General features: G+C 44.9%; 65 protein-coding genes and 2 riboswitches (2 of these 67 running past the window's edge). Of the genes, 17 read left to right on the plus strand and 48 right to left on the minus strand.

Annotated features, from left to right (window positions below; all coding sequences use genetic code 11):
* The 6 genes from NYE53_RS16345 to NYE53_RS16370 all read right to left on the minus strand — a co-directional run.
* Positions 1-27 carry the 5' end (the start) of a carbohydrate ABC transporter permease gene (locus NYE53_RS16345; RefSeq protein ID WP_003228625.1) on the minus strand. It extends 876 nt beyond the left edge of the window, so only the first 27 of its 903 coding nucleotides appear in the window; its start codon is at positions 25-27; the stop codon falls past the left edge of the window.
* Positions 28-30: 3 nt separating this feature from the next.
* A complete protein-coding gene (locus NYE53_RS16350; RefSeq protein ID WP_339245667.1) occupies positions 31-909 on the minus strand; it encodes a sugar ABC transporter permease in 879 nt (292 codons plus the stop codon).
* A 57-nt stretch (positions 910-966) separates the two neighbouring features.
* Positions 967-2,235 (minus strand): ABC transporter substrate-binding protein, encoded by a 1,269-nt coding sequence (locus NYE53_RS16355; protein WP_339245669.1) that lies wholly within the window; start codon positions 2,233-2,235, stop codon positions 967-969.
* A gap of 80 nt (positions 2,236-2,315) precedes the next feature.
* Positions 2,316-3,302 (minus strand): fructosamine deglycase FrlB, encoded by a 987-nt coding sequence (frlB, locus tag NYE53_RS16360; protein ID WP_015251278.1) that lies wholly within the window; start codon positions 3,300-3,302, stop codon positions 2,316-2,318.
* A 215-nt stretch (positions 3,303-3,517) separates the two neighbouring features.
* Complete coding sequence (locus tag NYE53_RS16365) at positions 3,518-3,892, minus strand: nucleotide excision repair endonuclease (protein ID WP_003228617.1); 375 nt, start codon at positions 3,890-3,892, stop codon at positions 3,518-3,520.
* A 102-nt stretch (positions 3,893-3,994) separates the two neighbouring features.
* Entirely contained in the window at positions 3,995-5,113 is a 1,119-nt protein-coding gene (locus tag NYE53_RS16370; RefSeq protein WP_339245672.1) for an FAD-binding oxidoreductase, read from the minus strand.
* A 158-nt stretch (positions 5,114-5,271) separates the two neighbouring features.
* On the opposite strand from NYE53_RS16370, the gene sspG reads away from it, so the two are divergent.
* Positions 5,272-5,418: an acid-soluble spore protein SspG gene (gene sspG / locus NYE53_RS16375; RefSeq protein ID WP_015384584.1), complete on the plus strand. Its 147-nt coding sequence runs from the start codon at positions 5,272-5,274 to the stop codon at positions 5,416-5,418.
* Positions 5,418-5,693, plus strand: coding sequence for a hypothetical protein (locus NYE53_RS16380; protein WP_339245675.1), 276 nt, complete (start codon positions 5,418-5,420; stop codon positions 5,691-5,693). The genes sspG and NYE53_RS16380 overlap by 1 nt, the downstream gene beginning before the upstream one ends.
* A gap of 87 nt (positions 5,694-5,780) precedes the next feature.
* On the opposite strand, the gene sufB is transcribed toward NYE53_RS16380, so the two are convergent.
* The 19 genes from sufB to NYE53_RS16475 form a co-directional block, all read right to left on the minus strand.
* On the minus strand, positions 5,781-7,178 hold the full coding sequence (gene sufB, locus NYE53_RS16385) for a Fe-S cluster assembly protein SufB (protein ID WP_003228608.1): 1,398 nt from the start codon (positions 7,176-7,178) through the stop codon (positions 5,781-5,783).
* 20 nt (positions 7,179-7,198) lie between these two features.
* On the minus strand, positions 7,199-7,642 hold the full coding sequence (gene sufU, locus NYE53_RS16390; RefSeq protein WP_003222809.1) for a Fe-S cluster assembly sulfur transfer protein SufU: 444 nt from the start codon (positions 7,640-7,642) through the stop codon (positions 7,199-7,201).
* Positions 7,632-8,852 carry a cysteine desulfurase SufS gene (gene sufS / locus NYE53_RS16395; protein ID WP_015714668.1) on the minus strand — a complete coding sequence of 407 codons (1,221 nt, stop codon included), beginning with the start codon at positions 8,850-8,852 and terminating at the stop codon, positions 7,632-7,634. Before sufS ends, sufU begins: the two co-directional genes overlap by 11 nt.
* The gene (sufD, locus tag NYE53_RS16400) at positions 8,852-10,165 is read right to left on the minus strand and encodes a Fe-S cluster assembly protein SufD (RefSeq protein ID WP_015714669.1); all 1,314 of its coding nucleotides are present in this window, start codon (positions 10,163-10,165) and stop codon (positions 8,852-8,854) included. The genes sufS and sufD overlap by 1 nt, the downstream gene beginning before the upstream one ends.
* Positions 10,166-10,182: 17 nt before the next feature.
* Positions 10,183-10,968 (minus strand): Fe-S cluster assembly ATPase SufC, encoded by a 786-nt coding sequence (gene sufC / locus NYE53_RS16405; RefSeq protein WP_014477918.1) that lies wholly within the window; start codon positions 10,966-10,968, stop codon positions 10,183-10,185.
* Between the two features lie 193 nt (positions 10,969-11,161).
* Positions 11,162-11,299, minus strand: coding sequence for a hypothetical protein (locus NYE53_RS16410; RefSeq protein ID WP_003228600.1), 138 nt, complete (start codon positions 11,297-11,299; stop codon positions 11,162-11,164).
* A 193-nt stretch (positions 11,300-11,492) separates the two neighbouring features.
* The gene (locus NYE53_RS16415; protein ID WP_014477920.1) at positions 11,493-11,870 is read right to left on the minus strand and encodes a carboxymuconolactone decarboxylase family protein; all 378 of its coding nucleotides are present in this window, start codon (positions 11,868-11,870) and stop codon (positions 11,493-11,495) included.
* Positions 11,871-11,954: 84 nt separating this feature from the next.
* Positions 11,955-12,779 (minus strand): methionine ABC transporter substrate-binding lipoprotein MetQ, encoded by an 825-nt coding sequence (gene metQ, locus NYE53_RS16420; RefSeq protein ID WP_003228595.1) that lies wholly within the window; start codon positions 12,777-12,779, stop codon positions 11,955-11,957.
* A gap of 13 nt (positions 12,780-12,792) precedes the next feature.
* Positions 12,793-13,461 carry a methionine ABC transporter permease MetP gene (gene metP / locus NYE53_RS16425; protein WP_003228593.1) on the minus strand — a complete coding sequence of 223 codons (669 nt, stop codon included), beginning with the start codon at positions 13,459-13,461 and terminating at the stop codon, positions 12,793-12,795.
* Positions 13,454-14,479, minus strand: coding sequence for a methionine ABC transporter ATP-binding protein MetN (gene metN / locus NYE53_RS16430; RefSeq protein ID WP_003242531.1), 1,026 nt, complete (start codon positions 14,477-14,479; stop codon positions 13,454-13,456). Before metN ends, metP begins: the two co-directional genes overlap by 8 nt.
* Positions 14,480-14,584: 105 nt before the next feature.
* A riboswitch (SAM riboswitch) is annotated at positions 14,585-14,691 on the minus strand.
* Between the two features lie 114 nt (positions 14,692-14,805).
* A complete protein-coding gene (locus NYE53_RS16435) occupies positions 14,806-15,150 on the minus strand; it encodes an SCP2 sterol-binding domain-containing protein (RefSeq protein WP_003228587.1) in 345 nt (114 codons plus the stop codon).
* Positions 15,151-15,256: 106 nt separating this feature from the next.
* Positions 15,257-15,577: a thioredoxin family protein gene (locus NYE53_RS16440; RefSeq protein WP_339245678.1), complete on the minus strand. Its 321-nt coding sequence runs from the start codon at positions 15,575-15,577 to the stop codon at positions 15,257-15,259.
* Position 15,578: 1 nt separating this feature from the next.
* Entirely contained in the window at positions 15,579-15,941 is a 363-nt protein-coding gene (locus tag NYE53_RS16445) for a toprim domain-containing protein (RefSeq protein WP_015483668.1), read from the minus strand.
* Between the two features lie 77 nt (positions 15,942-16,018).
* Positions 16,019-16,255: a YusG family protein gene (locus NYE53_RS16450; RefSeq protein WP_003228581.1), complete on the minus strand. Its 237-nt coding sequence runs from the start codon at positions 16,253-16,255 to the stop codon at positions 16,019-16,021.
* Positions 16,256-16,310: 55 nt separating this feature from the next.
* A complete protein-coding gene (gcvH, locus tag NYE53_RS16455) occupies positions 16,311-16,694 on the minus strand; it encodes a glycine cleavage system protein GcvH (protein ID WP_003222781.1) in 384 nt (127 codons plus the stop codon).
* Between the two features lie 66 nt (positions 16,695-16,760).
* Positions 16,761-17,117, minus strand: a complete 357-nt coding sequence (locus NYE53_RS16460) for an arsenate reductase family protein (RefSeq protein WP_003222779.1) — start codon at positions 17,115-17,117, stop codon at positions 16,761-16,763.
* Between the two features lie 110 nt (positions 17,118-17,227).
* The gene (gene fadE, locus NYE53_RS16465; RefSeq protein WP_017697188.1) at positions 17,228-19,012 is read right to left on the minus strand and encodes an acyl-CoA dehydrogenase FadE; all 1,785 of its coding nucleotides are present in this window, start codon (positions 19,010-19,012) and stop codon (positions 17,228-17,230) included.
* A gap of 14 nt (positions 19,013-19,026) precedes the next feature.
* The gene (locus tag NYE53_RS16470) at positions 19,027-20,202 is read right to left on the minus strand and encodes an acetyl-CoA C-acetyltransferase (RefSeq protein ID WP_327828646.1); all 1,176 of its coding nucleotides are present in this window, start codon (positions 20,200-20,202) and stop codon (positions 19,027-19,029) included.
* Positions 20,203-20,212: 10 nt separating this feature from the next.
* Positions 20,213-22,582 carry a 3-hydroxyacyl-CoA dehydrogenase NAD-binding domain-containing protein gene (locus NYE53_RS16475; RefSeq protein ID WP_339245685.1) on the minus strand — a complete coding sequence of 790 codons (2,370 nt, stop codon included), beginning with the start codon at positions 22,580-22,582 and terminating at the stop codon, positions 20,213-20,215.
* A gap of 174 nt (positions 22,583-22,756) precedes the next feature.
* Between NYE53_RS16475 and NYE53_RS16480 the strand changes: the two genes are divergently transcribed.
* Positions 22,757-22,903, plus strand: coding sequence for a YuzL family protein (locus NYE53_RS16480; protein WP_003240817.1), 147 nt, complete (start codon positions 22,757-22,759; stop codon positions 22,901-22,903).
* Between the two features lie 24 nt (positions 22,904-22,927).
* Here the strand turns inward: NYE53_RS16480 and NYE53_RS16485 are convergent, their stop codons facing one another.
* Positions 22,928-23,836 (minus strand): proline dehydrogenase, encoded by a 909-nt coding sequence (locus NYE53_RS16485; protein WP_339245688.1) that lies wholly within the window; start codon positions 23,834-23,836, stop codon positions 22,928-22,930.
* Between the two features lie 93 nt (positions 23,837-23,929).
* Between NYE53_RS16485 and NYE53_RS16490 the strand changes: the two genes are divergently transcribed.
* From NYE53_RS16490 to mdtP, 4 genes are all read left to right on the plus strand, one after another.
* On the plus strand, positions 23,930-24,175 hold the full coding sequence (locus NYE53_RS16490; protein WP_003228567.1) for a hypothetical protein: 246 nt from the start codon (positions 23,930-23,932) through the stop codon (positions 24,173-24,175).
* Positions 24,176-24,187: 12 nt separating this feature from the next.
* The gene (locus NYE53_RS16495) at positions 24,188-24,520 is read left to right on the plus strand and encodes a spore coat protein (protein ID WP_003222766.1); all 333 of its coding nucleotides are present in this window, start codon (positions 24,188-24,190) and stop codon (positions 24,518-24,520) included.
* A gap of 158 nt (positions 24,521-24,678) precedes the next feature.
* Complete coding sequence (mdtR, locus tag NYE53_RS16500; RefSeq protein WP_042974696.1) at positions 24,679-25,146, plus strand: MarR family transcriptional regulator MdtR; 468 nt, start codon at positions 24,679-24,681, stop codon at positions 25,144-25,146.
* Positions 25,143-26,768, plus strand: a complete 1,626-nt coding sequence (gene mdtP, locus NYE53_RS16505) for a multidrug efflux MFS transporter MdtP (RefSeq protein WP_339245692.1) — start codon at positions 25,143-25,145, stop codon at positions 26,766-26,768. Before mdtR ends, mdtP begins: the two co-directional genes overlap by 4 nt.
* A gap of 35 nt (positions 26,769-26,803) precedes the next feature.
* Here mdtP and NYE53_RS16510 read toward each other — a convergent pair whose 3' ends face one another.
* Together NYE53_RS16510 and NYE53_RS16515 are read right to left on the minus strand one after the other, a co-directional pair.
* A complete protein-coding gene (locus tag NYE53_RS16510) occupies positions 26,804-27,187 on the minus strand; it encodes a tautomerase family protein (RefSeq protein WP_339245695.1) in 384 nt (127 codons plus the stop codon).
* Positions 27,188-27,205: 18 nt separating this feature from the next.
* On the minus strand, positions 27,206-27,946 hold the full coding sequence (locus NYE53_RS16515) for an SDR family NAD(P)-dependent oxidoreductase (protein ID WP_339245698.1): 741 nt from the start codon (positions 27,944-27,946) through the stop codon (positions 27,206-27,208).
* 133 nt (positions 27,947-28,079) lie between these two features.
* Here NYE53_RS16515 and NYE53_RS16520 point away from each other — a divergent pair, with 133 nt between their 5' ends.
* Complete coding sequence (locus tag NYE53_RS16520; RefSeq protein ID WP_339245701.1) at positions 28,080-28,967, plus strand: LysR family transcriptional regulator; 888 nt, start codon at positions 28,080-28,082, stop codon at positions 28,965-28,967.
* 19 nt (positions 28,968-28,986) lie between these two features.
* Here NYE53_RS16520 and NYE53_RS16525 read toward each other — a convergent pair whose 3' ends face one another.
* From NYE53_RS16525 to NYE53_RS16540, 4 genes are all read right to left on the minus strand, one after another.
* Entirely contained in the window at positions 28,987-29,274 is a 288-nt protein-coding gene (locus NYE53_RS16525) for a YusU family protein (protein ID WP_003228549.1), read from the minus strand.
* 24 nt (positions 29,275-29,298) lie between these two features.
* A complete protein-coding gene (locus tag NYE53_RS16530; protein WP_010886609.1) occupies positions 29,299-30,126 on the minus strand; it encodes an ABC transporter ATP-binding protein in 828 nt (275 codons plus the stop codon).
* A gap of 217 nt (positions 30,127-30,343) precedes the next feature.
* Entirely contained in the window at positions 30,344-30,781 is a 438-nt protein-coding gene (locus NYE53_RS16535) for a YusW family protein (RefSeq protein WP_014477935.1), read from the minus strand.
* Positions 30,782-30,890: 109 nt separating this feature from the next.
* Positions 30,891-32,687 (minus strand): M3 family oligoendopeptidase, encoded by a 1,797-nt coding sequence (locus NYE53_RS16540; protein ID WP_339245704.1) that lies wholly within the window; start codon positions 32,685-32,687, stop codon positions 30,891-30,893.
* Positions 32,688-32,820: 133 nt separating this feature from the next.
* Here NYE53_RS16540 and NYE53_RS16545 point away from each other — a divergent pair, with 133 nt between their 5' ends.
* The gene (locus NYE53_RS16545; RefSeq protein WP_339245707.1) at positions 32,821-33,663 is read left to right on the plus strand and encodes an oxidoreductase; all 843 of its coding nucleotides are present in this window, start codon (positions 32,821-32,823) and stop codon (positions 33,661-33,663) included.
* Positions 33,664-33,752: 89 nt separating this feature from the next.
* A complete protein-coding gene (gene mrgA, locus NYE53_RS16550; RefSeq protein ID WP_003228537.1) occupies positions 33,753-34,214 on the plus strand; it encodes a metalloregulation DNA-binding stress protein MgrA in 462 nt (153 codons plus the stop codon).
* Positions 34,215-34,256: 42 nt separating this feature from the next.
* Here mrgA and htrB read toward each other — a convergent pair whose 3' ends face one another.
* The gene (gene htrB / locus NYE53_RS16555) at positions 34,257-35,633 is read right to left on the minus strand and encodes a serine protease Do-like protein HtrB (RefSeq protein ID WP_032726833.1); all 1,377 of its coding nucleotides are present in this window, start codon (positions 35,631-35,633) and stop codon (positions 34,257-34,259) included.
* 277 nt (positions 35,634-35,910) lie between these two features.
* Between htrB and cssR the strand changes: the two genes are divergently transcribed.
* Both cssR and cssS read left to right on the plus strand, forming a co-directional pair.
* Entirely contained in the window at positions 35,911-36,588 is a 678-nt protein-coding gene (gene cssR, locus NYE53_RS16560) for a secretion stress-responsive two-component system response regulator CssR (RefSeq protein WP_003228529.1), read from the plus strand.
* A complete protein-coding gene (cssS, locus tag NYE53_RS16565) occupies positions 36,585-37,940 on the plus strand; it encodes a secretion stress-responsive two-component system sensor histidine kinase CssS (RefSeq protein WP_003228527.1) in 1,356 nt (451 codons plus the stop codon). Before cssR ends, cssS begins: the two co-directional genes overlap by 4 nt.
* A 27-nt stretch (positions 37,941-37,967) precedes the next feature.
* On the opposite strand, the gene spxO is transcribed toward cssS, so the two are convergent.
* The gene (spxO, locus tag NYE53_RS16570; RefSeq protein ID WP_003221681.1) at positions 37,968-38,132 is read right to left on the minus strand and encodes an anti-adapter protein SpxO; all 165 of its coding nucleotides are present in this window, start codon (positions 38,130-38,132) and stop codon (positions 37,968-37,970) included.
* Between the two features lie 167 nt (positions 38,133-38,299).
* On the opposite strand from spxO, the gene NYE53_RS16575 reads away from it, so the two are divergent.
* Positions 38,300-39,175, plus strand: coding sequence for a TetR/AcrR family transcriptional regulator (locus NYE53_RS16575; protein WP_003243192.1), 876 nt, complete (start codon positions 38,300-38,302; stop codon positions 39,173-39,175).
* 39 nt (positions 39,176-39,214) lie between these two features.
* Here the strand turns inward: NYE53_RS16575 and fumC are convergent, their stop codons facing one another.
* Entirely contained in the window at positions 39,215-40,603 is a 1,389-nt protein-coding gene (fumC, locus tag NYE53_RS16580) for a class II fumarate hydratase (RefSeq protein WP_339245710.1), read from the minus strand.
* A 66-nt stretch (positions 40,604-40,669) separates the two neighbouring features.
* The gene (locus NYE53_RS16585; RefSeq protein WP_003221676.1) at positions 40,670-40,855 is read right to left on the minus strand and encodes a YvzF family protein; all 186 of its coding nucleotides are present in this window, start codon (positions 40,853-40,855) and stop codon (positions 40,670-40,672) included.
* A 117-nt stretch (positions 40,856-40,972) separates the two neighbouring features.
* Here NYE53_RS16585 and gerAA point away from each other — a divergent pair, with 117 nt between their 5' ends.
* Genes gerAA through gerAC form a run of 3 tightly spaced genes read left to right on the plus strand, consistent with a single transcriptional unit; the run spans position 40,973 to position 44,605 of the window.
* Positions 40,973-42,421 (plus strand): spore germination receptor protein GerAA, encoded by a 1,449-nt coding sequence (gene gerAA / locus NYE53_RS16590; RefSeq protein ID WP_038429601.1) that lies wholly within the window; start codon positions 40,973-40,975, stop codon positions 42,419-42,421.
* Positions 42,390-43,487 carry a spore germination receptor protein GerAB gene (gene gerAB, locus NYE53_RS16595; RefSeq protein ID WP_335387459.1) on the plus strand — a complete coding sequence of 366 codons (1,098 nt, stop codon included), beginning with the start codon at positions 42,390-42,392 and terminating at the stop codon, positions 43,485-43,487. Before gerAA ends, gerAB begins: the two co-directional genes overlap by 32 nt.
* Positions 43,484-44,605, plus strand: coding sequence for a spore germination receptor protein GerAC (gene gerAC, locus NYE53_RS16600; protein ID WP_335387460.1), 1,122 nt, complete (start codon positions 43,484-43,486; stop codon positions 44,603-44,605). The genes gerAB and gerAC overlap by 4 nt, the downstream gene beginning before the upstream one ends.
* Before the next feature lie 6 nt (positions 44,606-44,611).
* On the opposite strand, the gene liaR is transcribed toward gerAC, so the two are convergent.
* The 11 genes from liaR to NYE53_RS16655 all read right to left on the minus strand — a co-directional run bounded on the left by liaR (position 44,612) and on the right by NYE53_RS16655 (position 54,628).
* Positions 44,612-45,247 (minus strand): two-component system response regulator LiaR, encoded by a 636-nt coding sequence (gene liaR / locus NYE53_RS16605; RefSeq protein WP_251188329.1) that lies wholly within the window; start codon positions 45,245-45,247, stop codon positions 44,612-44,614.
* Positions 45,222-46,307, minus strand: a complete 1,086-nt coding sequence (gene liaS, locus NYE53_RS16610; protein ID WP_339245714.1) for a two-component system sensor histidine kinase LiaS — start codon at positions 46,305-46,307, stop codon at positions 45,222-45,224. The genes liaR and liaS overlap by 26 nt, the downstream gene beginning before the upstream one ends.
* Positions 46,304-47,029: a LiaRS two-component regulatory system accessory protein LiaF gene (gene liaF, locus NYE53_RS16615; RefSeq protein WP_003228510.1), complete on the minus strand. Its 726-nt coding sequence runs from the start codon at positions 47,027-47,029 to the stop codon at positions 46,304-46,306. Before liaF ends, liaS begins: the two co-directional genes overlap by 4 nt.
* Before the next feature lie 33 nt (positions 47,030-47,062).
* Positions 47,063-47,935: a DUF4097 domain-containing protein gene (locus tag NYE53_RS16620; protein WP_339245717.1), complete on the minus strand. Its 873-nt coding sequence runs from the start codon at positions 47,933-47,935 to the stop codon at positions 47,063-47,065.
* 100 nt (positions 47,936-48,035) lie between these two features.
* Positions 48,036-48,713, minus strand: a complete 678-nt coding sequence (locus NYE53_RS16625) for a PspA/IM30 family protein (protein WP_339245720.1) — start codon at positions 48,711-48,713, stop codon at positions 48,036-48,038.
* A 26-nt stretch (positions 48,714-48,739) separates the two neighbouring features.
* Entirely contained in the window at positions 48,740-49,120 is a 381-nt protein-coding gene (gene liaI, locus NYE53_RS16630; protein WP_160244640.1) for a cell envelope stress-induced membrane anchor protein LiaI, read from the minus strand.
* Between the two features lie 161 nt (positions 49,121-49,281).
* The gene (locus tag NYE53_RS16635) at positions 49,282-50,550 is read right to left on the minus strand and encodes an MFS transporter (RefSeq protein ID WP_339245725.1); all 1,269 of its coding nucleotides are present in this window, start codon (positions 50,548-50,550) and stop codon (positions 49,282-49,284) included.
* Between the two features lie 177 nt (positions 50,551-50,727).
* Complete coding sequence (locus NYE53_RS16640) at positions 50,728-51,309, minus strand: cob(I)yrinic acid a,c-diamide adenosyltransferase (protein ID WP_072173516.1); 582 nt, start codon at positions 51,307-51,309, stop codon at positions 50,728-50,730.
* 22 nt (positions 51,310-51,331) lie between these two features.
* Entirely contained in the window at positions 51,332-52,660 is a 1,329-nt protein-coding gene (locus NYE53_RS16645) for an ATP-binding cassette domain-containing protein (RefSeq protein WP_339248563.1), read from the minus strand.
* Positions 52,660-53,721 carry an iron ABC transporter permease gene (locus tag NYE53_RS16650; RefSeq protein ID WP_032726839.1) on the minus strand — a complete coding sequence of 354 codons (1,062 nt, stop codon included), beginning with the start codon at positions 53,719-53,721 and terminating at the stop codon, positions 52,660-52,662. Before NYE53_RS16650 ends, NYE53_RS16645 begins: the two co-directional genes overlap by 1 nt.
* The gene (locus tag NYE53_RS16655) at positions 53,684-54,628 is read right to left on the minus strand and encodes an ABC transporter substrate-binding protein (RefSeq protein WP_003228496.1); all 945 of its coding nucleotides are present in this window, start codon (positions 54,626-54,628) and stop codon (positions 53,684-53,686) included. Before NYE53_RS16655 ends, NYE53_RS16650 begins: the two co-directional genes overlap by 38 nt.
* A gap of 104 nt (positions 54,629-54,732) precedes the next feature.
* Positions 54,733-54,872: riboswitch (cobalamin riboswitch) on the minus strand.
* Positions 54,873-55,025: 153 nt separating this feature from the next.
* Here NYE53_RS16655 and NYE53_RS16660 point away from each other — a divergent pair.
* A complete protein-coding gene (locus NYE53_RS16660; protein ID WP_339245730.1) occupies positions 55,026-55,817 on the plus strand; it encodes an SDR family oxidoreductase in 792 nt (263 codons plus the stop codon).
* Between the two features lie 137 nt (positions 55,818-55,954).
* On the opposite strand, the gene NYE53_RS16665 is transcribed toward NYE53_RS16660, so the two are convergent.
* On the minus strand, positions 55,955-56,105 hold the 3' portion of the coding sequence (locus NYE53_RS16665) for an IS1182 family transposase (protein WP_024713943.1). 1,202 nt of this gene lie beyond the right edge of the window; 151 of the gene's 1,353 nt are visible here — the last part of the coding sequence; its start codon lies off the right edge, out of view — the gene reads right to left on this strand; it ends in the stop codon at positions 55,955-55,957.

The raw sequence follows: 56,105 nt of genomic DNA on the forward strand, positions 1-56,105 counted from the left end.
CGAATCTGTCTTCTTCTGAGGCAGCATCAGTTACTCCTCCTTTCCGGTTTTAAAGAACTTCATTTGCATGAGCGATAATGCAAGCGTAATGATTAACACGACAGTGGCAATCGCTGAGGCGTAGCCCATCATATCCTTTGTAAAGGCGCTTTTATATAAAAACGTGCTCAAGACTTCTGACGCGTTTCCCGGCCCGCCGCCTGTCAAAATGTACGGCTCATTAAAGACCGTAAAGGCCCCGGTCAGCGTCATGACCACCGCAACAAAAGACATCTCTTTCGTCTGGGGAACAGTAATATGAAAAAACTGCTGAATTTTACCCGCGCCGTCAAGCCGGGCCGCTTCATACAGTTCATCCGGTATTTTTTGAATCGACACGATGTACAGCATCGCAATATAACCGATAGATTGCCACTGGGACACAAAAATGACAGAAAGCATAGCTGTGCTGTCATCCCCGAGCCAGGCCCTCGTCAGCTGATCAAGACCGATGGCCTGAAGCAGCTGATTCAAAAGCCCTGTCTCCGGATTGTAAATAAAATCAAACAAAAGCGCGATCACCGTCATTGAGATGACAACCGGCAAAAAGAAAACGGTACGAAAAAACGGCGACCATTTTCTGACCAGCTTATCCTCAAGCACCGCCGCCAAAATCAAACCGCCAAATACCTGGCATACAATTGAGATCACTGCATAAAGCACATTATTGGTAAGTGCCTGATAGAAGACAGGATCATGAAATAATTCAACATAGTTTTTTAAGCCGATAAACGTTTTTTTCGGAGAAAATGAGCTCCACTGAAACAGGCTGAGGAATACATTCTCAAAAATCGGGATATAAACGAAAAGTAAAAAAACGAGAGCGGGCACCAAAAACAAATAGGGGATTATTTTATTCTGATTGACCAAGGGTATCTCATCTCCTTTATAAAAAGAAAAGGTGCGAAGCTTCACCTTTTCTTTGATTTATTCAGCTGACGCCCTCACCTGCTTTGCTGCCTTTTGAACGGCTTTCATCACCTGCTGCGGTGTCACGTCGCCGCCAAGCATTTGCTGGACGCCTGTTAGGTACGCATCTGCGACTTCAACATCGACATCCATATCAAACCATGGAACCATTGATTTGGCATCAACAATATGCTGAACGGCTTCACGCTGAATGGCTGTTGCATTTTCTTCAGTAGCCGTACCTTGCACTGCACTGTATTTCCCGACATCTTTCACGAGCTTTTCGCCCATTTTTTTCGATGTCAAGAACTGCAAAAATTCCATTGCTTCCTTCGGATGTTTTGTTCTTGAGGAGATCATGAATCCTTCCGGCGCTCCCGTTAACGCTTCTGAAGATCCTTTTTGTCCGCTGATTTCAGGGAATGGGAACATCCCCAGATTTACTGGTTCAACCAGCTTGATTTCCGCTGTTTCCGCATATATCATCGCCGACTTTCCGCTCTTAAATTGCTGTCTCACATATTCGTGGTCGACGGAGTTTACATGTTTATTAAAGTAAGGCATCAGCTCCTGAAGCTTTTCAAGGGCTTTTACATAGCCTTCATCAGTAAATTCACCCGTTTTGGCGTTATAGTCCTTTTCTCGCGTTTTTTCATCGACCATCCGCTGATTAAGCGTGCCGATATAGTGCGAGATTGTCCAAGTCGCCTTTGTTCCGAAGCTGATCGGTGTGTAGCCATGTTCTTTCAGCTTTTTTGACACATCGATTAATTCATCCCACGTCTTCGGGGGATCAAGATTCAGCTTTTGGAAAATGTCTTTATTATAGAAGAATGATTTAGCGTCCATTTGCCACGGCACGCCATATTGCTTGTTTTCATAAGTAAATGGTGTAATTTGCGATTGAACGAGCTGTGATGACCAATCGGTGTCATTTTTGTAGTAGGACGAGAGATCAAGTGCTTTATTGCCTCTGATAAATTTAAAAGCAAACTCATCGCTCCAAGAGAAGTAAATGTCAGGAGGGCTGGTGGTTCCCAGCATGACCTTAATTTTATCTTTATAGGAGTCATTTAAAACGGCTTCAATTTGAATGTCGATATCCGGATGTTCTTTTTCAAATTCCTTAACAACCTCTTCAAAATAACTTTTTTCCGGCTCCTTCGGCCATCTGTGGAAAAATTTCAATGTCAACTTTCCGTCCGCTGAACTGCTTTGGCTCGAACAGCCTGCGATGGTGAGCATACTGACAGCTGCAATGATCAAGAACAACAACATTTTCTTCAAAGGGTTGGCCTCCTCTGGACATTAGACTATAATGTTATATAACATTATAGTCTAATGCATAATGGTTCTTCATTTTCAGATCAATACTCAACTTTCCACATGTATCTTCTATGAGATAAAGGATGATTTCTCGCCTCTGCCAGCTCGTCTGCATAGCTTCTCAGCACACGATTGAGAACAAGCGGAGCAAGGTAGCCTTTAACTGAATCGTCAATTGCAGTGAAGTCGTAAGATGCAGCATCAAGCACAGTGAGCTTTTTGCCATACTTTTTCGAGAAGGTAAGCGCCCGCTCTTCAAGAGGTCTTGTTTCATCTAAACCGAGCAGGATGATAAACGGCACGGATTCATCAATAATTTCAAACGGTCCGTGAAAATATTCTCCGGCATGAATGGCGTGGGAATGAATCCATTGCATTTCCATGAGAATGCAGATGCTGTAGGAGTAAGCGACACCGTAGTTTGCACCACTTGCCATGGTATAAATAATGCTTTCTTTTTCATGGGCTTTTGCAAATTGCTTGGCGTTGTCAGCTTCCTGCTTAAGGGCTTTTTCATATACAGCCTGCAATTGATCTAAGCCTTCAATTGCTTGTTGGAATTTCGTATTGTTTTCTAATACTTGCAGGGTTCCAAAAACGATTTGATACAAAACGCCATAGTTTGTATTGATCGCAAGCGCCTCATCACCCCAATCGTACTGGGCAACATATTGCGCTTCCTGCGCTAAAGGAGACTCCGGTTTAAACGTCATCGCAATCGTAAGTGCGCCCTTGCCCCTTGCAAACGCAGCAGCTTTGACTGTCTCCGGGGTATTTCCCGAATGCGAGCACAAAATAACAAGAGACTTTTCACCAAGCTGAACAGGATTGCGCTGAATAAATTCGTTGGCGCTGTAGAGGTCGGAGTTTATTGATTTTGACTCTCTGTCAAACACATACTTACTCGGATACATAATGGCAGAAGACCCTCCGCATGCGACAAAGAATACATGATCAATGGTTTTCCCTTTCAAATCCTGCAAGAAAGCTTGAACCTCACGATTTACTTTTGCTGTGGCCTGACTCAAATCCTTCACTCCCCGTTTTTATTATATAACGTTATATAACATTATATATTGTTATATTAAAGTCCGCGGGTAGGATTGTCAATATTATTTTCTGAAATTTCTCAATAATTTATTCGAAAGATAGACAAAGGGTCTATAAGCGAAAAAATGCCCAAATCAAAAGCCAGAACTTGACTTAAGCTCTGGCTTCGCTGTTCAATCCGCAGACTGACGTCTTATTTAAAAAATACCTTGTCTATATTGTACTTCGAGTGCTGTGTATTGATGATATATGTTTCGTAAATCTCTCTTTCCATTGGATCATCAACTACACATACCTCAATTTTATAAACTTCATCTCTGTGATGTTTGATTGGTGAAACAGTGTCTTCGAAATGCTTCTTAATTCTCTGTCTTAACTTTCTGGCTTTCCCGACAAACAGCAGCTCGTCATGAATGTTGTAAAACATAAAAATGCCGCCTTTGTCCCTTGGGATCTGGTGAAAGTCGATGAATCCGTGAATCGGTTTTATCTTCGGCTCGTTATCATTAGCTGACTGCTGTCGTTCAGTGATGGTGACATTCGGTGCGGGTATATCAATTTTTATCAAAATCAGTTCACGTCCTCTTTTTCATTAAAGATAAATGCTAACACATACAGAAAAGAAAAGCTAGAACAGCTTTATTATATTTGTTTGTTATGCTCTTACTTATTATGCAAGTGCTCCGGCTGGATGATAAGGACTAAGGTCTAATTCTGTCTGCTTTCCAAGAACTAGCTTTGCGAGCTCTGCACCCAAGAACGGCCCCATCGTCAGTCCAGAAGCACCCAAACCGTTTGCAGCATATAAGCCTTGAACATTCGGCACGGCCCCTACGACCGGCAGAAATCCCGGTGTAAACGGCCTGAAGCCCACTCTTGTTTCAACAGCAGCCGCATCAGCAAGACCCGGTGCAACGGCTAACGCTTTGCTCAATACTTCGTGCTGGCCTCCGGCTGTCACACGAAGATCATCAAGACCGGCATCGTTTTCGTGTGTGGCGCCGGCTACAATTCTGCCGTTATCAAACGACAGAATGTACTGATCACTCGGCGGCATTACAACCGGCCACGATCCTGTATCTGCATCTGTCATTTCAAAATGCATAATCTGCGCTTTTTGAAATGACACTTGAAAATGAATGCCAAGAGGCTTCAATATCTCATTGGCCCATGCTCCCGCCGTCACAATGACCGCGTCAGCCGCAAACTGCTTTGTATCTGTTTGCACGCCGGTGACTGTTCCGTTTTCAAAAAGCAAAGACGCATTTCCTTTGATGACCGTTGCGCCGCGTTTCTCTGCAGCGCTTAAAAGCGACCGGCACAGCGCTCTTCCGTTCACACGGGCGGCACCGCTGATATGAACCGATTCATAGCCGTCAGCTAAAATCGGAAACAGCTTTTTCGTTTCACTTGCGGACAAGCGGGTAATGTCGCCGATTTCCGGCGCATCCTCCCGTCTCTTATACGCCCTTTCCTCCATTTTATCGAGTTTAGACGCGTCAGTATGAATGCTGATGGCACCGACACGTTTGTATCCTGTATCCGATTCACCGTCTTTTTCCAATTGATGGATTAAATCCTTATAGTACCGCGCTCCCCCCTTAGCAAGCTGGTACCAATCCTGATTACGGCGTTGCGAGAGCCATGGACAGACGATCCCCGCCGCCGCATCAGTCGCTTGTCCCGGCTCTTTCCGATCAATGACAGTAACGCGAGCGCCTGATTTTGCGAGATGATAAGCCGTCGACGCACCCAGAATCCCTGCGCCGACGATGATGTACGAATTCATATGCAAACACCTTTTCTATTATAATGTCTATTCATTTTACCAAATCAAATGCTTTCCTTCGACCTTTTGCCCTAATGTGGAAAAACCGCGAAGTTCGTCCAATCTCTTTACTCTCCTATCGAATATCCTGTCACTATCAATAGAGAAAGGATGATACCATGAGCGAAAATCGTCATGAAAATGAAGAAAACAGACGCGATGCGGCAGTCGCAAAAGTCCAAAACAGCGGTAATGCAAAAGTCGTGGTCAACGTGAATACAGATCAGGATCAGGCACAGGCGCAGTCACAAGACGGAGAAGACTAATGAACGAAAACATCATTCCTCTCAACAGACATACTCAAGAGATACCCACTACTGAATCTGTTATCAAAAACAGCGGCAACTCAGAGGTCCATATCGACATTCACATTGATACAATGCCAATTGCTTTTGCTATATTATGCTCTGCATTAGCCGCAAAGCAGATGACAAAAGAGGAATTCGATATGGCTTATACTCAATTGCGAGAGATGAACAGAGAAAATAACAACAGATCATCTGTAAAGCAAATTATCAATCAGGAGACAGAAGAAGAGTAAAAAACCGCGGCCCCTCGGCCAGCGGTTTTTCTTCTGCATACAAAAAGGACGCGACTGAAACCAGTCACGTCCTTTTTTGTGAAACAATTAACCGATTGACCCTTCCATTTCGAACTTAATCAAACGGTTCATTTCAACTGCGTATTCCATTGGAAGCTCTTTTGTGAATGGCTCGATGAAGCCCATTACGATCATTTCAGTTGCTTCTTCTTCAGAAATACCGCGGCTCATCAAGTAGAAGAGCTGCTCTTCAGATACTTTAGACACTTTCGCTTCGTGCTCCAATGAAATGTTATCATTTAAGATTTCATTGTAAGGAATTGTGTCTGACGTTGATTTGTTATCCATAATGAGCGTATCGCACTCGATGTTAGAGCGAGCGCCTTCCGCTTTGCGTCCGAAGTGGACGATTCCGCGGTACGTTACTTTTCCGCCCTGTTTTGAAATCGATTTTGATACGATTGTAGATGATGTGTTTGGTGCAAGGTGAATCATTTTCGCACCTGCATCCTGATGCTGGCCTTTACCTGCAAGAGCGATAGAAAGCGTCATACCGCGCGCGCCTTCGCCTTTTAGGATACAAGCCGGATATTTCATTGTCAGCTTAGAACCGATGTTGCCGTCGATCCATTCCATTGTTGCGTTTTCTTCACAGACTGTACGCTTTGTTACAAGGTTGTAAACGTTGTTCGCCCAGTTTTGGATCGTTGTATAACGGCAGTAGCCGCCTTTTTTCACGATGATCTCAACGACCGCACTGTGAAGTGAGTTTGTTGTGTAAACAGGCGCAGTACAGCCTTCAACATAATGAACGCTTGCTTCTTCGTCAACAATGATCAGTGTACGTTCGAACTGACCCATGTTCTCAGAGTTGATACGGAAGTAAGCTTGAAGCGGTGTTTCAACCTTCACGCCTTTAGGCACGTAGATGAAAGATCCGCCGGACCAAACAGCTGAGTTAAGCGCCGCAAACTTGTTATCAGTCGGCGGGATTACTTTTGCCCAGTGCTCACGGAAAATATCTTCATTCTCTTTCAGCGCGCTGTCAGTGTCTTTAAAGACAATACCTTGCGCTTCAAGATCTTCTTTCATGTTGTGGTATACAACCTCAGATTCGTACTGAGCAGAAACACCCGCAAGGTATTTTTGTTCAGCTTCAGGAATACCGAGCTTGTCGAATGTTTGCTTAATTTCTTCAGGAACTTCATCCCAAGAACGCTCTGAACGCTCAGACGGTTTTACGTAGTACGTAATTTCGTCAAAGTTCAGTGAGTTTAAATCTCCGCCCCATTGAGGCATCGGCATATTGTAGAAATGCTCAAGTGATTTCAAGCGGAAGTCAAGCATCCATTGAGGCTCTTCTTTCATGCGAGAAATTTCTTCTACGATTTCTTTTGTCAATCCGCGCTCTGAACGGAAAATGGAAACGTCCTTGTCGTGAAAACCATACTTGTATTCACCAATATCAGGCATTTTTTTAGCCATCCATTTTCACTCCAATCCTTTTAATTGCCGCCTTCTTCTTTCGCGACTCCTTTTTCAAGTGCTTTCCATGACAGGGTTGCACATTTGATACGGGCTGGGAATTTTGAAACGCCTTGAAGGGCTTCAATATCCCCGAGATCTATAGAATCATCATACTCTTTCCCTTGCATCATATCCGAGAAAATCTTAGACATGGAAAGGGCAGTTTCAATATCTTTCCCTTTAATCGCCTGAGTCATCATCGAAGCGGATGCCATTGAAATGGAACAGCCTTCCCCTTCAAATTTCGCATCTTCCACGATGTCTCCGTCAAGCTTCATTGTCAGTCTGATGCGGTCGCCGCATGTCGGATTGTTCATATCCACGACAATGCTGTCATTCAAAACCCCTTTATTTCGCGGGTTTTTGTAATGATCCATAATCACCTGTCTGTACAATGTATCTAAGTTTGCATTAAAAGACATTTGTAAAATACTCCTTTGTCTTTTGAAGAGCTTCCACAAGCTTATCAATCTCTTCCTCTGTATTATACAGATAAAAGCTTGCTCTTGCAGTAGCAGTTACATCCAGCCATTTCATCAGCGGCTGCGCACAATGGTGGCCGGCTCTGACTGCGATTCCCTCCGCATCAAGCACAGTCGCCACATCGTGCGGATGAACATCATCAAGGTTAAATGTGACAAGCCCGGCACGCTCTTCCGGCCCGTAAACCGTTACGCCGTCAAGCTGGCGGAAGCGTTCAAGCGCATAAGCTGCAAGCTTGTGCTCATGGCGGGAAATCTCATCAAGACCGATTTCTTCGAGAAAATCAATGGCGGCACCGAGGCCGATTGCTCCTGCAATGATCGGCGTACCCGCTTCGAATTTCCACGGAAGCTCTTTCCAAGTTGATTCATAAAGCCCGACAAAGTCGATCATTTCACCGCCGAATTCGGCAGGCTCCATGTTTTCCAGCAGGGCTTTCTTTCCGTACAGCACACCAACACCGGTAGGTCCGCACATTTTATGGGAAGAAAGCGCAAAGAAGTCGCAATCGAGATCCTGCACGTCAATTTTCATGTGAGGCGTGCTTTGTGCACCGTCCACCACAATGACAGCCCCATTGTCATGAGCGATTTTCGCCATTTCTTTAATCGGGTTGACCGTGCCGAGGACATTAGATACATGAGACACCGCAACAATTTTTGTGTTGCTTGTGACCGTTTCTCTGACGTCTTCTAAAGAAATCGTTCCGTCTTCCTGCAGCGGAATATATTTTAATGTGGCGCCAGTTGCTTTTACAGCCTGCTGCCACGGAATGATATTCGCATGATGCTCCATGTAGGTGATGACCACTTCATCACCAGGTTCCAGGTTGGCGCGTGCATAGCTTAACGCCACCATATTCAGTGATGTGGTCGTGCCTTTTGTGAAAATAATCTCAGCCATTGACTTCGCGTTAATAAACTTGCGGACTTTTTCACGCGCTCCTTCATAACCATCTGTCGCTCTGGTTCCAAGTGTATGGACGCCCCGGTGAACATTGGAATTGTATTGGTTATAATACTTATCCAGTGTTTCAATGACAGCACGCGGCTTCTGGGAAGTCGCCGCGCTGTCGAGATAAACGAGATCATGTCCGTTCACTTGCTGATGAAGGATCGGGAACTGTTCACGAATATCTGTGATATTCATTACTTCACTTTCCTTTCGATAACAGAAACTAATTGTTTCTTAACGCCTTCAATCGGAAGTTCATTTACTACCGGTGCAAGGAATCCGTAAATGACTAAGCGTTCTGCTTCTTCTTTCGGAATTCCGCGGCTCATCAGGTAGTAAAGCTGAATAGGGTCCACACGGCCGACAGATGCCGCATGTCCTGCAGTTACATCGTCTTCGTCAATTAAAAGAATAGGGTTTGCGTCTCCGCGTGCTTTTTCGCTAAGCATCAGCACGCGTGATTCTTGCTCCGCATTCGCTTTAGAAGCGCCATGTTCGATTTTGCCGATTCCGTTAAAGATAGAAGAAGCGGAATCCTTCATCACACCGTGCTTCAAGATATAGCCTTCAGAAGCTTTACCGAAATGGATGATTTGTGTTGTGAAGTTTTCTGTTTGCTCTCCTCTTCCGACAACAACCGTTTTCGTATCGCCGTATGTGCCGTCACCGTAAAGGTTTGTTGTATTTTCGGAAATCGTGTCGCCGTCGTTCATCAGGCCGAGAGCCCACTCGATTTTGCTGTCGCGTCCGCGCGCAGCACCGCGGCGGTTCACATAAGTTGTCACACCGCTTGACAGATTATCCACCGCACCGTATGTCACGCTGGCATTATCACCTGTGATGACCTCACTGATAATATTGAAGACAGCGTCTTTCGGGTTTACAGTGCTGATGTAGTTTTCTACATATGTTACAGAGCTGTGGTCTTCAGCCACAATCAGCACGTGGTTGAATAGAGCTGTATCATTGCTTTCGTGGACATAAACAGCCTGAACCGGCGTCTCCACCTGAACATTTTTCGGAACATAAAGGAATGCTCCTCCGTTAACAAGAGCCGCGTGAAGTGCAGTTAACTTATGTTCGTCAACCTTCACGCCGTCCTTCATAAAGTATTTCTCCACCAAGTCGCTGTGCTCGCGTGCAGCAGTCAGAATATCAGTGAAGATGACGCCTTTGTCTTTCAATTCTTGAGAAAGAGAAAGATATGCCGGCGTCTGGTCACGCTGTACGTATAATGTTTTATCTTCGTTTTCAACGTCGATCAGCGCTTTTACTTCATCAGTCAAATCTTCTAATGAAGAAAGCGGTTCGTTATCCACTGTATGCTTCGTGAAATTCGTGAAGTTCCAGTTTGTGATTTTTGTTTTGTCAGGTTTCGGCATCGGCAGATCCTCAGCTTGTTCAAGAGCCTGTAAGCGCAGGTTCTTCAGCCAGGCAGGTTCTTGGTGCTTTTCGGAAAAGCTTTTGAGATACTCCTGATCTACGGATAGTTTTGTACCTAGTGTCATATTAATCCCCCTAACGCTTACGCTTCTTGGCCAACAGTTTCGTCTTCAATGCCAAGTTCTTGTTTGATCCAGTCATAACCTTCTGCTTCAAGACGCTGTGCAAGCTCTGCACCGCCGGATTTTACAACGCGGCCTTGCATCATAACGTGAACAACATCCGGAGTGATGTAGTTTAACAGGCGCTGATAGTGAGTGATCATCAGGCAGCCGAAGCTTTCGCTGCGCATTTTGTTGATCCCTTTTGATACAACTTTCAAAGCGTCAATATCAAGACCTGAGTCAATTTCATCAAGGATGGCGATTTTCGGTTCAATCATCATTAATTGAAGGATTTCATTGCGTTTTTTCTCCCCGCCTGAGAAGCCTTCGTTAAGATAGCGCTGAGCCATTTCAGGGTCCATTTCAAGGAACTCCATGTTTTCGTCCATTTTGCGGATGAATTTCATGAGAGAAATTTCATCGCCTTCTTCTCTGCGCGCGTTGATTGCTGAGCGAAGGAAGTCGGCATTTGTCACACCGCTGATTTCACTTGGGTACTGCATCGCAAGGAATAAGCCTGCCTGCGCACGCTCGTCCACTTCCATCTCCAGTACATCTTTGCCGTCAAGCGTGATGCTGCCTTTTGTTACTTCATATTTAGGATGCCCCATAATAGCAGCTGATAAAGTGGATTTACCAGTTCCGTTCGGGCCCATTACTGCGTGGAATTCTCCACCTTTTATTTCAAGGTTTACACCCTTTAAGATCTCTTTCCCTTCGATTTCAACGTGAAGATCTTTGATCGTTAATGTTGAAGCAGCCATATCTATACCTCCAAAAATATATAATCATTATTCTCATTTTATTCTCATTCTAATTTTATAACAAATGAAAAGTAAATACAACTTTTTATCGCGCCTTGCACATTCCTCAAGTTTAACAAAGATCAGCACTTTATTAAAGCGATTGAAAAAGAAAAAGAGTGGATTCCCACCCTTTTTTAAAAGATTGATTTTCTCAATAAGCTCCAGCAGAAATCCGCTTGCTTTTTTCGTAATCAAGCTCTCTCTGCCGCTCTACTTTCATTCTTGTTTCCAGCCGGCGTCCATATTCCTCGTATCCAATTCCGTGTGACAGCTGCATCGCTTTTTCCATTTCTGACGTATAATCGAGGTTCAGTCTGTCCTGGCTGCTGCAAATAATGAATCAATCCCTTCATATATTTGCTTTTTATTGTACCAGTGCTGCGTTGGATGCCGCAAAAACGATTTGGCGTGAAATAGCGGCAGATGAGACGAAAGCATCCTTTCAGAACAAATGAGAATGGTTTTTCGGAATATTCCTTCTCTTAATGCGTGGTGTTTCCGAATTCCTCAATGCACTGTTGAACGACTGTCACGCCTTGGCTGAAAGCCGCGCCGCCTCCAAATGCCGCTGCCACACTGACGGCTTCGAGAATGTTTTCTTCTGTCGCTCCCTGATCGAGACAGCCTTTTGTATGATAGATCATGCAATATTCGTCCTGAGCATTGATGGCAATTCCGAGGGCGATCAGCTGTTTTTCTCTTTCAGTCAGAGAATTCCCGGCAAAGCACTGTTCAGTAAATTCGTTAAATTTTCTTCCCATCAGGGGCATCTTTTGTTCAAATGTGCCTAAACCATGTTTATATTGTTTTAACGCGTCCTGCATGCTTCCTCTGTCTTGATTCAAAGAAAATCCCTCCATCTGTTTAACATTCCTTTTTATTATGAACAGCTTTTAGGAAAATACGCGAAAAAAACCCCGGATTTCTCATCCGGGGTTTCAGTCTTATTCAGATACAGGAAGCACAGCTCCGTCGTATTTTTTCTCGATGAAGTCTTTGATCTTTTTAGAGTGAAGAACTTCCATCAGCGCTTTGATTTTTGCAGAATCTTCTTCGCCTTTTCTTACTGCGATGATGTTAGCGTATGGGTTGTTTTTCGTTGATTCTACTTCAATCGCATCTTTTTTAGGATTTAATTTATTTTGGATCGCATAGTTTACATTGATGAAGACCGCGTCTCCTTCTTTGTTTTCATATGCTTTTGCCGTTAATTCAGGCGCTACTTTTTTGAATTCAAGGTTTTTCGGGTTTTTCTTAATGTCTTTCAATGTTGCGTCAACTGTTTCTACCTTAGAATCAAGAGTGATTAATCCAGCGTTTTCAAGCATTGCAAGCATACGGCCTTGTTCAGCAACGTTGTTTGTCAGAATGATTGTCGCACCGTCTGGAAGGTCTTTCAGTGATTTGTATGTTTTAGAGTAAATACCGAATGGCTCTAAGTGAACAGCACCGGCATTCACAAGTTTGTAATCTGTGTTTTCTTTCATTTCTTGCTCAAGGTAAGGAATGTGCTGGAAGTAGTTCGCGTCCACTTCTTTATCAGCTAAAGCTTTATTGTACATTTTGTAATCACTAAGCACTTTCACTTTCAGCGTATAGCCTTTTTCTTTCAGCAATGGTTCAGCTTCTTTTAAAATTTCCGCATGCGGTGTTTTTGTTGCCGCAACGACAATTTCTTTCTTGCCGGATTCAGCGCCGTTATTCGAACCGCAGGCAGCCATAACTCCTGCAAATACAAGCAGTAATGCACCCAAAAATAGCTTTTTCAATGTAAATCCTCCCTTATCGTTTGTCTATAATATTTGTTATTAGATCACCGATGATTTGAATAATAAACACGATGATTAAAATAAACACAGTAGCAACGAAGGTAACATCAGCGTTATTAGACTGATATCCTTCTACGTACGCAAGGTTTCCAAGGCCTCCTGAACCAATGGCTCCGGCAATTGCCGTTGAGCCGATCAAAGCGATGGCAGTAACCGTAATGCCAGAAATAAGAGCAGGCATAGATTCCGGAATCAGCACTTTGAAAATAATCGTAGACGTTTTCGCGCCCATTGATTTAGCGGCTTCAATCACACCTTTATCCACCTCACGCAGCGCGATTTCAACAAGGCGCGCGTAAAATGGTGCCGAGCCGATTACCAGCGCCGGCAAAGCGGCGTTTGGCCCTAAGATCGTGCCGACTAAAAATTTCGTAAAACCTAATAGTAAAATAATTAAAATAAGGAACGGAATCGATCTGAATATGTTAACAACGGCCGCAATCACAGAGTTGACCGCTTTATTCTGCCAGAGGCTTCCTTTGCTCGTCAGAAAGAGCAGCAAGCCGAGGATGACCCCGATGACAAAAGCAAACAGTAAAGAAATCAGCGTCATATAAAGTGTTTCATATGTCGCGTTCCATAATTCAGTTAAATCAACGTTCGGGAAGTATTTTTCAAACATTCGTGATCACCTCTGCTTTCACCTGTTTGTCATTAATGAAACGGATCACGTTTTGCACTTCTTCCTCGTCCCCGTCAATGTGGATGAACAGTGAACCGTAAGCCCCATCCTTCGTCTGCGAAATTTTCCCTTGCAGAATATTGACGCTGACATTGAAGTTTCTGATCATCTCTGTAATCAGAGGCTGTTCAGCTGACTCACCGACAAATGTGAGCTGAACCATTTTTCCTGATGCTGTATCATCAAGAAGGTGCTGAAGCGTCTCTTTCGTTTCTTCCGGCTCTGTCACCTGCTGAACAAATCGTTTTGTCATTTGTTCCTTTGGATTTTTGAAGACATCGAGAACCTCGCCTTCTTCGACCACCTTGCCGTTTTCCATGACGGCGACTCTGTTGCAGATTTTGCGGATGACATGCATTTCATGCGTAATCAGCACAATCGTCAAACCGAGTCTTTCATTAATATCGGACAATAGATCCAGAATTGAATCTGTCGTTTGCGGATCTAATGCTGATGTCGCTTCGTCACAAAGAAGAACCTTCGGATTGTTTGCAAGCGCTCTGGCAATCCCGACACGCTGCTTCTGCCCGCCGCTCAGCTGGGACGGATATGATTTTTCTTTTCCTTCTAAACCTACCAGTTTAATCAGTTCATTGGCGCGCTTGATCCGCTCGCTCTTTTTCACCCCGGCAATTTCTAAAGGAAACATGATATTATCTCTGACAGTCCGCGACCAAAGCAAATTGAAATGCTGGAAAATCATACTGATCTCATGGCGTGCTTTTCTTAAACCGCGTCCATTTACTTCATTAATCTTGGTTCCCGCCACTTCCACGGTTCCTGAGGTTGGTTTCTCAAGGCCGTTCAGCAGACGGATTAAGGAACTCTTACCAGCTCCGCTATATCCTATAATTCCAAAAATCTCACCTTTTTTAATGGAAAGCGAGACATTTTGGACAGCATTGACATCTCCATGTTTCGATTTGTAAACTTTTGAAACATCCTGAAGATTGATCAAAGCAATCACCTGCCTTAACACTATTCTAAGAAATCTTCCGGTTTTTTCTGCAAAAGAAAAGCCTTTCTGCACACTTGAGCAGAAAGGCTTATATAAAATGCCTTTCTCTCATCTTTCAAAGCTGAACGCTTCGTGTGAATTGGCACCATTTCAACAGCGTTGATGGTTGCCGGGCTTCATAGGGCACTTCCCTCCACCTCTCTTGATAAGAGAAATATATAGTCTTTTTCGTCCGGAAATTCTTAATGTAGAATAGCACGGCGAATGATTAAATGTCAATAAAATAAATGATGTCAACTTTTACTATTATAATAATTTATTATTTTTTAATTCTTCAAAATCCTCTGAAAAAACCCATTTGTCAGCCAGAGAATGGCTTCCAGCTTTAACAGGGCCCTGAATGACCCCTTTACTTTGAGGCTTCCGCTCTGAATGAGGTGCTGCAGGGAAATGTCTCCGTGCAATAAATCAATAATTTCCGTTTGGTTTCCGTAAAAGGTCAGGTTGGACGTTTGGGGCGGAGAAACTTTTTTCATTTCTCCCTGTTCGTTTATTGAGACGGTTAAGGCTTCTGCTTCTCCTTGGAAGGTAATGAGCAATGTTGAGGCATTCAAAAGGGGTTTTAAAAACAGATGCTGATACTCATCCTCTAAAACTTCCGCTTTCTCCATATGTACAACCTCCTATTTGTTGGTCATACATACACATTTCTCTCTTTGTCGCAAGAACCCCTTTATAAAACGAACGACAATTTCATTGGATTTGCTGAGAAATATGTCATAAATGGGATGCGGAAGATGATTTTTGTTTGATCAGCTCATATAAATAAGAAACGGAATGAAATGCATATCCTCTTTCGACCACCTTTCCGCCTTTAAACAGCAGAAAACAAGGGACGCTTTCAATTTGATACGCTTTTGCGAATGTCGGAGAGTAATTGACATTGTTTTGATAGAAGGCGACATCCGGCAGCATCTCTTTCACCACTGTCAGCATTTTGCCTGCAAGCTGGCAGGTGCCGCAAAACGGAGTATATAAATATAGAAGGTACACATCATCTTCAATGTGATCAAGTTCGTGTTCTTGGAGTTCTTTCATGCTATACACCTCGGGACTTTCTTTCAAGAAAAATAGTATGGACATTCAGATTCGCACGCAGCAATACAGAGGCGACATGGTGCCTGGGCGCAGCCGCTACTTCCTTATAGGCTCTGTCGATATGGAGATGGCAGGCTTCATTAAATTCACGCTTCAGCTGTTTTCTCAATTTCTCACCTGATTCATCAGCATCAACTAATATATAGACGTCTTTATCATAAAGCTCGTCAGCCAATTCCTCAAGCCTCAGCTGGCTGATTGTTCCGTTTGTGCAGATAATGCGCACCGGCTCATTCAGGACGCTTTCGATTTTCTCTTTATCTGATTTCCCCTCGACAATCATAACCTTTTCCAGCTCATCCATCTTCATCTTGTTCACCTGCCGCGTCAAATTTGAAACGTTCAGATTGTAAAAGAAGGCAGTGAAATTCACCGCCAACATTAACACCAGCCGTTTTCGTAGTCACAATCTACATATTTTGCGTCGTCTCCAGAGACCACATCGGCTGTCTTATAAAATTTCTCATTTTCAAAGGAATAACCGGACTTAAGCTCATATTCATTCATGCTTGTCATTTGGCCGATCATCTCATTATCATGATATAACGAGAGCCGGCCATTTTGAAAGCGGCCTGTCACGTCATTGGTGACATCGAGCTTTTGTTTGTCGAAAGCCATATTGGACACCTCCCATAACGTTAGCGTGTCCAATTGCTTTTACGGCTATCCTGTTTTAGTCTTCTTGTGTCATCTCTTCGTATTGCTCTGCTGTCATCAGTTTTTCAATTTCAGAAGCGTCAGATGGCTCAACGACGATCATCCATGCTTTTTCGTACGGAGATTCGTTGACGAATTCCGGACTGTCATCAAGATCTTCGTTTACTTCCACAACCGTTCCGTTAATCGGTGCATAAAGCTCAGATACCGTTTTAACGGATTCAACACTGCCGAATGGCTCGTCCGCTTTGATTTCAGCGCCCACTTCAGGAAGTTCGACAAACACGATGTCGCCTAGTTCGGACTGGGCAAAATGCGTAATTCCGATTCTGGCTTTTTCTCCTTCAACTTTTACCCACTCGTGTTCTCCTGAGTAACGCAAATCTTTTGGTATGCTCAATTGAATCCCTCCATTTTTTACAGCACTACAATAAGAAGATACCACACTTTTCAAAAAAAATTTACATTAAGCCCAGTTTTCTTCAAATTGGTCTTCTTTAAATCCGACAGTCACTTTTTCGCCGTCTGTTGTAAGCGGGCGTTTAATTAGCATACCATCTGAAGCCAGCAGTTCGAGCTGTTCGTCCTCTGACATGTGATACAGCTTTTCCTTGAGATTGAGCTCGCGGTATTTCATGCCGCTCGTGTTGAAAAATTTCTTGAGATCCAGCCCGCTTTTTTCATAAAGCGCTTTTAATTCTTCTTTGCTTGGCGGCTGCTCAGCAATATGTATTTCGTTTATTTCTTTTCCATGCTCTTCAAGCCACTTCTTTGCTTTGCGGCACGTTCCGCATTTAGGGTACCAGTAAAAAGTTAACGACATCTTCTTCCCCCTCAATAAAATAATCGAGGTTATTTTAACACAGTTTGTTTTAAAAACCTAAAACAGTGCTTCTTAAAAAAGAGCTCCGCGCATGCGGAGCTCATGGCCAATCAGACAGTATATTTCTCAGCCTCAAAAATGCCTGCCGCCGCCTCGCGTTTTTTCTGAATCACGTTTTTAGGCGTTACGCGTGTCAGCTTGCGCAGAGCGGAAAGCATCATGCGGAGTGAATCTCCTTCTTCCATTGCGATAAGGGATTCCTTCGCATGCGCTTCAATTTCGTTAAAGGCCTCTTGAACGAAAATTTCTGTGTACAGCACCTTTTGCGCTGCTTTTTCAGCGCCTTGTGCGGCAATGGCCTTTTCCGTTCTGAGCACGGCTGATTCCATTGCGTATACATTGCTGACGATATCCGCTACGTTCACGAGAATTTCTTGCTCTCGATCGATGGCTTTTCCGTATTTTTGCGCGGCTAGGCCGGCAGCAAACAACGCAATTTTTTTGGCTTGCTTGACGATATATTTCTCCTGCTCTAAGACGCCGCTTCCAGGCTCTTCAGGCATAAGCATCATGAGTTCTTCCTGCAGCGACTGCGCTTTTTCGAATAAAGGCAGCTCGCCTTTAAGCGCTTTTTTCAGGAAGGTGCTTGGCACGATTAACCGGTTGATTTCGTTTGTGCCTTCAAAAATCCGATTGATCCTTGAATCCCTATAGGCCCTTTCTACTTCGTATTCCTGCATAAAGCCGTAGCCTCCATGAATCTGCACGCCTTCATCAACGATATAATCAAGCGTTTCAGAGCCGAATACCTTATTCAGAGAGCATTCGATGGCGTATTCCGCAATCGATTTGGCAATTTGCCGGCCGTCCTTGAGATCTTCAGCCGTGAACTGGCTCATATTATCTTCAAACAGCCCGACGGTTCTGTATACAGAGCTTTCCATCGCATACAGCCTTGAGGCCATTGTCCCGATTTTTTCCTGTGTCAATGAAAAACCAGCAATCGGCGTTTTAAATTGGCGGCGCTGATTTGCGTATGCTGCAGACAGCTCGATGACGCGTTTAGATGCGCCGATTGTGCCAACCGCCAGTTTGTAACGGCCGATGTTTAAAATATTAAAGGCGATGACATGCCCTTTGCCGATTTCTCCGAGCAGGTTTTCCTTTGGCACTTCAGCTTGATCCAGAATGAGGGTTCTTGTCGATGATCCCTTGATTCCCATTTTCTTTTCTTCCGGTCCCGTGGAGACACCCGGGAACTCTTTTTCTACAATAAAGGCTGAAAACTTGTCGCCGTCCACCTTGGCGTAAACCACAAATACATCGGCAAAAGCAGAGTTGGTAATCCACTGTTTTTCCCCTGTTAATACATAATGGGTTCCTGCTTCATTCAGCACAGCTGTTGTTTTTGCTCCAAGTGCATCAGACCCAGAGCCAGGCTCAGTCAGAGCATAAGCGGCGATCTTTTCGCCTGAAGCGAGTCCAGGCAAATATTTTTTCTTTTGTTCTTCTGATCCGAAAAAGACGATCGGCAAGGAACCGATACCGACATGCGCGCCATAAGAAAGAGAAAAGCTTCCCGCACGCGAAAATTTCTCAGTGATGAGTGCCGAGCTGATTTTATCAAGGCCGAGCCCTCCGTATTCTTCCGGCACATCGGCGCCAAGCAGCCCTAGTTCGCCCGCTTTCTTCAACAGTCTGACAGAATGCTCGAATTGATGGTTTTCGATATCATCTATATGAGGGAGAACATCTTGCTCGATGTAATCCTCCGTTGTTTTCGCAATCATTTTATGCTCGTCAGTGAAATCCTCCGGTGTATACATTTGATCGTATGTGACATCCTCGATTAAAAATCCGCCGCCTTTTTGTACTTCAGCCGTTTTTTTTGCCATTTGTTTTTCCCCCTTTAGCATAATTCAAATACACCGGCCGCTCCCATCCCGCCGCCGATACACATGGTCACGACTCCAAATTGCTCGTTTCTCCGTTTCATTTCATGGATGAGTGAGAGTGTAAGCTTTGTGCCCGTACAGCCAAGCGGGTGTCCAAGCGCGATTGCGCCCCCGTTGACATTCACTTTTTCTTCATCAATTCCCAATTCCCTGATTACTTGAATGGCTTGTGAGGCAAAAGCTTCATTCAGTTCAAACAATCCGATGTCCTGCAGCTGAAGTCCGGCAAGCTTCAAAGCGCGCGGAATCGCTTCCACCGGTCCGATTCCCATCACTTCCGGCGGCACGCCGCCTACCGCAAAGGAGCGGAATTTCACAAGCGGCGCCAGGCCAAGAGCATCGGCTTTTTCCCGGTCCATCAGCATGACAGCCGCCGCTCCGTCACTCGTCTGCGAGGAATTGCCCGCAGTCACCGTCCCGTCAACGGAAAAGGCCGGGCGCAATGTCGATAAGATGTCTGCAGTCGTTTGCGGGCGAACACCTTCATCCTGAGAAAACACAAACTGTTTTTCCATAGGCTTATGGTTTTCTCCAATTTCTGTCACCGTCACTTCGACAGGTACAATCTCATCTTTAAATTTCCCTTCTGCAAGGGCTTTAGCGGCGTTTTGGTGGCTGCGAACGGCAAACGCGTCTTGTTCCTCACGGGAGACGCCGTATTTTTTCGCGACTTGCTCGGCTGTGTGTCCCATGCTCATATAATATTCCGGTGCCTTTTCTGCCAAAGCAAGGTTCGGACGGGTAACATGCCCCATCATCGGAACTTGCGACATGGATTCTGCTCCGCCGGCGATCGCTGTATCGTAGGCGCCAAGCATAATTTTTTCTGCTGCATATGCAATAGACTGAAGGCCTGAAGAGCAATAACGGTTAACTGTAATCGCTGGAACCGTGTACGGCAGGCCCGCGAGCGCACCGATATTTCTCGCCATATTAAGCCCCTGCTCCGCTTCAGGCGTTGCACAGCCAATAATCAAATCGTCAATATTGCCTTCGTAGCCGCCTGCCCGTTTCAGTGTCTCTTTTACACAAATCGCTCCCAAATCATCCGGGCGAACGGTGGCCAACGATCCTTTTTTTGCTTTTCCAACCGGTGTTCTTGCACCTGACACAATGACTGCCTCTTTCATAAGCTCCCTCCTAATTCCGTAAAGGTTTACCTTTCACAAGCATATGCTGCATTCGCGCTTGAGATTTTGCCTCTCCTGCCAAACTCAAAAACGCTTCTCTTTCGATCTCCAATAAATACTCTTCATCAACCTCTGTACCGAACGGCACTTTTCCGCCCGCAATGACATAAGCGAGTTTTTTCGCGATCTTGAAATCATGCTCAGATATATAGCCGGACAGCTTCATCTGCTCAGCGCCAAGCAAGAGTGCCGCATAACCGGTTTCTCCCGGCACCTTGACCTTTTCTTTTACAGGCGGCCGCCAGCCGGTATCATATAAAGATGCGGCCAGCTGCTTCGCATCGTACAGCAGGTGGTCTTGATTCACGCTGATCTGATCCGTTTCTTTTAAGATGTTCATCTCACGAGCTTCTTGAGCAGAAGCGGACACTTTCGCCATCGCAATCGTTTCAAATGTTTTCATTGCCGCATTCATCGGATCAAGGCCGCGGCGAAGATGATTGATGTACAGCTCTTTGTTTCCCCCTCCGCCAGGGATGAGGCCGACACCGGATTCCACAAGTCCCATATAGGCTTCGCTTGCCGCTTGAATGCGCGCCGCCGGCAGGCATACTTCCGTTCCTCCGCCGAGCGTCATGCCAAATGGCGCGGCGACGACCGGTTTCGCACTGTATTTGATCTTCATCATCGTCTCCTGAAAACGGCGGATCACAAAATCAACTTCCAAAAAGTTGTCGTCTTGGACTTCCATTAAGATCATGGCGAGATTCGCGCCGACGCAAAAATTTTTCCCTTGGTTGCCGATGACAAGGCCCTTGTAATTCCGCTCTGTTTCCTCTAATCCTTTGTTGATCATTTGAATGATATCGAGGCCGATCGCATTGCTTTTCGAATGAAATTCAAGAAGGGCGACATCATCTCCAAGGTCAATTAAGCTTGCTCCGCTGTTTTTCGCAATCACGCCTTTTGTTTCTTTAAGTGCTTGTAAATGAATTCGTTTTTTGTTTTCTTTCACGGCTCTGTATTCGCCGCGGTCATAATAAAATACCGTTCCGTTCTCTTTGATGTAGAAGGTTTCATTTCCTTTGTCCAGCATCTCTTTTATCCAGCCAGGCATATCTGCTCCAAGCTGCTCGAGCTTTTCCGCTGACTGCCTGAGGCCGATGGCATCCCACATTTCAAAGGGGCCCAGTTCCCAGCCGAATCCCCACTTCATGGCTTGGTCAATCGCATGAATATCATCGGCAATCTCGCCAAGCAGCTCGGCTGAGTAAAGCAGGGTTTGAGATGTGATATTCCACAGCAAACTGCCGGCTCTGTCATCCGAATAAATAAGCGCTTTCATTTTGGCTTTTGTCCCTTTTGCCTGTTTTGCCGCTTCAAGTGCCGGTGATTTCATTTTTGTCCGCTCGCCGTAAGTAAGTGTCACTGGGTCAAGCTCATAAATCGTTTTTCCTTCTTTTTTATAAAAGCCTTGGCCGGCCTTGCTTCCGATCCACCCTTTTTCCAGCATATCGTTCATGAAGCTTGGAAGGCGAAACACTTCTTTCTCATCGCCATCAGCTTTGTCATACACATTTCGGGCAACGTGGGCGAATGTATCAAGGCCGACCACATCAAGCGTTCTAAAGGTGGCGCTTTTCGGCCTGCCGATCAGCGGTCCTGTGATCGAATCAACCTCCCCGACCTGATAACCCCCTTTCAGCATTTCTTGGACTGTCACGAGAAGCCCGTAAGTCCCGATGCGGTTTGCGATAAAGTTCGGTGTGTCCTTTGCTGTAACAACACCTTTCCCGAGGACATTTTCTCCGAAAGCTGTCATAAACTTTAAAATATCAGGATCCGTTTCCTTAATCGGAATGATCTCCAGCAGCTTTAAATATCGTGCGGGATTAAAAAAATGCGTTCCAAGAAAATGGGCTTTAAAATCATCCGACCGGCCTTCAGCCATTTCCTGCACTGATATGCCGGATGTGTTGCTTGAGACGATGCTTCCAGTCTTTCGATGTTCATCCACAAGAGCGAAAATTTTCTTTTTGACTTCAAGGTTTTCGACAACGACCTCAATAATCCAATCTGCTTCTTTCAGTTTTTCTGCATCATCCTCCAGATTGCCCGGTGTAATATAGGAGGTATTTTTCGCTGATGTGAGGGGAGCGGGCTTTTGTTTCAGCAGTTTTTTCACTGCCTGCCGGCTCAGCCTGCTGCGCACCTCTGGACTGTCCTTCGTCAGCCCCTTTTTTTTCTCTTCCTTTGTCAAATCGCTCGGCACAATATCTAGCAGCAGGACAGGAATTCCGATGTTAGCCAAATGCGCCGCTATCCCGGAACCCATTACCCCCGATCCTAAAACGGCTGCCTTCCGAATGTGTTTGTGCATGAGATATCCCCCTTGAACATTGAATGAATAGTCATTCATTTTTTGACCAAAAAAAATGAAACCCGTTTCTTCTTTCATCTTAAAAGATTTCCGGTTCGACTTCAATAGCTAATTTGTTATTTTTTTGTATGAAGCCTATAAAAGTCGGGCAACTTAAGCCCGGAGGTGAAGGGAATGGTACGAGAGAAAAAAAATCCGTCTTCAGCGGCAGTAAGCGCGGCGAGCGTAAAGGGAGATGCCGGTCCGACTCAGCATTACGGCGGCGGAAAACGGACAAGTCAAAATCAGCAGTATAAAAAACATAACATGGAACAATCATAATGCAGCTGCTTCCCGCGGCTGCTTTCACTTTTTCAAAATTCCTTTTAACACAAACGCTGCATTGGCAGGCCGTTCGGCAATTCTTCTCATAAAGTAGCTGAACCAGTCCGTTCCATATGGGACATACACACGCATTCTGTAGCCTTCCTTGGCGAGTTCCTTCTGACGCTCCGACCTGATGCCGTATAGCATTTGAAACTCAAATTGCGACGCGGGGATTTGATGTTCGGCGACGAGCTGTTTCGTAAATGCAATGATGTCATCGTCATGTGTGGCGACAGCCGTGTAGTTCCCGCTTAACAACTGCAGCTTTATTAAGCTCTGAAAATGAAGGTCCGTGCCTCTTTTGTCAGGAAACGCTACAGCCGCAGATTCTTTATAAGCGCCTTTTACAAGTCTGAGATTCGGCTTTAAGTCCCGCATCTTTCTGATATCTTCTGCCGCCCGGTACAGATACGCCTGAATGACCGTGCCGAGCTTCTCAAATTCCTGTTTGCATTGCCTGTAAATAGAAAGTGTCTGTTCATAATGGGAATAGTCTTCCATATCAATGGTCACAGCAACATCATATTGCTTTGCAACGGAAAGAATGGCGCGCAAATGAGTAAGAGCAAGTTCTTCTGAAAGATCGAGCCCGATTGAGGTCAGCTTAAGTGAAAGCTCTGAATCCAATTGATGTTCGGCAATGGCTTGAATGGCTTTCTTGCATTCCTCTGCGACTTGGTTTGCTTCTTTTTCCGAAGCTGCATACTCGCCTAAATAATCAATTGTTGCACACAAACCGGATCTGTTTAGCCTTTTGACGGTCTTAACCGCCGATTCAATCGTATCCCCTGCGACAAACCTTCGTGCTCCAAGCCGCGTTCCGTATGCTTTTGCGAACTTGGTAAGTGTTTTATTTTGAGATAAGAATAAAAACACATGTCTCAACATTCGACTCCCTCCCCCGTCATCTTCAAAACACCTGTATATAACTCCCAGTCTGAAGGAAACTATAAAATGAACAGAAACCAAAGGAGGATCACAATGGATAATCAGCAGCAATCTCAAATGCCGCCTTCCGTTATTTCGACAAAGGATCATTTGTATCTCAATGACATGCTGAACTGGAATTTGCTCGCGATGAAAAAAGCGCATTTCATGGCGCAGCAGTGCCAGGATCAAACGTTAAAGCAAGAACTCGACCGCGTCGGACACATGCATCATGATCACTATCAAAGAATATTAAAGCATCTGCAGCCAGGCCAGCAGCAGTCCGGCTACATCCAATAAGGAGGCGCCAGAATGAATCAGCAAAATCAAAAAATCAGCAACCCGCAGACACCTGTACCGACAACATCGGAAATGAATGACAGAGATTTCGTCAACGAATTGCTGACAACCGAAAAATACATGACAACAGCTTATTGCACTGCTTTGCACGAATTCAGCCACGAGTCTCTTTATCAGGATATTCAATCCATTTTTGATGAGTCACAAAAAGCGCAAAGAAAACTATATGATCTCATGTTCCAATATGGATGGTATTCTGTTGAAGCGGAGGATGCACAAAAGCTGCAGCAGTCCTATCAAAAATTCCAGCAGACCATTCAGCAGCAGTCTCCTTATCAGCAATAACAACATTAGTAAAAAGGATACGATGTTCTTTCGGGCATCTATCCTTTTTTTGTGTAAAATCAGTTGACTTTTCATTTACGCTTATTTATATTTAATAAGCATTAACTATTTTGTCATTAAAATATATATACAGTGTATGTAACAGAGGGGAAATGAATATGAAGAGTGCGGATCAGTTAATGTCCGATATTCAATTATCGCTTCAGGCGCTCTTTCAAAAGATACAGCCTGAAATGCTGGAAAGCATGGAGAAACAAGGTGTCACCCCAGCGCAGCTGTTTGTGCTGGCCAGCCTAAAGAAACACGGCAGCCTCAAAATTTCTGAAATTGCCGAGCGTATGGAGGTGAAGCCAAGCGCGGTGACGCTGATGGCAGATCGCCTTGAACAAAAAAATCTTATCGCCAGAACACACAACACAAAAGACAGGCGAGTAATTGATCTCAGTCTTACTGACGAAGGAGACAGAAAGTTCGAGGAGATTTTGGCAGGCAGAAAGGCCATTATGGCGCGCTATCTTTCCTTTTTGACGGAGGAGGAGATGCTGCAGGCGGCGCATATTACAGCAAAGCTCGCACAAGCAGCAGAAACGGATGAAAAGCAAAACATGAAAAGAGGAAACGGATGAAAATGAGTAAAGAAGGCAAACAATCAAAACGAACGTTATTAATAACAGGCTTAATTATTGCCATGTTTTTTTCAGCCCTTGACGGTACCATTGTCGGAACGGCCATGCCGAAAATTGTCGGTGATCTGGGCGGTTTGAGCATGATGACCTGGCTGACAACTGCATATTTGTTAACATCAACAACCGTTGTTCCAATTGCCGGTAAACTGGCTGATTTATTGGGACGCCGCATTGTCTATGTATCAGGTTTAATTATTTTCATGGCAGCTTCTGCTTTGTGCGGAATGGCCAACAACATGACGGAATTGATTATCTTCCGTGGACTGCAGGGAATCGGCGGAGGCATCATGATGCCGATGGCGATGATTGTCATCGGTGACTTGTTCACAGGAAAACAGCGTGCTAAATTCCAAGGTGTCTTTGGCGCAATTTACGGGCTGGCTTCAGTGATTGGGCCGCAAATCGGCGGCTGGATTGTAGACTCGTTAAACTGGAAATGGGTTTTCTATATTAACCTGCCAGTCGGAATTATTGCGGTTATTTTTATTGCCAGGGGATTACAGGGACGCCAGCAGACTGGGCCGATCAACTTCGATATCGCTGGTATTTTCACAATGATTGTGGGTGTGGTCAGCCTCCTGCTCGCCTTAAGCTTTGGCGGAAAAGATTATGCATGGGATTCATGGCAGATTCTTGGGTTGTTCGCTCTCGCACTGATCGGCATTGTCAGCTTTATCATCGTAGAATCAAAAGCAAAAGAGCCAATCCTGCCAATGTATTTATTTAAAAACAGAACATTTACATTTCTAAACTTGATCGGCTTCTTTATGAGTATCGGTATGTTTGGCGCCATTACGTTTGTTCCTTTCTTTATGCAAGGAATTGTCGGTGTAAGTGCGTCTGAATCGGGTACAATTATGACACCGATGATGATTTCTATGATTATCACAAGTATCATCGGCGGACAGCTTGTTTATAAAATCGGGATTAAACCGCAAATCATTACAGGCATGCTGGTTATGGCCGGCGGATTCCTGCTGTTAACGACATTGGATCTCGACACGAGCAAGCTTGTCGCTACATCTTTTATGGCGATTATTGGTCTGGGAATGGGTCTTGTTATGCCGATTCTGACATTGGCTTTACAGGAAAGCTTTTCGAAGGAGGAGCTTGGAGTTGTCACTTCATCCAGCCAATTCTTCCGTTCTATCGGCGGAACATTCGGCATTACCATGCTGGGAGCCGTAATGAATGCGAGATCAGGAAATCTATTAACAGATAAATTGGTTCCATATTTAGACTCTCTTCCGGCACAGGCAAGCTCGTTTGCCGCCCAGCTAAAGGGTATGATTGATACAAATCCGCAAGGGCTGCTGCAATCACTGTTCAGTCCGGACGCGGTCAAACAAATCCCTGCGGCTTTCTCATCCCATATTGTGCCGATTTTAAAAACATCGTTGATGGATTCGCTCCACAGCGTGTTTTATACGGGCCTGATCTTTATCGCAGTCGGAGCCGTATTCACCTTGTTCTTAAAACCTATCAAGCTATCAAATAAGAAAGCGGAAGACCAACAAGAAAAAGAGAAAGCGGCAAAAGCCGTTGAATCACCTTCCCATTAATAGAGCACCCCGCGGGTATCAATCCGCGGGGTTTTTTATTCAATCATCTGGGCTCTTCCATTTCCGAAAGACCAATCCTCAGCCTGATTTCCGGCCAGCATGATAAACACATCTTCTTTTCTGACACCAAGATCGGAATGCATCCGGCTCGCGATTGAGCGGTAAAGTGCTTTTTTCTGTTCAGTTGTTCTTGACTGTTTCAGTGTAAAATGAATGTATATCAGTTCATCAGAACGCTCGACTTGGAGATAAAATGGATCATAAAAAAATTCGCTTTTTTCATATTGTCTGATGACTTGAAAATAGTCATCTTCCGGCACATTGATTTCTTCAATCATCGATTGGTGGATAGTCCTGCTCAGTTTTTGAAGCCACGCTTCGCTTCTTCCCGACCGTAAATGAATCTGTACAAATGGCATCTCCCTGCATCCCTTTCTTCACAGCGTCTGTCCGCTGTCAATTGTGATAATTTGGCCTGTGAGTGATTCCTGTTCAATTAGTGAACATATCAATTTGGCAACATCATCTGGTTCAGCAATACACTGCAGCGGCAAAGAGCCAATCATGCTTTTCATTTTTTCTTCCCGTCCGGCCCACCATCTCGTTGCCACAGCTCCTGGTGCTACACCGCTCACTCTGATTTCAGGCGCTAAGGCGTGGGCCAATGATTTTGTTAAACCGTGCACCGCCGATTTTGATACTGCGTAAGGCATAGATGAGCCTGCACCGGTTAACCCTGCGATGCTGCCGACGTTTACGATCGCCCCGGCCTTGCTTTTCTTCATAAACGGAGCCACTGCCCTCGCGCAGAAAAACATCCCTTTCACATTGACGGCATACAGCTCATCCCATATGTCTTCTGTCGCAGTCTCAAGATCATCCATTGGAATATGCCGTGTAATGCTGGCATTGTTGACTAAAATATCAACCGTGAAGTGTGTGTTCACGATTGCTTGAATCATATCCTGCACGCCGCTGTTTTTGGATACATCTGCTTGGATGGCGAAGGCTTGCCCGCCAGCTTTTCGAATCATTTCCACTGTTTCCTCCGCTTCTGATTGCGAGCGTGAATAATTCACCGCCACAATCGCCCCGCGCTTTGCCAATTCCATACTGGCTGCTTTTCCGATTCCTGTGCCGCCCCCCGTTACGAGAGCTATTTTGTTCAAGACATTCATTGCCGCCACTCCTTGCTGTTGACTAAAGTATATTTCTGATTCCATTGTAATCCAGCTTTGATGTTACGTATAATGATTGTTAAAGATACTAGATATCACTTAGATTGATAGCAAACGAACGGAGGAGTTCAAAATGGAAAGCGGAGATTTACGTGTGTTTCAAATGGTAGCTCGTGAAGGAACCATTACGAAAGCAGCCCTGCAGCTTGGCTATGTACAATCGAATGTCACGGCCAGAATTCAGCAATTGGAAGCTGAGCTGGGTACCACACTGTTTTTGCGCCATAATCGGGGCATGACACTTTCTGCAAGCGGAAAATTGCTGCTGGACTACGCAAATAAAATTATAGGCCTGCTTGATGAAGCGTCTAAAGCGCTCTCATCCTCCACAGAACCAAGCGGGCCGCTTATGATCGGCTCCACTCAGACAACCGCCGCGGTAAGGCTTCCAAAGCTCCTGGCATCTTATTATGAAGAACATCCAAACGTCCAGTTGTCTTTAACAACAGGGCATACGCAATTTCTCCTTGATAAAGTTCTTCGTTATGAATTGGATGGCGCGTTTATCGGATGCGAATGCCATCATCCTGAGCTCGAATCCTATCCTGCGTTTGAGGAAGAACCAGTAGTTGTTTCGGCTGCCTCCGTGCCCGATGTTGAGGAAGCCATCACAAAGCCGATTCTCGTTTACAGCACAGGCTGTTCGTATCGAGAAACACTTGAAAAATGGCTGCGTTCCGTCGGTGTCACACAGCCGGTCATTATGGAATTTGGGACGCTTGAAGCAATTATCGGCGGGGTTACAGCAGGTCTTGGCATCTCGTTGCTGCCAAGAACGGTTGTGCAGAAACATGAAGCAGAAGGATCAATTCGATTGTACCCGCTGCCTGAAGCGCTCAGCCAGATGAAAACAGAGTTTATTGTTCGAAAAGATTCGTTTATCAGCAGCGCGCTGAGAACCTTTATGGATTCCTTTACGCCAGATAAAACGGCTGAATCACAAAAAAGCAGTCTGCTATAATGAACAGACTGCTTTTTGTCTATTGTTTGTTTCGATGCGCTTCATTTAATTCCTTAATATGCTGAATGATCTCTTTAATGCCCTGCTTTGCATCAGGGTATGTCGCATTCCAATGCTTAGCGAGCGGAGGCATGCTTTTGGCTATATGGGTGTACAAAATCCATTGCTTCACTTCTTCTTTTAGCTCATCGTTTGTTTCACCAAGCAGAAGCTCAGTATACTTCTCCAGCAATCCATCCAGCTGCTCCTGAAGTTTTTGTTCCATTTTCCATCTTCCTTTCGAAAAAACAGCAAGGAGCTTTCTCAATTGAAAGCTCCTTCGCTGCGTTATTTATCCATGTGATGTGAAAGCCGCTTCCTGGACAATGCATCTGCCCCTGCCATGAGGAATGCAAAGAGGCGTTCCGAAGAGCGGGTCCTGTGTAACCTGACAGTTCATAGAAAACACATTTTGCACAAGATCACAAGTGATGACCTCTTCCGGACGGCCTTCTGCGTAAATCCGTTTATCTTTTATGGCCACAAGATGATGCGCATAGCGGCACGCCAAGTTTAAGTCATGGAGAACCATAACAATCGTCCGGTCTTCCTTTTCATTCAGCTCAAACAGCAAATCAAGAATTTCAATTTGATGCGTCATGTCTAAATACGTCGTCGGCTCGTCTAGAAGGATGATATCCGTTTCCTGGGCTAGCGTCATCGCAATCCAAGCCCGCTGGCGCTGTCCGCCTGACAAAGAATCAACGGCGCGGTCAGCCATGTCCTCAAGCTTTGTTGCTTTAAGCGCTCTTTCAACTGCTTCCTCATCCTCTTTTGACCACTGCTTCAGCCAGTTTTGGTAAGGATATCTTCCTTGCTTCACCAGCTGATGCACCGTCAGCCCCTCTGGAGCCGAAGGACCTTGAGGCAGGATTGCGAGCTCTTTTGCGACTTCCTTCGTCGGAAGCTTGGCAATCGCTCTTCCTTCCAGCAGCACTGAACCGCCTCTCGGCTTCATCAGGCGCGCTAATGAACGTAAAAGTGTCGATTTTCCGCAGCCATTGCTGCCAATAAATACGGTAATTTCACCTTTGGGAATTGTTAAATTCAACTCATCAATAATAACGGCATCCCCGTATCCTAAGCTCAGCGTTTCTGTAGAAATTGCACTCATACCCATAACCGCTCCTTTTTGCTGGCTTTTTAGCAGCACTATGTATTGCACGTTTTCTATATACATGCTTTTAAGTCAATTATCATCAATGCAAGTGATTCCAATATTCAGCCATTTGATATGGTCATATATCCCTCATTGTAGCAGAAAACACTGACTTTGAAAATCATTTTCAATTAGTTTTATGGACATAATTGACGTTTATAGGTTTTTTATCACAAGATTACTTCTTGATTTCTCTGATGGAGCCGTCCTTCAGCTTCAATTTTAAATCGATATGATCATAATGACTGTCCAGATTAAATGCTGCCAGCACACTGTGTATCACTTCTGTTTCAGCCATTTGGTCTGTTACGGAAAGCTCGCTCAAAATCATTTTCATCTCATCCAATGCTTCTTCTCCCTCCTGATTGACACCGGAGAGCTTATCCTGTATTTCCGCTTTTTCCTGAGTTCCGTTCTTTGTATAGATTCCTTCATAACGGTTATGCTCACCATCCCCGTAGCTCACACGAAGCGAAAAATTACTGTAGGGAACGGACTTCAGCTGGGTGACGGCTGTATTTTCTCCTTCTGCCTGCTGCTGGTCTTCATTGAAACGGCAGCCCGCAATCAGAACCACTGCGAGACACACAGCCCCGGCTGCTCTGATCAAATGCATATGTTTCCCCCCTGTAGGATTCCATTTATTTTAGGTATATCCAGAGAATGAAATCCTCATTCAGAGAAGAATTGAAAAAGCCGGGGCATTTAACGCCACGGCTTTTTCTTTAAGATTCGGTCATTTGTAAAAAGGTTTCGGCGTCACGCACAGCCAGCTTGATGGCATTCTCCCAGAAATCGCGCTTCGTGATGTCAGCGCCCAAATGCTTCATCGCCAAATCCTCCACTGTCATAGAAGCCGTATCTCGCAATAGCGCCATATACTTCTCTTCGAATGCGTTTTTTTCTTCAAGCGCCAGCGCGTAAATGCCAAGAGAAAACAGGTAGCCGAATGTATAAGGGAAATTGTAAAACGGCACCCTCGTGATGTGAAAGTGAAGTTTTGATGCCCAAAAAAGCGGATGATATTCTTCTAACGCATTGCAGTATGCCTCTCTTTGCGCCTCTTCCATCAGCTCATTCAAGCGGCTGGCCGGTACCACTCCCCGCTTTCGTTCCTCGTAGAATCTCGTTTCGAATAGAAATCTCGCGTGAATGTTCATGAAGAACGCAACACTTCTTTGCACTTTATCCTCCAGAAGAACAAGCTTTTCTTCCTTTGTCTCGGCCTGCTGGACAGTCGCGTCCGCCACTATCATCTCTGCAAACGTTGAAGCCGTTTCCGCAACGTTCATAGCGTAGGAACGGTTTAACGGCCTGACGCCGAGCATTGCTTCCTGATGGAACGCGTGCCCGAGTTCATGCGCAAGAGTAGAGACATTTGAGGCGCTGCCCGAAAATGTCATGAAAATCCGGGATTCCCCGCTGTCAGGAAAACTGGTGCAAAAGCCGCCGACTCTTTTTCCACTCCTGTCTTCCGCCTCAATCCAGCCGTCCCGAAACGCTTTTTCAGTGAATGAGGACAGCTTTTTGCCAAACGTTGAAAACTGGCTGGTAATGATATTTGCGGCTTCATCATAGGAATAGACCTTTCCGTCAGAACCGATCGGTGCCTCGACATCGTACCAGCTGAGTTTTTCAAGGCCGAGCATGGATGCTTTCCGGTTCAAAAACTGAACGAACGGCTTCTTGTTTTCAGTGATGACCTTCCACATCGTATCAAGTGTTTCTTTTTTCATCCTGTTAATTTGCAGCGGTTCCTTCAGGACATTCTCCCAGCCGCGCGCTTTATAGGTTTCAAGCCGGAATCCCGCCAAATGATTCAGCGTGCTGCTGAAAATATCTTGCTTGCTCTCCCAAGCTTGGCGGAAACGTTCATATACTGTTTTTCTGACAGTACGGTCTTGATGGTCCATCATATTCTCCGCCTGACCGACAGACAATTGCTTGTTTTCACCGTTTTCGTCATAGGGGATCGTCATTTTCCCGACAACCATATTGTATAGGTCACTCCAAGCGTGATATCCGTCCACCGCAAGGTTCCCGATCAGTTTTTCTTTACCTGGGCTAAGCTTTTCGGCAACCCTCTGTCTTCTTTCATTTAATATGTAAGATACATCGCGCAATCCCGGTTTTGTTAACAATTCATTCCACACGTCTTGATCAATGTCCACAAGTTTATGATCTAATGTAACGAGCGACGATTGAAAATCTGCGGAAAGCCGGTTCATGAGCGCCTGATGCTCTATAGCCTTTTGATCATTGATATTCTGGGCCTGAAGGCAAGCAACAAAAGCGCCGGCCTGCTGAAGCTTGACGGATGTCTGTTCGAATAAATCAAGCAACGCGGTCAGCCCTTCAGCCTCTTCAGGCGATTCAGGCACCTGAAACGCATCAGTCCTGTCTTGAAATGCACGCAGACTTTGTGACAGCTTCTCAATATATCCTTTGAATTCTTCTGATTGGCTCCCGCCCTTAAAAAATGAATCAAGATCCCATCTTTGGCCTACCCCTTGCAGCGCCATATCACAAAACCCCTTTCCTTCTTTCGTTCTATTATAGAACAATTCTGAATTGTTGTATAAAAATTTCTTTTACAGGCGTCATTTCCTGTTCAGGATAGTACAATAGCTGTAGCAGTTTAATAGGAGGGATAGGATGAATAAAAAAGTAGCAATCGTAACGGGAGCGTCCAGCGGCTTCGGTCTGCTGGCAGCTGTAAAGCTTGCCCGATCATTTTTCGTGATAGCCACATCAAGACAGCCTGAAAAAGCGGAACAGCTTCGGGAATTGGCTGCAGCACACAATGTGTCTGATTCCATTCTCATTACAGCTCTCGATGTCACCGATGAACAATCTATAGTCTCATTCGGAAAAGCCGTTAGTGCTTACGCCCCGATCGACTTACTCGTTAACAACGCCGGAACGGCTTATGGAGGTTTTGTCGAGGATGTGCCGATGGAACATTTCAGACAACAATTTGAAACGAACGTCTTCGGTGTGATCCATGTGACAAAAACCGTTCTGCCTTACATAAGAAAGCATGGCGGCGCAAAGATTATAAACGTGAGCAGCATCAGCGGACTGACCGGATTCCCAGCGCTGTCGCCATATGTTTCTTCCAAGCATGCATTGGAAGGTTTTTCTGAAAGCCTGCGTATCGAGCTGCTTCCGTTCGGTATCGAAACCGCTTTGATCGAGCCGGGCTCATACAAGACATCGATCTGGTCAACGTCATTATCAAATTTTATGTCGGTGCCTGCTGACGATTCAGCCTATCATCAATACTATAAAAAGATCCTTTCCTATGTTCAAAAAAACGGAGAAGAAAGCGGAGATCCCCAAGAGGTTGCCGACCTCATTTATCAATTGGCAACAAAACAGCACATAAAGAAATTGCGATACCCGATCGGAAAGGGCATCAAGCTCACCCTGCTATTCCGATCGCTTTTTCCTTGGTCTGCGTGGGAGTCTATCCTGAAGAAAAAGCTATTCAAATAACCTAAATTATAATTATTATAATTTAGTATTTATTTTTATTTAGTATATGATATAATTAAATCAACAGATCACAAGGAGGACGTTATCTTATGAAAACTGAAAATGCAAAAACAAATCAAACATTAGTTGAGAATTCACTGAACACACAATTATCAAACTGGTTTCTTTTATACTCTAAGCTCCACCGTTTCCATTGGTATGTGAAAGGGCCTCATTTCTTTACATTGCACGAGAAATTTGAAGAACTTTATGACCATGCGGCTGAAACAGTGGATACCATCGCTGAGCGCCTGCTGGCGATTGGCGGACAGCCTGTTGCCACAGTGAAAGAATACACTGAGCATGCATCTATCACAGACGGCGGAAACGAAACATCAGCTTCAGAAATGGTACAAGCATTGGTAAACGACTACAAACAAATCAGCAGCGAATCTAAATTCGTGATCGGCCTGGCTGAAGAAAATCAAGACAATGCGACAGCGGACTTGTTTGTCGGATTAATTGAAGAAGTTGAAAAACAAGTGTGGATGCTTTCCTCTTACTTAGGATAAAAAAAGCTGAACCCTATTTGGGTTCAGCTTTTTGTTTTTTTCTTAGCTTGAACTGCTTTCTGTCTGCTTGGTCAGTGTCGCGTTCAACGTTTTCGTTTTTCCCTTTCGCAGCACTTGGATTGTTGTTTTATCTCCGACTTTTAAGTCTTTGTAAAGGATCTGACGGATATCCGCACTGCTTTCTACGTCTTTACCGTTTAGTTTGACAATGACATCCTCAGATTTAATACCTGCTTTTTCTGCCGGCGAATTTGCTTGAACTTCTTTTACATAAACACCTTTGCCCAATTGATCTCCAAACAGGCCGAGCGTATTTTCCTGATAGGTTTCAGGAACCTGTGACATGTCAATCATCTGCACGCCTAAAAACGGACGGTCCACCTTCCCGTTTTGCAGCAGCTGGTCAACAATCGGCTCGACATCATTGCTTGGGATCGCAAATCCAAGTGATTCCACGCCGCTTTCGCTCACCTTCAAGCTGTTGATGCCGATGACCTGGCCGCTTGCATTGATTAATGGGCCTCCGCTGTTCCCCGGATTGATCGCTGCATCAGTTTGCAGCACGTTCATTTCCACCGTCCCTTGTGTTGTATCCACATCAATTGTCCGGTTCAGTCCGCTAATGATGCCTTGTGTCACCGTACCGGAAAACTGCTGTCCGAGCGGGTTACCGATAGCGATTACCTTTTCGCCCGTGCGTAGCTGTGAAGAATCACCAAAGCTCGCCACTTTTTTGACGTTCTTGCTGCTGATTTCCAAAACTGCCAAATCAGTAATGGTATCGCTGCCGACAAGCTTGGCAGTTTCCGTTTCTCCGTTGTATAGCGTAACAGTCAGCTTGTTCGCGCCTTCAACGACATGGTTGTTTGTAATGATATACGCTTTATCGCTGTCTTTTTTGAAAATAACACCTGACCCGGTTCCGCTTTCACTTTCTGAGCTGGAGCCTCCTCCCGTGCCGAATGTGTTATTTTGAGAGGTTTGGATATTTGAGATTCCGACAATCGTAGGCTCTAAATCCTCTACCATATCAGCGATGTTTGATGCGTTCGTTATCGGCGCCGTTGTAAAATTATCAGACTGCACCTGTTTATTTGCGGAAGCGGTCTCGGTCGCCTGATTTTGGTCTGACGGCAGATAAGGCGCGATGCCAAGCATGAGGCCCCCGCCGATAATACCGCCTAAAATCGGGCTCAGCCATGCGGCTCTCCGTTTCTTTTCTTTTTTCACAGCCGTTTCTTGCTTTTCCATTTCTAAAGCAGAAGCCGTTTCCTGCCGTCCCGCTTCATACGACACAGGCGCGTCAAGCAATTCTTGTTCAGAATGTCCAATCAGCTTCTGGTTTTCTGTATTCTGCTGTTCTGTATGTGAAGGTTCAGTTTGATGTTGATCGTTTTGGCCATCACGTCGATAATCCATGTTCTTACACTCCTTTAACGGTTATTCATTTATCGTTACATATTCATCGCATGTACAAGTTCAATTGTCCCAATAATGAGGAGAAAAGCAAAGCACCAAAATAGAATATGTTTGATCATCCTACATCTTCCTCGCTCTTTTTCTCTTCCTTTCTTCCCTTAACCATATCATAAACAAACATTGTGGGATAAAAATGAAAAGAATATGTGAAATTATGAAAATTGCCTGCCGTATGTTAAAACTAGTTTATAATGACGTTGAAAGGATGTGAAGAGCCTTGTCATACACCATTTATCTAGTTGAAGATGAGGATAACCTGAATGAACTGCTGACGAAGTATTTAGAGAATGAGGGCTGGAACATTACATCTTTTACGAAAGGTGAAGACGCCAGAAAGAAAATGACACCGTCTCCCCACCTATGGATTCTCGATATCATGCTGCCGGATACCGACGGCTATACATTAATAAAAGAAATCAAGGCGAAAGATCCTGACGTGCCGGTCATTTTTATTTCCGCCCGAGATGCGGATATTGACAGAGTGCTTGGCTTAGAGCTTGGCAGCAATGACTACATTTCAAAGCCGTTTCTGCCGCGGGAGCTGATTATCCGTGTGCAAAAGCTGCTGCAGCTCGTATATAAGGAAGCTCCTCCTGTACAAAAAAATGAAATTGCCGTCTCCTCGTATCGGGTCGCTGAAGACGCCCGCGAGGTCTATGACGAAAACGGGAATATCATCAATTTGACGTCAAAGGAATTTGATCTGCTGCTATTATTTATCCATCATAAAGGGCATCCGTACTCTCGTGAGGATATCCTCCTAAAAGTGTGGGGACATGACTACTTCGGAACAGATCGGGTCGTTGATGATCTCGTCCGGAGACTGCGCAGAAAGATGCCTGAATTGAAGGTGGAGACGATTTACGGTTTCGGCTACAGGATGATGTCATCATGAAAAACAAGCCGCTCGCGTTTCAGATATGGGTTGTCATATCCGGCATCCTGTTAGCGATATCGATTTTACTGCTTGTGTTATTTTCAAACACGCTGCGAGATTTTTTCACTAATGAAACGTATACGACGATTGAAAATGAGCAGCATGTTCTGACAGAGTACCGCCTGCCAGGTTCGATTGAAAGGCGCTATTACAGCGAGGAAGCGACGGCGCCGACAACTGTCCGCTCCGTACAGCACGTGCTCCTTCCTGAAAATGAAGAGGCTTCTTCAGACAAGGATTTAAGCATTCTGTCATCTTCATTTATCCACAAGGTGTACAAGCTGGCTGATAAGCAGGAAGCTAAAAAGAAACGTTACAGCGCCGACGTCAATGGAGAGAAAGTGTTTTTTGTCATTAAAAAGGGACTTTCCGTCAATGGACAATCAGCGATGATGCTCTCTTACGCGCTTGATTCTTATCGGGACGATTTGGCCTATACCTTGTTCAAACAGCTTCTGTTTATTATAGCTGTCGTCATTTTATTAAGCTGGATTCCGGCTATTTGGCTTGCAAAGTATTTATCAAGGCCTCTTGTATCATTTGAAAAACACGTCAAACGGATTTCTGAACAGGATTGGGATGACCCAGTAAAAGTGGACCGGAAAGATGAAATCGGCAAATTGGGCCATACCATCGAAGAAATGCGCCAAAAGCTTGTGCAAAAGGATGAAACAGAAAGAACTCTATTGCAAAATATCTCTCATGATTTAAAAACGCCGGTCATGGTCATCAGAGGCTATACACAATCAATTAAAGACGGGATTTTTCCTAAAGGAGACCTTGAAAACACTGTAGATGTCATTGAATGCGAAGCCCTTAAGCTGGAGAAAAAAATAAAGGATTTATTATATTTAACGAAGCTGGATTATTTAGCAAAGCAAAAAGTGCAGCACGACATGTTCAGTATTGTGGAAGTGACAGAAGAAGTCATCGAACGATTGAAGTGGGCGCGGAAAGAACTATCGTGGGAAATTGATGTAGAAGAGGATATTTTGATGCCGGGCGACCCGGAGCAATGGAACAAACTCCTCGAAAACATTCTGGAAAATCAAATCCGCTATGCTGAGACAAAAATAGAAATCAGCATGAAACAAGATGATCGAAATATCGTGATCACCATTAAAAATGACGGTCCGCATATTGAAGATGAGATGCTCTCCAGCCTCTATGAGCCTTTTAATAAAGGGAAGAAAGGCGAATTCGGCATTGGTCTAAGCATCGTAAAACGAATTTTAACTCTTCATAAGGCATCTATCTCAATTGAAAATGACAAAACGGGTGTAACGTACCGCATAGCAGTGCCAAAATAGACTGTAGATGTTTTGCAGTCTATTTTTTTATGTGAAAGAATAGCCGTTAAAATCTCTGTAATTTGTTTTGAGCGGCTGTTTGCATTGATGAACCCATTTTTTCTCTGACAAGGTCTGCTTCGGATATTTGACTTTCTCCACTTTGATTCCTCTGTTTCGCAAGCGGCTGATCATTTCGTCCAATTCTCTCATTCTAGATTCACCCTTTCGCTTGAGCTTTGACCATTCGGTCATCTCAATTTATAATATAAATAATACATGATAAAAAAACAAGTTACAATAAGGTTAATTTTATAACAGACGGTGTGACTATATGGTCATATCCTAGCAGGCCTCCGGGCTCCGAAAGGGTGGAACCATTGAAGGAAAAAGAAAAACTGATTATTGAAACAGCCTTAAAACTATTTGCCCAAAAAGGATACAACTCAACATCAGTCCAGGAAATCGCAAAAGAATGCAAAATATCTAAAGGCGCTTTTTATATTTATTTTCCTTCGAAAGAAGCGCTTCTTCTCTCTATGCTGAACTACTATTATGATAAAACGTTTACCCGAATTTTAAATATTAAAACGAAGGGCGACAGCCCCAGAACGGCTTACCGTAAACAGCTGACCGTCCTCTATGAAAACATTCTTGAACACAAAGATTTTATCAGCATGCAGTTGAAGGAGGGTTCTCTGCCTTACACAGAAGAAGTGGAGCAATGCGCAAAAAAAATCCGCCAGTCCTCACTTCAATTTCATATCGACAGCCTGCTGAACATCTATGGAAAAAAAGCGGAACCCTACACTGCTGAGCTTTGTTTTTTAATAGAGGGCATCAGCCAGATTTACCTGGAATGCATGATTTTGCTCGGGTACACTGTGAAGCCGTCTCAATTAGCTGATATCATTATGAACCGAATTGATGATATGGTAAAAGGCATGTCTGAACGAAACGATAAGCCTTTCATCACATTGGAAGAGGCGAGCTCTTTATTCGGGCCTCTTACGCACGGACGGCCTGACCCGCTGACTGAATCAATTGTGAAAAGCCTACGTGACAAAATTAACAGCTTAAACACAAACTCCTCTCTTGAATTATCGGAGAGCTTGGACATACTTGAAGCAGAAATGAAGAAAAAAACACCGAAGCTGGCGATCATAAAAGGAATGATTCATAATCTGACGGAGTCTGAAGCTCTCGCCAAAGATGCGGAGCAGCTTAAATATTTATTAAAACAGCAACATATTTAGAAGAACGGCTGCTTAAAAAGCAGCCGTTCTTTCTTTCTATTACGCCTTTGGTTTTACCATGTCTTCCGGCTTAACCATTTCGTTAAATTGCTCCTCTGTCAGCAATTCAAGCTTCAAAGCTGCTTCTTTGAGCGTCAATCCCTCTTTATGGGCAAGCTTGGCGATTTTCGCCGCGTTTTCATAACCGGTATGCGGGTTCAGCGCCGTAACAAGCATTAATGAATTTGACAGGTTTTCCTGAATGGTTTCTTTATTAGGCTCAATACCGACAGCACATTTATCATGGAATGAATTCATGCCGTCACTGAGCAGCTGTACAGATTGCAGGAAGTTGTAAATAATAACAGGCTTAAACACGTTCAGTTCAAAGTTCCCCTGACTCGCCGCAAAGCCGATTGTCGCATCGTTCCCCATGATTTGCGCTGCGATCATTGTTAACGCTTCGCTTTGTGTCGGGTTGACTTTACCAGGCATAATGGAGCTTCCCGGCTCATTTTCAGGAATGACGATCTCCCCGATGCCGCAGCGAGGTCCGCTTGCGAGCCATCTGACATCGTTTGCGATTTTCATTAAGTCCGCCGCAAGCGCTTTTAATGCGCCATGCGCATAAGTGATTTCGTCATGGCTTGTCAGGGCGTGGAATTTATTCGGTGAGCTGCTGAACGTTTGGCCGGTCAGCTTAGTGATCTCTTCTGAGACAAGCTCTCCAAACTCTGGGTGGGCGTTGATACCCGTTCCGACAGCCGTTCCACCAATTGCAAGCGCACGCATTTTATCTGTCGCTTCCAAAATCATTTCCTTCGAACGGTCCAGCATGTGAACCCATCCGCTGATTTCCTGTCCGAGGGTCAGTGGCGTAGCATCCTGAAGATGCGTGCGTCCGATTTTGACAATATCATTGTATGCTTTTGCTTTTTCATCCAGTGTATTGCGAAGCTGATCAAGCGCCGGCACAAGCTGCTCGTAAACAGCCAAAACAGCGGCAACATGCATCGCAGTCGGGAATGTGTCGTTTGAGCTTTGGCTTCGGTTCACGTCATCATTTGGATGAATCGTTTGATCAGAGTTCTTCTCTTTTAATAAAGCAGTCGCACGGTTGGCTACCACTTCGTTCATGTTCATATTGCTTTGTGTGCCGCTTCCGGTCTGCCATACGACAAGCGGGAAGTTGTCATCGTACTTGCCTTTGAGCACATCATCACAAACAGCTGCAATCGCTTCTGCTTTTTCAGCATCCAGATTGCCGAGGCGTTTATTAGCTAGAGCAGTGCTTCGTTTTAAGATTGCAAACGCCTTCACAACACGCATCGGCATTTTTTCAGAACCGATCTTAAAGTTCTCCTTGCTTCGCTGTGTTTGGGCGCCCCAAAATTTATCAGCAGGAACTTTTACTTCTCCCATGGTGTCTCGTTCAATTCTGTATTCCATTTATGTATCCCTCCATAACGGTTGCTTCAATAGATCATAATTCGCCAATGACACAAAAAATCCTTTTTATTTTTCGATCTTGGCAGATTTTAATTTTAATTCAAGATATACGCGGGAATCCTTTGAATATTTGTATTTTGGATTCGTCCTTCCGTACTCCTTTGATGTGTAAGAGACATCATAATGCTTTTCAAATGATCTAATGAGCTGTTCAATTTCTTCTTGTTTTCCAGCTAGCCTTACCTGTGCCACTTCGTATCCTCCGCTTTCATAAAAAAACTTACTCCATGAAATACTCTAACACAGTATATCATTTTTTTAACAGGAAAAGATAACCTCTACTAAGGTTTTGGATAAGAGGTGACCTCATTGGAACAAACAGAGTTTAAGGAATATATACACGATAATTTAGCATTGGTGCTGCCAAAATTAAAAGAAAACGATGATCTGGTGAAAAACAAAAAAATGCTTGCGAACGGACTGGTTTTTTACTATCTCTATTTCAGTGAAATGACTGATGAGAATAAGGTGTCAGAAGCCATTAAAACTTTGATTAAAGATGAGGAGACCTTAACGCTTGACCAGGTCAAAAAACGCCTTGACCAGCTTGACGCAAGACCTATTGAAACCGCAAAAAAAACGATTGAATCGATTCTCAACGGCAATTGTGCTGTGTTTATCAACGGATTGGATAAAGCCTATATTCTGACCACAGGAAAGAAAAAAACAAGAAGCCTGACAGAGCCGACAACTGAAAAAGTGGTTCGCGGCCCAAAAGTAGCGTTTGTAGAGGATATCGATACAAATCTCGCTCTGATTAGACAAAGAACCTCTCATCCTAAATTGATCACCAAAAAAATCATGATCGGCGAAAACAAGCTGAAGCCTGCAGCCATTATGTACATTGAAGGCAAAGCAAAAAAGTCCGTCATAAAAGAAGTGAAGGCGCGGCTTAAAAATATCCAGCTGGAAGATATCCAGGACAGCGGAACGCTCGAGGAACTCATTGAAGATAATAAATATTCACCATTTCCGCAGATTCAAAATACGGAAAGACCTGACAAAGTATCTTCAGCCCTGTTTAACGGCCGTGTGGCAATTTTGGTCGACAGTTCACCATTTGTGCTGCTGGTGCCGGTTTCTCTCGGCATCCTGATGCAGTCCCCGGATGACTACTATGAACGCTGGATTTCAGCATCTCTTATCCGGTCGCTGCGCTTTGCTTCTATCTTCATCACCTTGTTTTTGTCATCGATTTATATTGCACTCGTTTCCTTCCATCAAGGGCTGCTGCCGACCGCGCTCGCCGTCACGATTTCGGCGAACAGGGAAAACGTGCCGTTCCCTCCGATATTTGAAGCCCTGCTGATGGAAGTCACCATCGAGCTGCTAAGGGAAGCCGGACTGCGACTCCCCAATCCGCTCGGACAGACGATCGGCCTCGTTGGGGGCGTAGTCATCGGACAGGCTGCTGTAGAAGCGAATCTCGTCAGTTCGATTATGGTCATTGTCGTCAGTGTCATTGCCCTGGCATCCTTTACCGTTCCTCAATACGGAATGGGTCTGTCTTTCCGGGTGCTGCGTTTTATTTCGATGTTTTCCGCCGCTATTTTAGGGCTGTACGGCATTATTTTATTTATGCTTGTCGTTTATACGCACTTAACGAGACAAACGAGCTTTGGGTCTCCGTATTTTTCGCCGAATGGATTCTTCAGCCTGAAAAATACGGATGACTCCATTATCCGTCTCCCAATTAAAAACAAACCAAAAGAGGCGAATAATCCAAATGAGCCAAAAACAGACTCCACTGAAACTTAATACCTTTCAAGGTATTTCTATTGTTGCAAATACAATGCTTGGGGCCGGACTTTTAACATTGCCGCGAGCGCTGACCACTAAGGCTAATACGCCTGACGGCTGGATCACGCTGATATTAGAAGGTTTCATTTTTATTTTCTTCATTTATTTAAACACGCTCATTCAGAAAAAACATCAATACCCTTCACTCTTTGAGTATTTGCAGGAAGGGCTTGGGAAATGGATCGGCAGCATCATTGGCCTTTTGATCTGCGGCTATTTCCTCGGCGTAGCCAGCTTCGAGACCCGGGCAATGGCTGAAATGGTGAAGTTTTTCCTGCTGGAGAGAACCCCAATTCAAGTCATTATTTTAACGTTTATTTGCTGCGGTATTTATTTAATCGTCGGGGGTTTAAGTGATGTGTCGCGGCTGTTTCCCTTTTATTTAACGGTAACCATTATTATTTTGCTGGTTGTGTTTGGGATCAGTTTTAAAATTTTTGATATTAATAATTTGCGTCCTGTTTTAGGCCAAGGCCTTGGCCCCATTGCAAACTCCCTTACTGTTGTTTCCATCTCTTTTTTAGGAATGGAAGTAATGCTGTTTCTCCCTGAACATATGAAGAAAAAGAAATACACGTTCAGGTATGCATCTATAGGATTTTTGATTCCGATTATTTTATATATCTTGACGTATATTCTCGTTGTCGGAGCTTTGACCGCTCCCGAGGTGAAAACGCTGATTTGGCCGACCATTTCTCTCTTTCAGTCCTTTGAGCTTAAAGGCATATTCATTGAACGGTTTGAATCCTTTTTACTGGTCGTCTGGATTATCCAGTTTTTCACGACTTTTGTCATTTACGGATATTTTGCCGCTAACGGGCTAAAGAAGACGTTTGGGTTATCGACTAAAACAAGCATGGTGATTATCGGCATAACGGTCTTTTATTTTTCTCTCTGGCCGGATGACGCCAATCAAGTCATGATGTACAGCGATTATCTCGGGTACATTTTCGTCTGCCTGTTTCTGCTTCCGTTCATTCTCTTTTTCATTGTAGCTCTCAAGAGGAGGATTACAGCAAAATGAAAATCCGGATTTTATGTATGTTTATATGCACCCTATTGCTGTCCGGATGCTGGGACAGTGAGAATATCGAGGAATTAAGCTTAGTGATCGGAGTAGGGCTAGACAAGCCTGACGATGAAAATTTAGAGCTGACACAGCAAATTCTCGTGCCGAAAAAAATCAGCGCCAAGGAGGGCTCTTCATCTGATCCGACACAGCTTTCTATCACAAAAGGTGAAACTGTCCATCAAATGATGAGAACCTCTGCATTAAAGCATAATCCTACGTTTTCACAGCATTTGCGTCTCATTCTGCTTTCCAAAAGCGTGATTGCGGATCAAATTGGAATGGACGCGATTATTAACCAGTTTGTCAGAGACAACGGAACAAGGAGGAGTTCCTACGTCTTTATCACCAACGGCCGAACTAAGGATATATTTAAAATGAATGATGAAGGCGAACCCGCATCCAACGTGATATATGATCTGACAGAGAATAATAAAGTGACAATCAGAATGATGGAGCCAGTTACATTGGGGGAGATCTCAGAACACTTAACCTCTGACGATTCATTCCTCATCCCTCATGTCGGTAAGGAAAACGGAAAGCTCGCGATAAACGGAGCCTCTATCATAAAAAATAAATTATGGCACCGGGATCTCACCCCGATTGAGGTTCAAAATATCAACTTATTTTCAGGCACTGTCGAGGGAGGCGTCATTGACTTGAAGCGCGATGGCCATCTCTTTTCTTATGAAGTATATTCGAGCAATCGGAAGATCAAGACGGCCTACAAGGACGGAAAGTTCAAATTCACCGTCACCCGAAATATTGAAGGTCGTCTATCTGAGGATTGGAATCCCAACGAAGATTCGTTTAAGGATTCATATATCAAAAGTATTGAAAAGACAGTTGAAAAACGGGTACACGATACAGTAACAGCATTTATTACAGGGAAACTGCAGAAAGAGATCAAAGCGGACGTCACCGGGCTGGGAAACGAGGTCAGAATTCATTATCCTCAAAAGTGGAAAAAGATTTCAAGAAAATGGGATGAGGATTATTTCAGCAACGCGGAAATAGACTACCGGGTCAACGTGGTTGTCAGAGACTTCGGAACGAAAGGCGCGAACAAATAGCGGCCCCTATTTTACGAGGTGATTTCGGTGTGCGTACACCGCCGCCTGCGTCCGGTCACTGACATCCAGCTTTGATAAAATATTGGTAATATGTGTTTTGACTGTTTTAACCGTAATAAACAGTTCCTCGCCTATTTCTTTGTTTGTTTTTCCTTCTGCGATCAGGCAGAGTATTTCGAGCTCCCGTTTCGTAAGCGATTCGTGCGGGAGCGCGTTTTCACCTGAGTGGCGCAGCCTGGATAATACTTTTCCCGCCACTTTTGACTCCAGCTTCGGCTCTCCCTTGCTTGCGGCGCGGATGGCATCGGCGATTTCTGCCGCTTTTGAGGTTTTCAACAGATAGCTGAGCGCGCCAGCTTCAATAACCGGGTACACTTTGTCATCATCAATGAAGCTAGTGAGCACAATAATTTTCGGGTCGGAAAGTTCCCGGCAGATTTGCTTTGTAGCTTCAATGCCATCCATGCCCTCCATGACAAGGTCCATTAAAATGACATCAGGCGACAGTTCCGCAGCAAGCCGAACACCTTCGCTGCCGTCCGATGCTTCGCCGATGACTTCAATATCGGGCTGCGCCTCCAAAAAAGCCGCGAGCCCCATTCTGACCATTTCATGATCATCTATCAATAATACTCGAATCACGTTCGTTCTCTCCTTTTTCTTCCGGGAAAATCGGGACCTTCACTTCGATTTGGGTGCCTTTTCCTTCTACTGAAATCACTTCGGCGACCCCGCCGATTTCACTTGCACGTTCTTTCATAGAATTCAAGCCGTATGAGGATGCTTTCACCTGGTCCATTTTAAAGCCTTTTCCATTATCAATCACCTTCAGACGGAGCTGGCTGTTCTTTATGCCCAGAATCACGGTTACTTTTGACGCTTTTGAATGTCTAAATACGTTTGAAAGGGCCTCCTGCACGATTCTGAACAAGTGGTCTTCAACACCCTTGGATATCGCCGTATCCTGTATATCCCACTCAATATCAATCGGCTGCTTTTTTCGGAACTCGTCCAAAAGCTCCGTAAGGCCCTCCTTCAGCCCTTTTCCTTCAAGGGTAACAGGCCGTAAATGGAGCAGCAGCGCCCTCATCTCATTTTGGGCTTCGCCTGCCATATGCTCGACCATCCTGATCCGCTTGACTGTTTTGTCATCAGCATCCTTGACATGTTCCAGTACGGCTGATGTCATCATCGATATGGCAAAGAGCTGCTGGCTGACCGCGTCATGAAGATCTCTGGCTAATCGCTGGCGTTCTTCTGAGATAACCGACTTCTTCATTTGAGCCTGCCATTCCGCACGTTCATTGGAAAGTTTCTGCAGGGATGCGACTTGAAGCTCCACGCGCTTCGCCATTTCGTTCAGCTGATCGGCGGCCAGGCCGATTTCATCATCACCGAGCGGCGGTATCCGATAAGCGAAATTGCCGTTTTCAAAGGTTAAAATGGATTCAATTAATGTATCAATCCTTGTCTTTAACCGGTTGCCGTACATATACCCTGAGGCGAAACCGACGGTCACGCTGATCAGAAGCAAAATCAGGATAAACGGAATTCCGAACCAGCTTGATGACAGCAAAACAAGCGGATCGAGCCGATAGTAAAACATCATAAAGGAAATCAGGCAGGCAAAAAGGAGCAGGCTGATTCCCGTTGTCATGCGGATGGCGCGCCACTGGAGGCTGGCAAGCATTTTTTTTCTCATACGTACTTCACATCCACATCACCGATAAATAAGGAAACGGACACTTTGACACGGCGCTTTGACTCGCTGAAATCGGTTGACGCGGCATATACCTTCGTGCTTAATCCGCTTTTCTTCGAGCCGATCAGATTGATGTCACCTATAAAAACAGCTGAGCTAACAGCCACTTCAAGGTCCGATGGTACATAAATATCAACGTTTCCAATGACTCCGCTAATGACGATTGTACTTTCTCCCTCGGGAATCATTGCTTTAGACAAATCGATTTTGATATCACCGATAAAACCAGAGACATTTAAATCATTCAGGTCAAACGGCTGCTTCATCATTTGCAGCTCTCCGATAAAAAAGCTGCGCATGTCGGGATGTTTTACATCTTTTGGCGGATCATGATGTTCTTTTTTATTGAGGTTGACCTGTTTCTCATTCGGTTCGAATATCGGCTTCCCTTTGACAAGCCTGTAGCCGGCGTAAATCAGAAATGCGGCAAACGCATAGCCGAATAAATTAAAGGTGATGCTGAAGAGGTTTTTCAAAAATAGAAACGCGGCAAAGATATACATGACGGAGCCAAGCCAATCACGGGAATATTTTTTAAGGAAATAGCCGGCAATCAGAAAAAAGAGCGGCCAAAACAGCAGATCGCCTATTCCGATAATTTGCAAAAACATACTGATGCCGAATAAAGCAATGATCAATCCGAGAAGCTGTTTTTTTGTCATTCCTGGTGTCCGCCTCCTTTCTTCTGCCTGGTGCTACCGTATCGCTAGATCCCCGCTGTCCGTTTTGATGTCGATTGGATGCCGGCCGCTTCCTTGCGTGCCTGTGATGTGATGCTGTTCTTTATGTGCTTTATCAGCAAATGAATACGGCGAACTGACGTCACCGCTTGCTGATAAAGCATTGACTGCAAAGCTGCCGTTTTTGGGAAGACTTAAATTAGCATCACCGCTTGTCAGCGTGACAGATACGGGACCGGTTACCTTTTTCAATACAGCATTAAAATCTCCTGAAGTCATTTTCACATCAAGAGAGCCTGATACATGAACCAGATTTGCGTCCCCTGAAGCTAAATCAATGCCGGCTGTTTTGGAGACGGTATTTGAAATGGAAACATCCCCTGATGATGCTTTCACTTTCAGGTCTTGAATGCGGACGTCCGTCACGCTCGTATTTCCGCTCGCAGATACTGCGTTCAGCCCGGAAAGCGCAAGATGGTCATTCCCGGCCACAGACACGTCACCGCTTGAGGTTCGTACTGCCAGATCACCTTTATAATCATACGGAAGCCTGACGATAAGAGTTGAACGGTTAAACCCATTCAAAAATTGAAATTCTTTTTCCTTTACGGTCAGCTCCAGTTTTCTTTTGTTTTCAGTAACAAATAACTTTCCTGAGTCTCCTGAAATGCCTGCCGATATGTCACTTCGTTCTTCCGCTATAATCTGGACATCCTTGCTATCCGATTCAATGACCATGCTGTCAATGTCCCGCGGCGATGCGCTGGCTGAATCGGCTTCTGTGCCATTTATGAAACCTAAGCCTGCAGCAAACACATCTTTTACGACAACAGCGAAAAAAACCAGAATACCGGCAGTGATCAACAGTTTGCCAAGCATTTTTTTCATTCGGTTTCATCCTTCTCATTCATTCTATTATAAAGGAAAAGCTTGCGAATTGATACGTGCGGAAGGGAAGGACTTGACCGCAAATCCTTCCCCGTTCCGCTTATTCATTTGCCGCTTGTGTCTGGTCTGATTTTTGCAGTGAAAGTGTCCGCATTTTTTCAATCTCTGCTTCCACATCGTCTGCGAATTCTTTACGTGTAAGTTCTGTGCCGGCTTCCGCTGACTTTGAATAATTCGCGCGGATTTCCATTTCTTCAATACGATTTTCAATACGCAAAAATTCACGATACGCGCTTTCACTGTCAATTTTGTCAAATGTCGTATTCATATGCTCTTTAGCTTTCGCCGCATTTGCCCGCGCAATCAGCGCCTGTTTTTTATCCTTTACGTCCTGAAGCTTTGTTTCAAGTGTAGCCAGCTGCTCTTTCAGATCAGCCAGCTGACTGTTTGCCTGTTCATAGGAAGCTTTATGCTCAGCCGCCTTCCCTTCTAAATACTTCATTTCAGTCAGCGCCTTTTTCGCCAGTTCTTCTTCACCTGCGTCAAATGCGAACTGTGCCTGATTTTTCCGTTTGCCAGCCACTTCAGCGGCTTCTTCATATTTTTTCTTAAATTGATAGGCAATCGTGTGCTGTTTCACAATTGTTTGCTTTGCTTTTGCGATGTCGCTTTCCATATCGCGTACATATTGATTCAGCATCACCTTTGGATTCTCCATTTTATCAAGTCCTTCATGAACTGACGCAACAAACATGTCTCTGATTCTTTTTAATACCATACCTAATTCCTCCTAATATATTGATATTATTTTTTCTTCAAAAATTCTTCCCATTCGTCATCAAAGTGAGATTGGTAAGCAGCCGAAGCCGGTTCAGGATCAAAAGATGATACACTGTTATCAGCTGATCCGTTTTTCATCAGCTTCCAGCCGTAATAAACCATAGCGGCCGCCAATGCGATTCCGACGACAAACGGAAGTGAGCAGATGAGCATAATGGCCCCGATACCGCCCACGATGATTCCCGTGATGGTTTTTCCCGCGGCAAACCTTTTGATTCCTGCGTATGTCATCAAGCTCCCGATGGCGAGCGGGATGATAAAGCCGAAGCTTCCTCCTCCAAAAAAGACAGAGATCCCAAATACAATTAATAAGAATCCGCCTACTGTTTTCTTGTTTATCTTCATGCAGATCCTCCTTTCGTTTTCCTTGTCTTCATCTTATACAAGTTGGAAGATATGCAAAACGAATCAGAGATTGATTTTTATATAAGACCGGAGTCGTATCTCGCACCGGACCCATTGGCACAAAAAAACGCCATGCACGAGGCATGGCGTTTTAAAACCCTTTACAGATGAACACTTGCTTCCCTTTCTTTAATCAGGTCGGACCTTTCTGCTTTGGCCAGTTTTGTAAACAGCAAGATTCCGATACCCGCAATAATTTCTACAATCCCGCCGACAGCGATCACTTTACCTGAACCGAAAGCATTAGCAGCATACCCGCAAATGACAGCTCCGGCAGGGATCGAAATATTGGAGATCATATGTATAACGGCGTAAACCTGCGGCTGATCCTCACTATCCACAGACGTCTGGATAATCGTGTACTCAGGAACATTAACAGCACTGACTGCGGCACCAAAGGTAAAAGCAGCGAAAAAGACGAGCGGCAAAAAGGTGTTCATCCCGGTAATAAAGAAAGCAAATCCTTCAATAATGCCGGCAGTAACAAATAGCAGGCCGTACCTGTTTACTTTGACTTTTGCCAGCACAAATCCTAATAAAAACGCACCCCCGGCAGTGGTGGCTTTTAACAGCGAGTAAACGATCGGCTCTCCGTTTAAATCTTCCGCAACGTATACGGCAGAGAGCGCTTCCCATGGGGCAGCCGCGAAATTCATAAAGATACAGTAAATGGCGAGCGGATATAAAATCTGGTGTTTTCTGACGAGCCTAAAGCCGCGTTTCAGTCTTCCGATATATGTGCCTCTCTGTGTAACAACCGCAGACTCTGATTGAGATTCAACCGCAGTGTACTTAATAAAAAGGACGAGAAAACCCGACACCAAATAGAGCACAAGTGCGATAAGCATGGTATAAGAAGGACTGATAAATGTAAGAAAAGCGCCGCATAATGTGACAGCCCCAAGCCGTACAATTTGAGCAGAGGATTGCAGCACAGCGTTTGCTTTTTGAATGCCCTGTTCATTGACGATTTGAGGAATCAAAGCGATAGAGGCGGGATTGTAGGCAGCTCCAGTAGCTGAATGCACAATCATAAGCGTCATGACAAACCACAGCGGAGAGAAGCCCGCAAAATGACATAGAGGGATAATCAAAACAATCGCCGCCCTTGTCAGATCTGAAAAGTACATCCAAAATTTCAGCGTGGTCTGTTTCATAAAAGGCCCCGTCACAGGCGCCAGAACGGCTTCCGGCAAAAACGTGACAGCAATCAATAAAGCAGTGCCGATCGCACCTTTGCCGTCATAAATTAAAAACCATAATATTGAATTAAATGCGAACATATCGCCGGATATCTTGACTATTCTTGAGAAAAACAGATAATTGAAATTTCTCTTCCAGATGCTATCACTTTCAATTAAATTCACCATCCATCAGAGCCCCCCACTGCCTATTTTTTACATCTATTTATTACAATATCTCATTTTTCCATTTTTCAGTCAATAATTCATAAGGTTCATTTTTTGTCGTAAAATGGGAAATTGACAGAGTGAAAAACAAAAAAAAGCCGGCATGTATTTGAACACGCCGGCTTTCGTTTTCACTTTTTATGATTCACTGCTGTCTCGGTCCCGAAACACAATGGCACTTCTTTCATATTCTACATCGCCAATACCGTTTCTTGCATTCACAACCCGTGCGGCGGCAAAGAAATAATCGGACAGACGATTGAGATAACGCAGCACTGTTTCATGAATCTCCTCCGATTTCATCAGCGCCACCACTCTTCGTTCTGCCCGCCTTGTAATGGTGCGTGCGATATGGAGAAGCGAAGCACACTTTGATCCGCCTGGAAGAATAAATTTCTTCAGTTCCGGCGCTTCTGCTGTATAGGCATCAATGCGCGTTTCTAAAAAGGAAACAGATTCTTCCGTTAGTTTGTAGTCTTTTCTTTCTGTGACGATTGCCAGATCGCCTCCGCAGTCAAACAGCTCATGCTGGATGGTCAGCAGCTCGGCTGTCAGATCTTCAAAGCCGGGCTGCCCAGAAAGCTCTGCCAAAGCAAGCCCGATAAAGCTGTTAAGCTCGTCAATCGTGCCGTAGCTTTCGACGCGTAGGCTGTCCTTGTCCGTTCTGCCCCCGACTAAGCCCGTTTGTCCCTTATCGCCTGTTTTTGTATATAGTTTCATACCCTGAATCTCCTTTACAGACTTATTCAAACAACTCAGCAGCCTCTTTTACACATTCAGCTGTCCCTTTCTTTATCAATTGATTCAGCCGCTGTTCTATGTTTTCGGATTGCTGAGTTTGAGTCGCGGCGATGAGAATATCACCTGTGCCTCCTCCGTCTCCCAGCACTTTCGTCCGTTCTGCTTCGGCAGCCATAAGAGCTTTGATGAAGAATTGATCTGCCGCATAGCCGTTTATCAAAATCCAAATCGAAAAGCCGGTCTGAACGCATATGAAAACAGATAACTCTCTGTCTTCATACGTTCGATACACGAAACGGTCAAGTCTTTCTGAAGAAGCCATCGCACACGTCTCCTGCAGTTGAAAACCGCTTTCTGAAAGACAGGCCGTAAGTCCTTCTATCGGATCTGACTGATCTGGCAGCCGTTTATGGATCAGCGTCCTGCTCCACGAAAACCCTGCACCGATAGGCGTCGAGGACAATGTTCGAAGCGGGATTTCCGTTTGCAGAAGAATGTTATCACGCCCCGCTTGGAGCAATGCTTCAAATGGGATAGACTGCCGCTTCACGCTATCTTTTTCAGGCTGAATCACAATCATCGGTTTAGGTGAGCTTTGATGAACCAAGGCGGTGACATCTGTATCGTACACCGCCTTTATGCTTTGTTCTGTAACAGCATATTCCGGTTTTTGCTTAGGCCCGGCGGTACCGTTTTTCATAAACATGAGCTCATCACAGTACAGGCTTGCGGTGTTCAGATCATGAAAAACACTGACAGCTGCCAATCCGCTTTCTCTCGTCAGGCGTTTGATCAGATCAAGCAGGTCTTTTTGATAAGCCAGATCGAGAAAATTAGTCGGCTCGTCCAAAAATAAAATACGCGGCTGCTGCGCCAAAGCTTGTGCCAAATACACCCGCTGCTGTTCCCCTCCGCTTAGTTCGCGAATCGGCTTTTGCGCAAAATCGGCCACTCCTGTTTGCTCCATTGCTTCCTGTACAATGGCTTCATCCTTTTCAGTCTGCTGTCTGAACAGTCCCGTTTGGAATGGATATCTGCCAAAGGCTACAGTTTCTTCGACGGTAAAGGTGAAGGCTTGATCCGTTTTTTGCGGCAGGACAGCCATGATTTGCGCCAGTTCCTTCGGTTTATAGTCCGCCAGCAGTTTTCCGGCCAGATAAACGCTGCCTTCCTTGGCCGGCAGCGTACCTGTCAGCAAGTGCAAAAGCGTGGTTTTTCCGCTTCCATTAGGGCCGAGAATTCCGAGAAATTCTCCCTTCTCCACGGTTAGGCTGACATTGTTGATTAGGTGGCTGTCCCCGTATCCTCCCGACAGCCCTTCTGCCTTCATCATAAGCTTCTCCCCCCGCGGTGCTGCCGAATTAAAATAAGAGCGAACACAGGCGCTCCCGCCAAGGACGTAATGATCCCGATCGGCAGTTCAATCGGCTCAATGATGGTTCTGGAAAGCAGATCGGCTAAAACGAGAAACCCTGCCCCGAGCAAGGCGGACAGCGGCAGTAAATGCCGATGGTCCGTTCCCCACAAAAGCCTTGTGATATGCGGAATCACAAGGCCGACAAAGCCAATCGTACCCGATACTGCCACAGCGCTTCCCGTCAAAAGAGATCCGGCTATTAATATCATCATCTTCCTCTGCTGAACGCTGACTCCAAGAAGCTTTGCTTTATCTTCTCCATATGTCATCACGTTCAGTTCCCTTCCGTTTATAATCAATAAAATGGTTCCCAAAAGAAAAAACGGGAGAAACAAAATAACATAGCTCCAGCCCCTCATTGAGACGCTGCCAAGCAGCCAATGCACAATCGGAAGCAGGTTGTCTCCTGTCAAGGCGATGATAAGAGAAATAAATGCGCCTAAAAAAGAGTTGGTGATGACACCGGTCAAAATGAGGGTGGAAACAGACATCGAAGCATGAACGAGGCGGCTGAAGAAAAGGACCGCTGCCATCGTGGCAAGTGCCGCGGCTACACTCACAACCGGGAGTGTAAACCCTCCGATGACAGGAAGGTGCAGACCTAAGAATAGAGTCACAACAGCTCCGACTGAAGCACCGGATGACACACCTAGCGTATAGGGATCAGCAAGTGGATTTTTCAACAATCCTTGAAAAGCGGCCCCTGCAATAGAAAGAGCCGCCCCCACAAGGGCGGCCAGCACAACTCTCGGCAGTCTGATATTCATCATAATATTAGTATACATCGGATCATCAGAACCGATAGAGCCGCCGAAACCTTGATGCCAAAAGACACGAAAAACAGCGGGAATAGGAATATGCAGGCTGCCGCAAGAAATTCCTAAGATGATGCTCACGGCTAAAAATGAGAAACCAATGATATATGCGGCATAACGATTATTCCTTAAACGTATCCGGGTAAATGCTTTCCGCAAGTTCTTCGACCCCTTCGATCAGACGGGGACCGGAACGTGTCACAAGATCTGGGTCCACATCATATACACGATGATGTTTCACAGCATTGATTTCGCTCCAGCCATCGCGTTTTTCCACAGCTTTCGCTTTCACACCGTCCGTTGTAACAATTGCATCAGGATTGAGTTTTACGATCGCCTCGTCTGTCATTTGCACCCATCCTGTCTGATCCGCAGCTGCGTTTTTAGCATGGATGACATTCAGCATTTCATTCATAAACGTATCTTTTCCGGTTGTATAAATGTCAGGATCAGGAGAAACCTCGATAAATACGCTTTTCTCCTCGTCTTTTGAAATGGTTTTCGCTTTTTCTTGAATATCCTTTAGATCTGATTTCATGCTTTTCACGAGCTGATCAGCTTTTTTCTCCGCCCCGCCAGCTTCTCCGATCATTTCGATTGATTTGTACACCTCGGAGAATGATTGTGCATCATTGACAGTCAGCACTGTAATGCCCGCGTCCTTCAGCTGTTTGATGGCATCTGCTGATGCTGACATGGAAGACTCGTGGGCCAGAACGAGATCTGGTTTTAGAGAAATGACTTTTTCAACGTTTACATTCATATCTCCGACTTTCTCAACCTTTTTGACTTCCTTTGGATAGGTATCGTTTGTGGTGACACCGACCACTTTGTCACCAAGGCCGAGTGCGTATGTAATTTCTGTGTTGCTCGGCATTAATGAAACAATCTTTTTTGGCTCTTTTTTGATGGTTACATCTTGATTTGACGCATCATCAATGGTGACAGGAAACGCTTCTGTTTTTTGTTTTGCCTTTGAATCCTTCTGATCCGCAGGATTGCCGCAGCCTGCCAGCATAACAACAGCCAACAGGAGCGCAGTCCATATCCCGGCTCGTTTTTTCATAATCTTTTCCTCCTAAACGAACTAAAAAAGCATCTCTACGACGGTAAAGATGCTGTAAACAACACAAAAAAGCCTATTGTTTACACATCATCTGTCCTCGCAGACTTCGTGCTGATCAAACAGGCAGGTATCCTGGCTCTTGGCGCTTGGCCAATTACAGTGGCGGGACCGCACCGGCTTTTACCGGTTTCCCTTTTAAGCCGGCTGTTGTTCACGGACCGGCACCTATTTGACATTCGTATCCTTTTTTCGGAGTAATTATACTATATGACTGACAGGCTTGTATATGTGTCCTGAATGACTTTTCCCCATATTGTGTATGGGAGCAAAATCCTCGTAAACACTAAATTTGATCTTGTATACTTAATACCATCATCAATCAAAAGGAATGATTTTTATGGATTTACAGCTAAATGACAAACTCGTCTTAATCACCGGCTCGACGTCCGGCATCGGGAAAGCCGCCGCAAAAAGCTTTCTGCAAGAGGGTGCGGCAGTCATTGTCAACGGACGCAAACAAGAGACTGTCGATCGCACCATTGAAGAGCTTTCTGGCTATGGAACAGTGCACGGTGCTGCTGCCGATTTGTCAAAAACAGATGAAGCAGCGGCTTTTATCGAAAAAGTAAATGAAATCGGTGATATCGATATCCTTGTCAACAACCTTGGTTTCTTCGAGGTAAAAGACTTCGCCGATGTGACAGATGAAGAGTGGAATCAATATTTCGAAGTGAACGTGATGAGCGCCGTTCGGACAAGCCGTCACTTCCTTCCAAAAATGCTTGCCAAAAACAGCGGCCGCATTTTAAATATTGCAAGTGAAGCAGGCGTCAAACCGCTGCCAACGATGATTCCATACTCAATGACAAAAACGGCGCTGATCAGCCTTTCAAGAGGAATGGCTGAAATGACAAAAGGCACAAATGTGACGGTCAACTCAGTGCTCCCGGGACCTACTTGGACAGAGGGCGTGGCATCCTATATGGAAGGCGCCGCACAAGCAGCCGGCCAGGATACAGACACATTTATCAAAGACTATTTCAAGGTCAATGAGCCAACCTCACTTATTCAGCGATACGCGACAGCAGAAGAAGTCGCTAACACAATCGTATTCCTCTCGTCTGACGCCGCATCCGCCATTAACGGCACGGCACAGCGTGTGGAAGGCGGCATTATCCGTTCTCTGTAGTATAAAAAAACGCATCCGTGTTTCGGATGCGTCAGCTTGTAGAGAAAACGGTGTTTTTTTCTACAAGCTTTTTTGTTTTGTGCTGTTTCTTTACATATTCATCTGATTTCAGGTGCAGAAAAAGCACTCCCACATGCCTAGCCTTGCTTGGCTAGGTATGTGGCAATCTTCTTCATGTTTTGGCATGCGGCTGTGAGGAGAACTTGTTCGCTCACATTCCGTTTTCCCCTCAACCTGCAATAGCGAAGCCCGTGCAGTTGTTTTGAATCTGCAAAGCTTCGCTCTATT

It is taken from the genome of Bacillus sp. FSL R5-0523, from assembly GCF_037975295.1.
Lineage (GTDB): Bacteria > Bacillota > Bacilli > Bacillales > Bacillaceae > Bacillus > Bacillus subtilis.

What these genes read in the sequence shown, in the direction of transcription:
- NYE53_RS16370 (WP_339245672.1), bottom strand. Translation starts at nt 5,113, where the DNA reads ATGAATTCGTACATCATCGTCGGCGCAGGGATTCTGGGTGCGTCGACG.
- sspG (WP_015384584.1), top strand. Translation starts at nt 5,272, where the DNA reads ATGAGCGAAAATCGTCATGAAAATGAAGAAAACAGACGCGATGCGGCA.
- NYE53_RS16380 (WP_339245675.1), top strand. Translation starts at nt 5,418, where the DNA reads ATGAACGAAAACATCATTCCTCTCAACAGACATACTCAAGAGATACCC.
- sufB (WP_003228608.1), bottom strand. Translation starts at nt 7,178, where the DNA reads ATGGCTAAAAAAATGCCTGATATTGGTGAATACAAGTATGGTTTTCAC.
- sufU (WP_003222809.1), bottom strand. Translation starts at nt 7,642, where the DNA reads ATGTCTTTTAATGCAAACTTAGATACATTGTACAGACAGGTGATTATG.
- sufS (WP_015714668.1), bottom strand. Translation starts at nt 8,852, where the DNA reads ATGAATATCACAGATATTCGTGAACAGTTCCCGATCCTTCATCAGCAA.
- sufD (WP_015714669.1), bottom strand. Translation starts at nt 10,165, where the DNA reads ATGACACTAGGTACAAAACTATCCGTAGATCAGGAGTATCTCAAAAGC.
- sufC (WP_014477918.1), bottom strand. Translation starts at nt 10,968, where the DNA reads ATGGCTGCTTCAACATTAACGATCAAAGATCTTCACGTTGAAATCGAA.
- NYE53_RS16410 (WP_003228600.1), bottom strand. Translation starts at nt 11,299, where the DNA reads ATGGAAAAAGCGATGCAGCTGTCACACGGAATTGGATACGAGGAATAT.
- NYE53_RS16415 (WP_014477920.1), bottom strand. Translation starts at nt 11,870, where the DNA reads ATGGAGGGATTTTCTTTGAATCAAGACAGAGGAAGCATGCAGGACGCG.
- metP (WP_003228593.1), bottom strand. Translation starts at nt 13,461, where the DNA reads ATGTTTGAAAAATACTTCCCGAACGTTGATTTAACTGAATTATGGAAC.
- NYE53_RS16435 (WP_003228587.1), bottom strand. Translation starts at nt 15,150, where the DNA reads ATGGAGAAAGCGGAAGTTTTAGAGGATGAGTATCAGCATCTGTTTTTA.
- NYE53_RS16440 (WP_339245678.1), bottom strand. Translation starts at nt 15,577, where the DNA reads ATGAAAGAACTCCAAGAACACGAACTTGATCACATTGAAGATGATGTG.
- NYE53_RS16445 (WP_015483668.1), bottom strand. Translation starts at nt 15,941, where the DNA reads ATGGATGAGCTGGAAAAGGTTATGATTGTCGAGGGGAAATCAGATAAA.
- NYE53_RS16450 (WP_003228581.1), bottom strand. Translation starts at nt 16,255, where the DNA reads ATGGCTTTCGACAAACAAAAGCTCGATGTCACCAATGACGTGACAGGC.
- NYE53_RS16460 (WP_003222779.1), bottom strand. Translation starts at nt 17,117, where the DNA reads ATGTCGTTAACTTTTTACTGGTACCCTAAATGCGGAACGTGCCGCAAA.
- fadE (WP_017697188.1), bottom strand. Translation starts at nt 19,012, where the DNA reads ATGGCAAAAAAAACGGCTGAAGTACAAAAAGGCGGCGGATTTTTAATC.
- NYE53_RS16470 (WP_327828646.1), bottom strand. Translation starts at nt 20,202, where the DNA reads ATGAAAGAGGCAGTCATTGTGTCAGGTGCAAGAACACCGGTTGGAAAA.
- NYE53_RS16475 (WP_339245685.1), bottom strand. Translation starts at nt 22,582, where the DNA reads ATGCACAAACACATTCGGAAGGCAGCCGTTTTAGGATCGGGGGTAATG.
- NYE53_RS16480 (WP_003240817.1), top strand. Translation starts at nt 22,757, where the DNA reads ATGGTACGAGAGAAAAAAAATCCGTCTTCAGCGGCAGTAAGCGCGGCG.
- NYE53_RS16485 (WP_339245688.1), bottom strand. Translation starts at nt 23,836, where the DNA reads ATGTTGAGACATGTGTTTTTATTCTTATCTCAAAATAAAACACTTACC.
- NYE53_RS16490 (WP_003228567.1), top strand. Translation starts at nt 23,930, where the DNA reads ATGGATAATCAGCAGCAATCTCAAATGCCGCCTTCCGTTATTTCGACA.
- NYE53_RS16495 (WP_003222766.1), top strand. Translation starts at nt 24,188, where the DNA reads ATGAATCAGCAAAATCAAAAAATCAGCAACCCGCAGACACCTGTACCG.
- mdtR (WP_042974696.1), top strand. Translation starts at nt 24,679, where the DNA reads ATGAAGAGTGCGGATCAGTTAATGTCCGATATTCAATTATCGCTTCAG.
- mdtP (WP_339245692.1), top strand. Translation starts at nt 25,143, where the DNA reads ATGAAAATGAGTAAAGAAGGCAAACAATCAAAACGAACGTTATTAATA.
- NYE53_RS16510 (WP_339245695.1), bottom strand. Translation starts at nt 27,187, where the DNA reads ATGCCATTTGTACAGATTCATTTACGGTCGGGAAGAAGCGAAGCGTGG.
- NYE53_RS16515 (WP_339245698.1), bottom strand. Translation starts at nt 27,946, where the DNA reads ATGAATGTCTTGAACAAAATAGCTCTCGTAACGGGGGGCGGCACAGGA.
- NYE53_RS16520 (WP_339245701.1), top strand. Translation starts at nt 28,080, where the DNA reads ATGGAAAGCGGAGATTTACGTGTGTTTCAAATGGTAGCTCGTGAAGGA.
- NYE53_RS16530 (WP_010886609.1), bottom strand. Translation starts at nt 30,126, where the DNA reads ATGGGTATGAGTGCAATTTCTACAGAAACGCTGAGCTTAGGATACGGG.
- NYE53_RS16535 (WP_014477935.1), bottom strand. Translation starts at nt 30,781, where the DNA reads ATGCATTTGATCAGAGCAGCCGGGGCTGTGTGTCTCGCAGTGGTTCTG.
- NYE53_RS16540 (WP_339245704.1), bottom strand. Translation starts at nt 32,687, where the DNA reads ATGGCGCTGCAAGGGGTAGGCCAAAGATGGGATCTTGATTCATTTTTT.
- NYE53_RS16545 (WP_339245707.1), top strand. Translation starts at nt 32,821, where the DNA reads ATGAATAAAAAAGTAGCAATCGTAACGGGAGCGTCCAGCGGCTTCGGT.
- mrgA (WP_003228537.1), top strand. Translation starts at nt 33,753, where the DNA reads ATGAAAACTGAAAATGCAAAAACAAATCAAACATTAGTTGAGAATTCA.
- htrB (WP_032726833.1), bottom strand. Translation starts at nt 35,633, where the DNA reads ATGGATTATCGACGTGATGGCCAAAACGATCAACATCAAACTGAACCT.
- cssS (WP_003228527.1), top strand. Translation starts at nt 36,585, where the DNA reads ATGAAAAACAAGCCGCTCGCGTTTCAGATATGGGTTGTCATATCCGGC.
- spxO (WP_003221681.1), bottom strand. Translation starts at nt 38,132, where the DNA reads ATGAGAGAATTGGACGAAATGATCAGCCGCTTGCGAAACAGAGGAATC.
- fumC (WP_339245710.1), bottom strand. Translation starts at nt 40,603, where the DNA reads ATGGAATACAGAATTGAACGAGACACCATGGGAGAAGTAAAAGTTCCT.
- gerAB (WP_335387459.1), top strand. Translation starts at nt 42,390, where the DNA reads ATGAGCCAAAAACAGACTCCACTGAAACTTAATACCTTTCAAGGTATT.
- gerAC (WP_335387460.1), top strand. Translation starts at nt 43,484, where the DNA reads ATGAAAATCCGGATTTTATGTATGTTTATATGCACCCTATTGCTGTCC.
- liaS (WP_339245714.1), bottom strand. Translation starts at nt 46,307, where the DNA reads ATGAGAAAAAAAATGCTTGCCAGCCTCCAGTGGCGCGCCATCCGCATG.
- liaF (WP_003228510.1), bottom strand. Translation starts at nt 47,029, where the DNA reads ATGACAAAAAAACAGCTTCTCGGATTGATCATTGCTTTATTCGGCATC.
- NYE53_RS16620 (WP_339245717.1), bottom strand. Translation starts at nt 47,935, where the DNA reads ATGAAAAAAATGCTTGGCAAACTGTTGATCACTGCCGGTATTCTGGTT.
- NYE53_RS16625 (WP_339245720.1), bottom strand. Translation starts at nt 48,713, where the DNA reads ATGGTATTAAAAAGAATCAGAGACATGTTTGTTGCGTCAGTTCATGAA.
- liaI (WP_160244640.1), bottom strand. Translation starts at nt 49,120, where the DNA reads ATGAAGATAAACAAGAAAACAGTAGGCGGATTCTTATTAATTGTATTT.
- NYE53_RS16635 (WP_339245725.1), bottom strand. Translation starts at nt 50,550, where the DNA reads ATGGTGAATTTAATTGAAAGTGATAGCATCTGGAAGAGAAATTTCAAT.
- NYE53_RS16640 (WP_072173516.1), bottom strand. Translation starts at nt 51,309, where the DNA reads ATGAAACTATATACAAAAACAGGCGATAAGGGACAAACGGGCTTAGTC.
- NYE53_RS16645 (WP_339248563.1), bottom strand. Translation starts at nt 52,660, where the DNA reads ATGAAGGCAGAAGGGCTGTCGGGAGGATACGGGGACAGCCACCTAATC.
- NYE53_RS16655 (WP_003228496.1), bottom strand. Translation starts at nt 54,628, where the DNA reads ATGAAAAAACGAGCCGGGATATGGACTGCGCTCCTGTTGGCTGTTGTT.
- NYE53_RS16660 (WP_339245730.1), top strand. Translation starts at nt 55,026, where the DNA reads ATGGATTTACAGCTAAATGACAAACTCGTCTTAATCACCGGCTCGACG.